This is a genomic window from Flintibacter muris (assembly GCF_943192995.1).
In the GTDB taxonomy this organism is placed as follows: domain Bacteria; phylum Bacillota; class Clostridia; order Oscillospirales; family Oscillospiraceae; genus Lawsonibacter; species Lawsonibacter muris.
The window spans coordinates 1-56,420 of sequence record NZ_CALPCP010000023.1 but is presented as its reverse complement, the minus strand read 5'-3'; the positions used below and the strand labels follow the sequence as shown (position 1 = coordinate 56,420).

Genomic DNA, 56,420 nt, shown 5'->3' with positions numbered 1-56,420 from the left:
AGAAAAACAAGAATGAAAGCCGCATCCGCTATCTGGAAAACATGATTAAAACCGCCCGGATCATTGAGGACAGCTCCGACAATGACACGGTGGGCCTGTATGACAAGGTGACTATCTGGCTGGAGGAGGACGAGGAGGAGGAAACCTGGCAGGTGGTAACCACCGTACGGCAGAATGTGAGCCACGGCCTGATCAGCAAGGAGAGCCCCATGGGCTCCGCCCTGATGGGGAGGAAGGTGGGGGACCGGTTCTATGTCCAGGTAAACAAGGACTTCGGCTACTGGGCCCAGGTCCGCTCTATTGTGAAGGGCCAGGACGACGGCTCCGCCGCGCTGAACAGGTTTTGAAGATTTCCATTTGGGCTGCCTCAAAGAGGGAGGCTTTGTTGACAATCTATGCGCCTTCCCCCAAAAGGGGGAAGGCGCGTTTCTATAGCAACCTCCAAAATTGTTGGCACCGGACCCGCAGGGGCGGCCTGTGGCCGCCCGCAGAAAAGTGGTGCGTTCTGTTGCAGGCAGCCAGCCGGTTTATCAAGTAGAGCAAGAAATACAATAAGTATAAGGTTAATATCCGCAGATTTTAAGCCCATTTACGCTGAGACTTGCGTTGATTGATGTGCTATGATAGGCCCAATCAAGGCTGTCACCGCAGCTGGAAGGGCGGGGGTTGGCCGGAAAACCGATTAGAATTGAATGAAAAGGAGAAAGAACTATGGCTATCCAGAACATTTTTGTGGTAGGCGCCGGCCTGATGGGCAGCGGTATCGCCCAGAACGCTGTTACCAGCGGCTACACCGTCACCCTGAACGACCAGCGGCAGGAGGCCCTGGACCGGGCCAAGGCCAACATTGAAAAGGCCCTGAACCGTGATGTGGAGAAGGGCCGCATGACCGCGGAGGACCGGGACGCCGCCCTGGCCCGTCTCACCTACGACGTCACCCTGGAGGGCGCCCGGCAGGCTGACCTGGTCATTGAGGCCATTATCGAGGACCTGAAGGCCAAACAGGCGGTCTTCGCCTCCCTGGAGGATATCTGCCCCCAGCATACCATTTTTGCCTCCAACACCTCCTCCATCTCCCTGACCGCCCTGGCCGCCGCTACCAAGCGGCCCTCCCAGGTGGTGGGTATGCACTTTTTCTCCCCCGTGCCCCGGATGAAGCTGTGTGAGGTTATCTTCGGCCTGCTCACTACCCAGGAGGTGCTGGACGCCGTAAAAGAGGTGGGCGAGAAGATGGGCAAGACCCTTATCCAGGCTGACGACAAGCCGGGCTTTATCGTCAACCGGGCCCTGCTGCCTATGCTCAACGAGGCCTGTGTGATTGTGGGCTCCTACATCGGCTCAGTGGAGGAGATGGACAACGGAATGAAGCTGGGCTGCAACCATCCCATGGGCCCCCTGGAGCTGGCCGACATGATTGGCCTGGACATTCTGCTGGACGTGATGACCACCATGGAAAAGGAAATCGGCTCCAAATATGCCCCCTCCCTGCTGCTGCGCAAGCTGGTGGTCTCCGGCTTCCTGGGCCGCAAGAGCGGCGCGGGCTTCTATACCTACGAGAACGGCAAAAAGACCGGCGTCAACCCCGTCCTCACTCATTTCCAGAGCCTGGCTCGGTAAATACAAATGTATCCCGTTTGAAATTCGCTTTAGTACAGCCATAAATCTTTAGCTAAATAACAGTGGAGATTTTTGCGCCTTGATAATTGATGTACTTGCTTGAACTTGATCTGGCCATGTACCGCAAAGACGAAAGCCGCTTCTATTCAGAAGCGGCTTCCATCTTAAGAGTGAGGATCTTTTGGATAAGGGCAAAGCCTCCAACAGAAAATCTCATCGCAATTCCTGCCAGGAAACTTCCCAAATCGTAGATACTTCTGTCAGGGAACAGCGCAAGCCGCCCCCGGTTTCGGGTATTTCACCATTCAGCTCTCCATATGCCGCCCCAAAAAGCCGGCAATGGACTGCACCAGCTTGTATTCCACCTCTCCGCCGGTGAGCTTGCCGGCGGTGCCCGCGAAGAGGACGCAGCCCAGCACATCCCCCTCAGACAGAATGGGGGCGGCGGTGGCCAGGGAGTACTTCTCGCTGTCGGCGCACAGGGGGATGGTCTCCTCCCCCGGCTTGTACTGATAGACCTGCCGGCCCTCCATCAGCCGCTCCATCTCGGGGGAGATGGCCTTTTCCGCCAGCTCCCGTCGGGGGACGCCCGCCACGGCGATACAGCTGTCCCGGTCGGTGATCACTGTCACCTGGCCGGTGGTGCGGTTCAGGGTTTCGCACAGCTGGCCGGCAAAGTCCACCAGCCCGCCCATCAGGGAATACTTTTTAAAAATGACACCGCCTTCCTTGTCGGTGTATATCTCCAGGGGGTCGCCCTCACCGATAACCTTGACAGTGAAAACTTTGCCCCGGTGGCGGTCGGATTCCTGGGTAATTTGTATCTCATAGGGGCTCTTTGGAACTTCCAGGGGAATGGAGGCGGGCCCCATTGCCGCAACTGCTTTTTCCGCCGGTGACAAACCGCCGAGGACGTCCGCTCCTGCGGGCAGTTCTCCGCTTCTCAAGATGCTGTCAATGTCCGTTTTCAGCAGCACCTCAATGTGGTCCTCATAGACCTTGATCTTCTGAATCATCAGCTGGAGGTCGTTCCGGTCCAGCTTGGGCTTGTTCAGAATGTCATCAAAGACCTCCAGGGCGGTTTTTGCAACCCGGTTTACCCGGATAATCGTGTTTTTCTTGTCCTGGGTCAGGTCGATCTGGTGCTGGACACCCTCCATCCGCCGCACCAGGTCGCTCTCCAGCTCGTCGTAGGTCTCGTCCAGGGTGGCCTCCTGCTCCGGGTGCTTCATCACATCCCGGATCCGCTGGCGCTTGGTGGCTTTCAGCTCCTCCTGGAGGTCCAGGAGCGTGGCCTCCAGGTTCTCCGCCGCCCGCTGGGTCTCCGCCACGTCCTCCTGCTCCCTGGCCAGGTCGGCGTTCAGCCGGTCCAGCATGGCGGCGGAGTTATCTTTTACCTTTTGCACATAGAGCTTCACCAGTTCGTCCAGCTTGTCCACCCGGATGTGGTGGCTGGTACAGCCCTTCAGCCCCCGGCGGTGGTAGGTTCCGCAGCGGTAGGCGTCCTTGATGTCCCGGCGGCTCATGGCAAACATGGGGGAGCCGCAGTCGCCGCACTCCAGGAAGCCGGAGTAGGTGTTGTCGTACTTCTTCTGCCCCCGATAGTGGGCGGTGGAGCGGCTCTCCCGCAGGGCTTTCGCTGTGGCGAAAGTGCGGTAGTCGATGATGGTCTGGTGGTGGTGCTCAATGACGATGTGCTCCAGCTCGTCCCGCCTCACGTCCCTGCCGTTGATCTTTTTCCGGGTGTATTTGCCCTGGCGGAGGGTGCCGATGTAGAAGTCGTTGTCGATGATGCCCTGCACCGTGACAATGGCCCACTCCGGCCGTACGCCGCGCTTGTACTCCTTGCCCGCCGCCTCCTTCCGCTCCCGCTCGGTCATCCGCGGGGTGGGAACGCCTTGATCGGTGAGGTAGTTGGCGATTTTTTTATACCCCCAGCCGTCGATGTAGAGCTGGAAAATCCGCCGGACGATCTCCGCCTCGGTAGGGACGATCTCGAACTCCTGTCGGGGGTTGATGATGTAGCCGTAGGGGGCAGCGCAGAGCCACTTGCCGTCCTGTTGGCGGCGCTTGATGACAGATTTCACCTTCTTACTGGTGTCGGTGACAGGCATCTCGTTGATGAGGAACTGGAACTGAATTTTCAGCCAGTCATCATCGTTGGGGAAGTCGATGTTGTCCCCGATGGAGATGATCCGAACGCCTGCGTCCCGCAGGTCCTCCAACTCCACCAACCCCCGGCTGTTCCTGCGGGAGAAGCGGGAGAAGTCCTTGATGATGAGGATGTCCTTTCGGTGGTCCATCAGTTCCCGGCGCATTTTCTGGTAGCCGGGCCGCTGGTCAAAGGTGTATCCGGACTTGTCCCGGTCCTCATAAAAGGTCGGGGTGGAGTCGGGAAATTTTTGCCTCACGAAGTCCTCAATGATGGCTTTCTGGTTCTCGATGGATGTGTTGTCCCGGTCCAGCTCTTCATCTACTGAGATGCGGCAGTAACCGGCGATGTGAAATTTTTCGATCATTTGCTTCACCCTTTTTGTCCATCTTGATTCTATTTATTCTTCTGATTTTAGATAATATTGTATCACATCTCTTCGCACAAGGCAATATCAAAAAGAGGCCAGGGCAGGAAACGCCCCAACCTCAGAAAACGCGGGCGAGGGGGCCGCGGCCATTCAGCCCGGTCAGCCCGCGTGGGTTGTCAGTTGTCAGCTGGAGTCACAGCCCCATGACCATCCCCCCCTGCCGCTCCAGCGTCACTTCCCGCTGGGCGCTGCGCCGGCGGTGGTCGCAGAGCAAGCCGCTGGTCAGCTCCGTCAGATCCTGCGTTCCCGACTCAAACACCGCCACCAGGTAGTCCTTCTCCTTGTACTCCCGGTACAGCAGCTTGAGTCGTTCCCGCAGCTTCGCGTCCCGCTTTTCGGAATTGGTGAGCCAGACCTCCACCAGCTTGCTGCCGTCCCTGACATGAATCTCCAACGCCGCATCACACTCCTTTCTCCCTGCCAGTATTTTCCGCTGTTTCTACGGGTTTATTCACATAGACAGGGTTATGTTCTGCTCTTCGTGGTCATCCTGCTTGTGGCCCAGGGCGATCTTCTTCTCCCTCTCCTTGGCGAGGGCTTTGCGGTCGCTGTGCGCGGTCACCGGATCAGTTGGAGGAACGGCCTCAGCAGATTGTTCCATACGGCGACCACACTGAACCAGAGTACCAACAGCCCCAGCGAGATCGGGATGGCCCAGAGCCATGCCAGACTGGGCCGGGGCAAGGTTACTCGGGGCAGGCGCAAACGCCTGCCCCCGTTCTTCTTCCCAGCCTGTTCTCTCCGCTCCAGCAACTGACGGATTGCCACCGTTTCCCGCACCAGCGCCTCTGTCTGCATTCGCAGTTCCCCCAGGGCGGGACAACTGGGCTTCGCCATTCCATCGGCCTGTGCCGCTGTCAGGCGGTACAGAGCGCTGAGAATCGCCAGCAAGTTGTCCCACTCCTCCGTCGAGGGATGTACCTCCGGCGGCAGGTTCCTCTCCTTCAATTCTTCGACGGAGCATCTCTTCCCGGATTCTGAATTCATGCTCCATAACCTCCTTCCGGTATTTGTCCTCGTGGAGCCGGTCGTCCCGGCACTTCTTTCCCTTTGGCGTGGTATAGGTGATGGCTTTTCGGTTCTCCTCCCACCGTACTTGATACCCCCGCCGCTCCATCTCATTGATGAACTCGGTCCTCGTTTTCGCGCTCCTCATACACAGGTCGACGGTGTTCATCAGTTGAAACTTCCAACTCTCTCCCTTGGCGGCGGAGCGGTACTCCCTGGCGCTCATGCCCATAGAGCTTTCCTTGCGCTGTTCTTTTGGAAGAACGGAGAGGCCGTACTTCATGCACAGCTTGTCGGAGAGGGGGCGGAGGGTACGCAGGGTACTGGGGCCCTGCCGCAGCATCTTCCCGGTCTCATAGCACACGGCGTTGACCAGGAAGTGTGTGTGGATGTGGGCGGCGTCAATGTGGGTGGCGATGAGCACCTCGCTGTCCGGCCAGGCCCGCTCCGCGAACTCCCGCGCGATCTTGTGCGCCAGCGCACCGGTAACCGGCTCCGCCGGGTGGAAGGACTGAACATAGTGGTAGAACCAGACAGGGCTGTCCTTCCGGTGCATCTGCCGGGTGGCGGTAAACTCCTGGGCGGCCAGCTGGGGCGCGCAGTTTTGCCCGTCCACCAGCCAGCGGCTATTCTCCACAGTTTTCTCACGCTGGGAGACATACTGCGCCACTCCATGCAGCGCCCCTGCGGATTGTTTTTCATAGCGGATGAAGGTCACCGTAGCCATCAGTGCGTCTCCCGTTCCGTCAGTTCCCGGAGCTTGCTGTAGATCTCCCCCAGGGCCTGCCAGGTCTCTCCCAGGTGGACCTCGCGGAGCTTCCCCATATTGCACAGCACCGCCAGCTGGTTGACGCTGCGGCCAATACCCTTGAGCTCATGGGTGAGTTCCGGCAGTCCATCGATGACTACCACACGGTGCCGCAGGGCCGCCGCCCGGACGTAGGCCCCGGTGGACATCTGTGCCGTCTCCGCTTTGGCCCGGATACTCTCGTACTGCTCCGGCGTGAGCCGCAGTGTGATCCGCCGTTCTTTTTTCGCACTCATGCTGTACCTCCGTCTCCGTGTTCTCCCCAAGTGGGTGCGGGCTTCTGCCCGCATCACGCCGTTTCCGGCGCCGCCAAGTCCGACAAAGTCGGACGAAGGCTCTGCTTGCCCTCCCTAAAGGGAGGATTTTCCGTACCCCAGCCCCCGCCGATGAAATTGATTTACAGAAGGCTGCAAGTCTGCAATGTTCTTAGTCCTCTACAGCCTTACAGTCTTGCGCGGGCAGCTTCCAGTACCATTGACCGCCCCGCCTTTCCGAGAGGACGCCCAGGTTCTTCTTGGCGGTCATCAGCGTACGCTCCGATACGCCCAGCTCCTTTGCCCGGCGCAGGACCGTCTCCGCCGGTACGGTTTCCGTGAGCATCTGCCGCAGCTCCTCCTCCATCTGGGTGGCCTTTGTCTGGAGCTTTCCGCCGCCGCCCAGCACATCGTCCACCGTGAGCTCGCATAACCCCTTCCACTGAAAGCCCCGCTCCCCATCCAGTTGGAACGCAATAGACTTCCCTTCCGGGGCCAGACTGTTCTTGTCCTGGGCCACAATCCGGACAGTGGGATCTTCCTTGAGCCGCCCCACCACCAGCACACTCCGGGCCGCCGCACGAAAGTCGATGGAACCCAGACCACGGTAGCCGGACTTCAATCCCTGGGCCTTGTTCATGTGGCCGATAAGGATCACCGCACAGCCTGTCCGCTCCGCCATGGCCGCCACGCATTTCAGAACCGGACGCACTTCGTTGGCCCGGTGCATATCCACACCGTCCCCCAGGTACGCCTGAATGGGATCCAGGACGATGAGCCGCGCTCCGGTCCGATGCACCGCCCGCTCCAGCCGGTCATCACAAAGCGTCAGCTCCCGTTTGCTCTCGTCGATGACCAGCACCCGGGCGCAATCGGCACCGGAGGCCTCCAGCCTCGGCTTGATGGTATCCGCCAGACCGTCCTCCGCCGTCTGGTAGATCACGCTCATGGGGGCCCGTGCCTGTTCGCTCTCCGGCAGAGCCTCGCCCCGGGTCAGCGCCGCCACCACTGCCAGCACGAAAGTGGTCTTGCCCTCGCCGGGGTCGCCTTGGACGATGGTCAGCTTTCCCAGCGGGATGTAGGGATACCACAGCCACTGCACTTCCTCTGCCTGTACATCCTCCATGGAGATCAGCTTCAAATCGTCTCTCATATCGTTCACCTCCTTCCCTTGGCCGAACCGCGGTCCCCAAAGAAACGGTTCCCCTTCGGCCTCTTTCATGATAGAATCACAGAGAAAAAAACTTACATAGGAAAGGAACTCTCCAATTTTTTCGGAAAGTTCCTGCGACGGAAGAGGTGCGCGCTTTGGACAAAAAAAGAAAGCCCGGCATCTATCTGCTGACAGATACCGGGAATCCCGTGGAGATCATTTTGACTTGGACGGACGGCCAGGAGACCCGCCTGCCCCGGCAGTCCCCCGCGGAGGCATTGATGGACTTCGTGGAGTTTGACTTCTCTGATTACCGCTCCCGGGTAGAAGGACTGTGGGAGGAACACTGCGTATTTGAGGAGCGGGACGAGGTGCTCTATGCTGACTACGAGGACTTCGCCGCACAGGCCGTTCCTCTGGCGGAACAACTCCATGCGGCTGCTCCCGCCGCATACTGGGATGTCCAGCATCATGCTGCGCTTGCCGAGGAAATGACGGACGATGGTGAACCGATCTTTGCCTCCCGCAAGGCCTTCGCCGTCCTGACGGCTCTTCGGAGGCCCTATTTTCTGCAAAACCGTATGAGAAATATATTCGAGATTGCCTTTGCGGACTTTGAGCGCGGCACACAGCAGGACCGGTTCCGGGCGCTGGAGGCTACCTGGCCCGGCATTGTAGACCGCAGTTTTTCTGTCCGCTTTTTGCCAGCCAGGGAGGAGGCCGCTCCTGTGGGGCAGACCAGAGAGTACGCTCTGTCGGATCTGTACGATCTGTGCCTTGCGGAGCTGTCCCTCTATTTTCAGCAGAGCAGACAGCGGATCGCGCGGTGTGAGAATTGCTGGCGGTATTTTATCCCCAGGACGGAGGCCGAGTCCCGGTACTGCTATGACGCGGCGGACAGAAGGCCGTGCAAGGAAATTGGACCCAGGAATATGCGGAGGTTCCGGGCCGATACCGACGGGGCGCTGGCTGCCTACGAGCGCCTGCGGCGCAGACTGGAGGAGCGGGCCAACCGGCTGGAGCTGGCACCGCCCGGCGCGGAGAGCCGCCTGATTCCCTTTGACCGGGACCAGTACGCCGCCTGGCTGGAGCTTGCGCGGGAGGCGAAGCGGGACTATCAGGCGGGGCGCATCTCTGCCGGGGAGTTTCTGCGGCACATTGATCTCCAGGGGGAGCTGACGCCCTATGAGGCGGAGCGGACCGAACTGCCCCCGCCGGATGAGACGCCTTGGCGGAATTGCATCAAGCGGGATATGGATTTTGTTCCCGGGGGCCGCTTCGCGGACATCGCCCTTCTGGACCTCCGGGAGGCCGATCCCGCCTGGGAAACCGTCACTGCCGAGAGCCAGATCCTCCATGCCCGGGGCGGACACACAAGCCTCCATGACAGGTATCGGGCGGATGCACCCGAAGACTTGGAGGTCTCTGCCCGGAAACTGGAGGAGTTGACCTCTGGAGAGCGGGATGCTGAGACGGAGCTGCTGGCACGGGTGCTTCAGGCGGCGGCGGAGATCTCTTTGACAGAAGAGGCAGAAGCGGAGGAGGAGCCTTAGTGGAGATTGTTTTCCCTGTTCTTTAAGAAGACGATGCCTACACAAACTAATAAGATTTGAACGAATAAACCGGACGACATCAGGGCATCGGGTCATAGTTACATATCAGGCGGGGCTTTTTTTGTGAGGCGGAAAATAAGAGAAACCACACGCAATGATCCCTGCGTGTGGTTTCTCTTATTTTGCTTGATTGTCGCTTGGCAGCTAAAACTCTTTGCTGACGACACGATCAATGTTTCTTGTAGTGCATATGCGACTGAGATTTGTCATGCACATGACCTTTGTAGTAATATGGGGAAACCAGTTGCATTTCCGCCAATAATGCGGTAAAATAAATACAAAATTCTATCAATTTTGCATAACTGTATCGTTCCGGCAAAGAAGGAGGTGGACAGATGCCTTCGCTTACACACGTCTGCATACTTTCGGACCACAAATGGAGAGGGGTTACACCGTTTGAGGCGGCGGAGATATTCCCGGATGCCATTCCGGCCAAAAGCGGGATATTTATGTGCGCACTTTGCCACCAATATGTCTATTTCAGCAGGTCAGGCGCACAGGTGCGACATTTTGGGCATACCCCAGAGGCGGATAAACCTTGTCCTGAACGGACCCAAGGAGCTAACGTATACATCGACAGCTACAGCGGAAAACACGATCTTCCCATCCGGCTCAAGTTGCTGCCATCGGAGTTTCCCACGGATTTTGAACTGGAAATTGGCTTGTTGGGAGTTCCTGACGCATTTTTAGGGGATCTGCGGGGGGCGACGATTCAGATCGTCCCGGTAAAGGGAGCGGAGCGGGGCTTCCAATACGATTTGCGGGAGCACCTGGACGCAAATCGGATCGCCTATGTTTCCATCGGGGGAACGCCATATTCAGAGTATCAAATCAAACTCAATTACGGAAAGAGTTCTGTTTTTTCCTGCTGGCCGGAGCGCATACGGGGAATTGACCCCAAGGGTACACTGTTTGATGGAAAAACGCGAAAGAAGCTCCCATATGACGCGGATGTACAAGTAGGAAAATCCTATTACTTGTTACAAAGCAGTACAATGACCAGCCCTTGTAGAGCCATTTCTTTAGAACGCATTCTTACCAAATCGACTTCCGGGCGGCACTGGCACTTGTACAGGATATTTGCAAAAACATTCGATGATGATGCGGCAAAGTTCTTTTTAGAACTTCACTGCCGCTTGACGGATCAGCCAGTCTCCGTGCAGCCGATTTGGCCAATTTATCGAAAAGGGCCCTATGCGATCCACCACAACAGCAAGAAAGTGGTTTTTCATATTCGGGGTGATGTCACCACGAAGAGCTATCCGAGGGCCGTACAGCAGCATTATCCTGCAGAATCTGGTGGGGCAGTTGAATATATCTCCTGTAGGGATCGCCAGCAGTTGATCTCCGTGGGCCATGCCTATCAGCTCTCCACAGGCGACTTTTGGAGGCGCTTGAAGTACACCTATCTTTGGCAGGAGCCTCTGCACTATACAGAGCCCTTGCCCGCGGTCACTGTAACAGATTTTTTGGATCAAACAATTCCGCCCGGGCTGGCAAATACGCTGCCGCCCAAGGGGATCTTACGTGTGTGCACTCAATATGACGGCCTGGCCATCCTCAAGCAAAACGGTCAAATCGTAGAGAAGCGGCGTTTGAAGGCTAACGAAATAAGCGAATTCAGCACCCTGCGATTTGGCTGTGAGCTCAATGTGATGGAGGGATTGGATCGTGTCTGGAGCATTCAGTATCAGCGAGAAACCCTTCCGGAAGCGGATGAGGAACGACTTCTGCAACGACTGAGAGGCGCCGGAGGCCCTCTGGTTCCCATGCCCCATACGTGGGGAGCGATGGCATCGCAGTTGGAAGGTTATCCTCAAGTCAAGTTATGGATGTATCAGAAAATCAGAGCGGGCAGCGTTCCGGCACTGGCTTGTCAAGAGTTGAAAAGTTTCCTGATGCGCAAGGCCATAAGATAGAGGAGAGATTATAGTGGACTATATTTCGAGATTAACGAACGAAGAGCTGTGTGTGCTTTGCGATTTGATCCCACTGAAACATTTTAGAGACTGCTTCAAAATGGCTCCCAAAAACTTCAACAAATTGTCCAAGTTCCGCCCGGAGAAGGTGCCTCTTGCAGAGATCAAGCGGATCGTCGTCAATCGTGGAAATGATCCGTTTATATCAGATCTGTTGAATTCATCCGTCCAGGCACTTCTTAATATCTTGAACAAGCAAATCTCTCTTTTTGCGGATGCCGGGGAAGATATACATACAGCACTGATCCATGCCTTGCCGAAAAGTGATTTTCACGAACACTTGGATCTATACTTTAGACTTTCCGGCGATGCGTATTCTCCGGAGTATGCCGCATTGGTGCAAAGCGCAATTGTTGAGATTGAAGCAAGAGAGAAGCTTGCAGATGCAGCAGAGGCAGAAGCTACGCGAAACGGAGACTCATCAGCGGAGCTGGAGCATCTTAGAGGTGAAATTGCTAAAATTCAGAAAAAATTGACACAGGAAGGGGAAGCCTGCGAGAAACTCCGGGCACAATGTGCCGCTGTACAGAAGCAATACGAAGAAAGTGAGCAAAAACTGGCCGATTTTCAAAGGCTGGCTTCCTATGCAGATACTTCTACCGAAATTCCTGTAGATGATGATCTCCCCTTTACATCTCTGTGTCGTGTGGGAATACCCAGTGGAAACAGCTTGGAATTGTACCGAATGGCTGATATTGTGGATGGCTCCATTCAGACGCAGAAGCAAAACGGATTTCCCCAAAGGGACATTCTATATACGAAAGATCGTTCTAAACAGGAAAATTACATCGGAATTTGGGCGTGGAGAACGGAGCCCAATTATAATCCGGATAGGCTTGATTACATTGTTTCTGCATTTTTGCCAAGTCACGCGCCTATCCAGATCATTGTGGTGCCCAATTGCCAGACCATGGAGGATTTGAAAGAATATTTGTGCCAAGGGATTGCCCATATCCCTGATGGGGAGAGAGCGCTATATGCCGTTTCTGCTGACAGTGAATATATCGGCTTGCTTTGCCGGAAGTCTGATATTGTAGAGGAAAACGGGACTGCTAAATTGAAGTCAAGCGTCACAAAACTTCCTCTGTATAAATTCTGCGAGCAAGAGATCGTAAAAGTCCGGGACTGGAGCTTTTTCTGCCGGATTCATCTGGGGATGCCCAGTAAGCTATTACCGATCCGGGATCCTTTGGAGACGGTGAAGGAGCTTATCCTCCAGCGCTCTCCCATTGCGAAGCTGAAGGAGCGCGGGACTATTCGGGAGGCAAGGGAATTTCGGGCATTCCTCCAGGAGCTGCCTGCAACAGATCTTTACCAGGAGATCGCAGCGTCCTGCGGCTGCTCCCTGGAGGAGGCCAAGAGCTATGCTGATAAATTTGTTCAATGTGCTGAAACCTATTTACAAGGGACGGACGTGGAGAGCAGGCTTCTTTGCGCCGCCGTGGAGTGCAGTCCTGAACTGATAGAGAGATGCCGGTCTTTGAATGAGGAGAAGTGGCGGCAGGAACATGAGAAACAGCTGGCTCAGGCTCAGGAGGATCTTGCACAGATAACGCTCAAAGCCCAGCAGCAGAGAAAACAGTGTGACCTGTTAGTTATGGAACAGCAGCAGTTGGAGAAGCGCCGGGACGCCTTGGCGGCAGAGATTGACCAACAGCAGCAGCTAGCTGCGGATGTGGAGGAGCAGGTTGCTGCACGCATCGCAGCGGCTCGGGAAAAGGCGGCGGAGTTTATTTGCGAGATGGCGTTCCATGGCTCTGCGGCTGCCGCACCAAATGTACCTGCAGCTCAGGATCAATTCATGCCAGGCAAAAAGCTGGATGCAGACAGCAGCGAACACCACGAAGACTGGGATGCAATATGCACACTCCAGGATGGGCTGGAAGAGGCCGGCGTTATAGAGGGACGCACATCCATGCTAGCCGCATTTTTATATGTGGCTTATGTTTTGCGGACGCCTCTGCTGTTAGCGGGGCCCAATGGCCGTGGCATTGCTGATGCCCTGTCTGCAGCCTTGTTTGGCAGAACCGCATCGATCCTCCGCTGTGAAGGTGCATATGATCCAGATGCAACGGAGCAATGTATGAACGATGAGGGCCGGGTCATTGTTTTGCTGGACCCGATCAATACCGGGTGGATCAGTCATATCCCAGATTTCACCGCACAAAAAGACAAGCTGATCCTTGCGGTACACCCCTTTGCGGAGGACTTGTTGATTGAGCCCAAAGGGTTATACAACTATGTAGTACCGGTATTGACGGAGCTGTTTGTGGATCAGCCCGCATCCGGCAAATATGTAGGCGGCTGTTTTGGTGCGGATTTCCGAGGATATGACCGTACAAAGCCACAGAAGAAGCTCCATTTGGCAAAGAAGCTTCCTATGCCAGCAATGCTGCGGAACCAGCTGCAACAGATGTTGGCGGATATGAAGGCGCTCTTGGGCCGGGATGAGCCAGACTATGATGTATTGTTCGGTGCACTGCCCTACGCATACGTCACAGGGAAAGCAGATGCAATTTTGGAGGGTACGGAAGATGAAGGAGGCCTTTCCAAGGACACGCAAGCATTGATTCGCGCATTTTTGGGTGAAACGCAATGAACAAGTATAACAAGCTGCTGGATACGATTGCCAACACATACCATATTGTGCGAGGCGGCAAGGAGTCCGATGAGCGATGGAAGGCGCGGGTAGTATATAGTCTGCTCGGGCGGATGGCCCTGGCCAGTCTGTCAGATGACCTTGAGGAAGACGAAGTGACCCCTGAAGTCGGTGAGCCCATATCCATTGCGCACTTCAAGGGAAGGATCCGCGAGATCCTGGACAGTTATCTGGCGTTGTATCCGGAACTCCATACTTTTTTTGCAGCAGAACCGAAGACTCTATGCGACGAGAGCTACGATATTTTTCTGAAAACCGGCTGCATCTACCACACCGCCTATCGGATTACATCAGCAGCGCCCGGTATGGCCAGGAAGGACGGTGTGCAGCTTGAACGGGGAATGCCCTTGGAAAGGCAGCAGTATATCAGCGGTTTGGGTGCATATTGGCCAGAGAGCAGCGCCTTTGAAGGAGCGGTCCTCTATCCATCCGTGGAGGAGATGTTTGGTCTGCAGGAGGGCACGCTCTCTGCGCTCTGGTCAGCGCTGGTATCCAATGCCGCTTGGTCACCGCTGTATGCGGGGGAGAGCGCGGAGTATTTGTCCCATACGACCCTGTTTCGATGGAATCGTACACCTTCCAAAGGCATCGACGTGTCCATTGCCCGGTTGGGGCAGCCGGGTGGACGGCTGTATTATCTGTACCGCATAGAGAATGGACAGCTCCTGGGCAGTCAGCTTCCACACTGGCTGGTCAATGATCCTTTTTACGACGGTATGTCGTTTTGCACCGTTGTGCATGCCTGTCTGGCACATTACGCTCAACTGCCGGCAATTCGATACAGAGTCGATGGAACGATCGTCCAAGCTGTATTTGTACCGTTTTTTCCGCCGGCAGAACTCTATTGGATCAGACTTTACAGCTGGCCCTTGTCTCTTTCCAGCTTTTCCAGCAATTATAGAGGCGTGTTCAGCCTTGAAGCATTTCAGGTCGTAAAGGGTGTCTTGGAGCAGATCGGCTATCAATTTACAGAGGAATGATCATATGTCAAATGGAGCCAATTCCATTCATAAGCAGCTTCGTTCGGAGCTGGAGGATTACATCAAGGCCCAGTATTTCGGGAAGTCACCGCTACTGCTTTCCACAGTTGGCAGTCGGCTGGATGAAGAGGGGTTGCTGTATCAAAAGCCCTTTATTGAGTCCTCTCCCGCCTATGAAAGCGTACCGGATGGCCTTCGTACACTAAAAAACTTGCCCCGGTGGCAGGAGGACTTTTTTGTTCAGCTTTCCCAGACGGGACTGGGCGTATATCCATCCCCTTTCCGTCATCAGTTGGAGGCCCTGGACGCGGCTGCTGCCGGGAATGACCTGCTCGTGTCCACTGGCACGGGTTCCGGTAAGACAGAGTGCTTCATGTGGCCGCTGCTGGCCAAACTGACGGCTGAGGCCCATGATTCTCCACAGACGTGGGATATTCGAGGTGTGCGGATCATCGTCATGTATCCCATGAACGCCCTGGTCTCCGATCAGGTGGGCAGGCTGCGGCGCCTAATTGGGGATGCGAAGGGCGAATTTGTGCGGATCTTCCGGGACACCTGTGGGAAGAACTCCAGGCGCCCTCAGTTTGGAATGTATACCGGTCGGACGCCTTACCCGGGGGTAGCGCCTCAGAGCGCCCAAGATCATATGCTGGAAAAAACGCTGGCACGGATGTCCTTCCCGCAGACGGAAAGCGAGTGGGCCTATTTTGAGGTATTGACACGGGAGGGAAGAATCCCGGCCAAGGCAGACATGGAAGCTTTCCTGCAGAGACTCCATGACAGCCGTCATGTGCCTGACCCGGAGGACGCAGAGCTGATCACACGTTTTGAGATGCAGCAATTTTGCCCGGATATCCTGATTACCAACTACTCCATGCTGGAGTATATGCTGTTTCGGCCCCGGGAGGAGAAAATTTGGGAAAGCACCAAGGCGTGGCTGGACAGCGACCCGTCCCACAAGCTGCTATTCATCATTGATGAGGCCCATATGTACAAGGGTTCTGCCGGTGGGGAAGTGGCCCTTTTGATTCGCCGCCTCTTCTATAAGCTGGGTATTTCCCGCCAGCGAGTCCAGTTTATTCTGACAACAGCCAGTATGCCTAATCGCAGTGAAGAGGACAGGGCTTTTATCAAGCGCTTTGCCCAGGAGTTGACTGCGGCGGACTCTGCGGACAGCTTTCGGTTCTTTACCGGAACGTTGGAGAAGATCGAGGGGAAGATGAAATACGACATTCCCATTGATCGGTTCCTCTCCTGCACAGCGGCAGAGTTTGAGGAGACGGAGGAGGGGCGTCTGGCAGCGCTGAATCGCTTCTGGGCCAGTGTTCCAGACACACCTGCACCATTTTCCAAGGCAGAGACGGCATATGCTTGGATGTACGCTCATCTGATTTCCTACCGTCCATTTTATGAGATGATCCGCCAGTGCCGTGGAGCGGCTATCTCCCTGCTGGAGCTGGCGCGAAACATTTTCACGGAGGCCACAGAAGAGGAGGCATTGACAGCTGTCAGCGTATTGTTGGCAATGATTCCCTTGGCCCGAAATGAGAAAAACGCCGTGTTGTTTCCTGCCCGGATGCACATGTTGTTTAAGGGGATCAAGGGCGTTTATGCCTGTGCCAACCCGGAGTGTCCCCATTCCCACACGGAGGGTGGACTGACGCTGGGGGAGATTTTCCTGACAGACAAGGATCTGGTCTGCCCGGAGTGCGGTTCCACCGTCTATGAGCTTTACAATGATCGCCGCTGCGGCGCACTGTTCTTTAAAGGTTACATTATAGAGAATGTCACTAACGCGGACGGCAGCACATATCTTTGGCGCTATCCCGGACAGATCATCGACCAACGCATGAAGGAGGTCCATCTGTATCTTCCGCCCGAGGGCACACCGCCAATCAAAGGACAGGGAAAATCTGCGATCAAGCCCTGTTATTTGGACGTCAAGAGCGGATTCCTCTACCTCCGGGACGATGCACAGGCGGGAAAACCCGGTATCCGCAAGCTGTACTATTCCGACTTCAGGACCTCCGGGCGGCCCGGCGTTTACACCTGGTACAAGTGTCCTCACTGTGATCATCTGCTCTCCAGCACACAGTTGACCTCCTTTAGCACCAGAGGCAACCAGTCTTTCTTCAATCTGATTAAAACGCAGTTTCAAGAACAGCCCCCGGTTCCCGGGAAGGATCAGGACCCGGTACATCTTCCGAACCAGGGACGTAAGGTCCTGCTTTTCTCAGATAGCCGCCAAAGAGCAGCCAGATTGGCACGGGACATGTCTGAGGCGTCCGATGATACAGCAATCCGTCAGCTGTTCGCCTTGGCCATTAACGAAATGGAGCATGCCGGGAGCGAAGCATCCATGGACCGGTTTTACGGTTACTTCGTTTTGTCCGCCGCACGTCAAGAGCTGCGGATCTTCTATGGGACTGACCGCTCCAAATTTGTAGACGACTGTGAGAAGGTAAAAAAGGACTGCGAGCGCAAGACTCGACGCGGAAGGACGTATATACCGGAGCTGACGCTGAATAATGCACCGATCCAAATGCAGGAAGCCCTGCTACGCATGTTCTGCGGCGGGTACAACACGCTCTACGATTCGGCTGTTAGCTGGTTGGAGCCCACGGAGGACGCATTGGATAACGCTATGGAGGATCTGAAAGAACAGGGTGTTACTGTTTCAGAGGAGGAATTCCTGGAACTGTTCAATGCCTGGATCATCTCCATTTGCGATAAGGCGACTGCCTTGGGCCACACCATTGATGATAATGTGCGTATGGAGGTTCGCCCGCTTTACGGCGGATACGGGCTTGACAAGGACTGGGATTTTTCTGAAAATATCCGAAAGATCATGGGATGGGAGAAAAAGGATCCTGTGGCGGATATTTGGAAGCGCGTTCTTAGAGAGCGCTTTCTGGAGTGCGCACGGCCTGATAATGGAAAGCTCTATGTGGACATGACGCAGATCCGCCCGCGCTTCGGCATGGATCACACCTGGTATCGGTGCGAGAAATGTACGGAGATCACACCCTACCTGCTTAAGGGGCAGTGCCCTTGCTGTCACGGAGGGGAAATCCATCCCATGACAGGACAGGAATACGACGCGCTGCACTTTTGGCGCAAGCCCGTGGAGGATGCTCTGGAAGGAAAGCCCATTCGGATCATTGATACAGAGGAACACACGGCCCAGCTTTCCCATAAAGACCAGCGGGATGAATATTGGTCCCGCACAGAGCAATATGAGCTTCGCTTTCAGGATTTGATCCAGATCCATGACAACAGCAACGGGCAAAAGGGAAACTCGTCTGATAGAGCGGATGAGACGCCGATCGATATTTTGAGCAGCACAACAACCATGGAAGTAGGTATTGATATCGGCTCTCTGGTGGCGGTAGGACTGCGGAATGTTCCGCCAATGCGGGAGAACTACCAGCAGCGCGCTGGCCGTGCGGGGCGAAGAGGATCCAGCCTCTCTACAATCATAACCTTCTGCGAGGACGGTCCGCACGATACGCTGTACTTCCGGGATCCAACGCCGATGTTCCGAGGGGACCCGCGCAGGCCCTGGATTGACATTACAAGTGAAAAGCTGCTCCAGCGGCATTTGAGTATGGTTCTGCTCCAGGAGTTCTTAGGAATGCAAAGGCGAGCTGACGATCCTACAAGTCTGGACACGCTGCCGGCTGCCCGGTTTTTAGATGAGTATCTGGAGGATTTCTTGGCATTTGCTCATAGCGGCAGTTTTGCAGAGGACAGTATCCTGGTGCCTCATGGCGCAAAGATTGATCCCGCGACGCTGTTCGATGTCTTATCAAAGGCATTTTCGCAAATGAAAGCGAAATGTGACCAGCACCCTGAGTTGTTTGGCGTTCGGGAAGATGGTAGTTTGGCAAATGCAAAGTCTCTGTTGGACGCGCTCTATGAGGATGGGGCCATTCCCACATACTCTTTCCCCAAAAATGTGATCAGCACATATATTTTTGATCCTGAGAGTTCCTACAAGCGATTGGCCTATCAACCGGACCGTGGTCTGGACATGGCTATCAGCGAGTATGCGCCGGGGCGTTCCATTGTGGTGGATAAGCAGACCTATCAGATCGGTGGACTGTACTATCCTGGCAGTGAGCGCCGTAAGGGCCGGGCGCTGAGTCCGGCGCGCGCCTTTATGGAAGATGGAAACTACCTGAAGAATGTGTTGGTTTGCCGGGACTGCAACTGGTTTGGCCTGGAAGAGGACTCTGTGCAGATATGTCCCTTCTGCGGCAGCAAAAATTTGGAGCGTGACCGGCAGATGTTGCGTCCCTGGGGATTTGCGCCGCGGAATGCTACATCGATCCAAAATGCGCAATTGACAGAGGAATACTCCTATGCACAGCCACCCTTCTATTCCACCCTGCCGGACGGAGATGAGATGCATCCGGTCAATCACTGCGCCCATATTCGTTTGGCATCTCGTGCGAATCAGCGGATTATCATGATGAACCGCGGCCCCTCCGACCAAGGCTTTGCGGTTTGTGCGGATTGCGGTGCAGCTATGCCTGGGCGCGATCGGAGCGTCTTCCGGGTTAAAGGAAAGGAAGTGGGCCGGCCCTATCGTTCAGCATATGCCCAAGCTCCCTGCGGCCATATCAATACCGTCAATGTAAATTTGGGCTATGATTTTATCACGGACATGCTTGTTTTAGAATTTGCGCTGGATCCGCGCAGAATTGACACGCGCAGAAAGGACAACCCATGGCTGGAGCGGGCGGCGCAATCTTTGGCAGAGGCGCTGCGTTTGGCGGCCAGCAAAGAGCTGGACATCGAGTTCTCGGAGCTGGTTACAGGATATCGACTGCGAGCGAACACATCCGGTTTCTTTGCGGATATTTATTTGTACGATAACCTTTCCAGTGGTGCGGGGTATGCTGTCAGGGTGGCAAGGGAAATCGGAAAGCTGCTTAGAAAGACGGAGCTTTTGCTAAATGATTGTGATTGTCAGTCTTCCTGTCACAACTGCTTGAAACATTATAGAAACCAATTTGTTCATGGCATGCTGGACCGCTTTGCGGCACTGGATCTCTTGAAATGGGGAATAGACGGCAGTCTTGCAAATGAGCTCTCGCCAGAGGCGCAGAAGAGCTATCTGTCTCCGTTGAGGCGCATTCTGGAGGACTCGGGGTGCAGGGTGTGGCAGGATGCGGAAGGGGTTATTCTGTCCCATGGACTTCAGAAAAAGAGATTGGTCGTATACCCTGCCATGTGGGCAGAGCCGGCTAACGCGGGTAAGATTTATATCAGTAATGGCTGCCTGAAATACGCAAAGCCGTATGCTGTGCAGAAGATTATGGACTCCTTTTAAGAGAAACGCAGGCATTTGATTGGAAGTGTTGGGGGCATATACAGTTTTAGGCGGAAGCAAAAGACGAGAGGTAGGCTGCGGCGCAGTCTGCTTCTCGTCTTTTGCTGAATTGTGGATAAAATGCTCTGCGGAGTGTTTACTGCAGAAAGATCCTGTAGCGTTATCGTCTCCAATATCGATTGTGTTGCTGTTATACCTTTGCTTAGGATCTCTGGGCTCCTCCGACAGAGAGCGTGATTAGCCCCTGCTCCACCAGCGGAATTGGCATAAGATGCTGTCCCGGATTTACGGGGCAAAACTACGGAAATTCACATTTTTGTCCAGTAGAGAATCAAACATTGGAATGCACTTACAAGTTTCTATTGAAGCTCAAAACTCTTCACTCCAAGATTCCAGTCCACTGATTTTCTCCTCCATCCGCTCCATGCACTCCATGATTTCCTCAAATTCCGGCGTTTCCCCAAAGATCATATTCTTCATATGCTCGTAATCCTCCCGCAGGAGGGGCAGGCAGTCCGTTGGCGGCAGCAGCCGCATCGTACCCGGTTTTGCCAGCTCATAGTGGGCCGAACCCGCCGGGTAGAACCGCTCCTTGAACCGCACCACCCGCTCCAGCAACGCCAGATCCCCATACGCCGCGGACTTGACCGGGGATTTGTCCATGCACCACAGGTCATAGTAGTGCCGGGAATAGCGGGCGGGGAATCTCCCGTTGGTACGGAAGGCCTCCTTGTGCAGGATGGTCACCTTTTCCCAAAAGGTACGCTCCGGAGCCACGGCGAGGATAGATGTTGTGGGATGCTCGAACACCTGGGGATACTGCTGGGCGGCGTAGCTGGCGACTTCCACTTGTTTTGCGGGCGTCCAGGCCGCCAGTGCGCCGATCTCCAGCCGAACCACCGGTAAGATACTGCCCTCCTGAAACGACTTGGGATAGCCGAAGCACACCGTCTGAGGATCGTCCTCTTCGATATAGAGGGAAAACCCGTCATTCAACAGCTTCCCAAAGTCCGCCTGCAATTGCGGTAAGAAGGTCTCCCGCAAAAATTCCTCCGTCCGGGCATTGGCTTCCTTGTTGAATTTGTCCTGCCGGGTCTTACTCCGCTCCGCCCAAGGCTCGTCCTTTTCATACCCCAGCAGCCGCCAATCCAGGATCAAATCGATGTCCTCGGAAAATCGCTGGATCAGCCCGAAGCATTTGGACAGGCTGGTACCGCCCTTAAAGGCCAGATGCTCTGCCCAGGGGCAGTCGTGGAACAGGTAGTCCAGCGTCCAGCAGACCCAGAAGTCCTTTTCCACAATGCCTGGACTCATTCCGCACTTTTCCGCAGTATTTCGGAACAATATCTCCCGCTCGGAAACAGGAATTCTACTGATATGTTTCATTCCGCTTTCTCCAATTCGCAAATTTCCTTCACAGTTTCAAATATCCAGGCTGTGCTGTGCTGGGTTTCCTCCAGTAAACACGCCTTTTTTTCCTCTGTCAGTGCGGCAGACAGCTTTCTCTTCTCGGGGGCTCCGATATTTTCTTTCCCCAACGCTTTCAGGGCTTGGACCACAAGCGCAGACACCGGCGAGAGCCTGTCGATGTCCCGATTTGCCGTATGCTTGAATTCCAGGTCCGTCTTGCTAATCTGATAACTCCGATATGGCCCATTGCTGATATAAGACCACACCGCCGGGACCTGGGTAGACAGTCCCAGCAGATTCAGCGCCGTGTCGCCGCAGGGAACGATGGTCCACCCAAAATTCCGGGCAATGGCTTTGGCCACCTCCTCCACTTTGGGCGCCGCCCATTCTTGAAGCAGTTCGCTATACCGGGGGCGGTCGTAGACCCCCCGCAGGATACGTCGGATGCTTCCCGTCTCCGTCATGCGGGATAACGCCTTGTTTACCACCTGCGTATCGGCAATATCCAGGAAATCTGATGTGATAAACGTGCTTCCTTCGGGGAACGAAGCGATCCGCGCCTCAATCCTCTTTTGATAATCCGGTCTGCTCATAGTCTCACCTCGTCAGAAAAATTATACCATTTTTCTGACAAAACAGCAAGTGACTTTATTAAAAACTCGTCAGAAAAATCGTGTGATTTTTCTGACGAGTTTTTGCCCTTATGTACCAAACCCCATCCGCCTCCCCAGCTCCAGCATCCCCCCGCAGAACCGCTCCCATGGCTCCAATGTTATCAGCGACGGGTCGCCCTCACGAATGCGCATGGTGCGGCGAATCTCCTTGGGGATTACCACCCGGCCAAGATCGTCCCATTGTGTCAAGCAGGTACAAACAATTTTTGAATTAAACCGCTGACGCGGTGGACAGCAGCAACTGGAGTTGGAGCGAAAGCGCAAACTATAGTAAATCAACAAAAGCAAAAAAACTTGGAATTCGTCCTTGACAAGGGTATCTCCCGGTGCTATAATGTGCTTTGCACAAGAAAGCAGGTACGGTTCCCCGTCCTCACCCCAGGCCAGAGCCAAAGGGTTAACATGGAGTAACACCGCCGGGTATTCCGGTGTTGTTTTGTTGTGATGTGGGGGCCATATCGGCAGCCCACATTTTATTTTGTTTGGAGGTGCTTTCCCATCGCTAACACAGGTCATCAAACCAATGAAGATATCCGGGATAAAGAGGTACGCCTGATCTCTGAATCCGGTGAGCAGCTGGGCATTATGTCCTCCCAGGAGGCTCTGCGCCTGGCTGAGGAGCGGAGTCTGGATCTGGTGAAAATTTCCCCCAATGCCGTCCCCCCCGTGTGCAAGCTCATGGACTACGGCAAGTACCGGTTCGAGCAGACCAAGCGCGAGAAGGAAGCCCGCAAGAATCAGCGGGTGGTGGAGATCAAGGAGATCCGCATGTCTCCCAGCATCGATGTCAACGACTTCAATGTGAAGCTGCGCAACGCTCAAAAGTTCCTGTCCGAGGGCAACCGGTGCAAGGTCACCGTCCGCTTCCGCGGACGCGAGATGGCCCACACCAACATCGGCCAGGATCTGCTCCTCAAGTTCGCGGAGGAATGCGGCGAGATCGCCGTGATGGACAAGTCCCCCAAGCTGGAGGGCCGGCACATGTCCATCTTCCTTTCACCCAAGCAGACAAAAAGTAAGTAAAGGAGTTCAAACTGTTATGGCGAAGAAAATCAAGATCAAGACGCACAGCGGCGCCAAAAAGCGTTTCTCTCTGACCGGCACCGGCAAGGTCAAGCGGGCCATGACCAAGAAGCGCCACCTGCTCAACGGCCACGGCAAAACCACCAAGCTGAAGCGGGCCCTGCGCGGCACCACCATCGCTGACAAGACCAACGAGGCCGCTGTCAAGCGCATGATCCTGTACAAGTAAGACAGAGGGAGGGAACGAACAATGGCAAGAGTGAAAGGCGCGATGATGACGCGCAAGAGAAGAAACAAGATCCTGAAAATGGCCAAGGGCTACTGGGGGTCCAAGTCCAAGCACTTCAAGATGGCCAATCAGGCTGTGATGAAGTCCGGCGTGTACGCCTACACCGGCCGCAAGCTGAAGAAGCGTGACTTCCGCAAGCTGTGGATTACTCGTATCAATGCCGCCTGCAAGATGAACGGCATGAACTACTCTACCTTTATGAACGGTCTGAAAAAGGCTGGTATCATCATCAACCGCAAGATGCTGGCTGAGATGGCTGTCAATGACAAGGCCGCTTTTACCCAGCTTACTGACACTGCCAAAAAGGCTCTGGCCTGATTTGAACGTTAAGAGCGTCCCCGGTGGGGGACGCTCTTTTTGAGCATATGGAGAGTATGGAATTAAAACATCTATATGAGCTGATTGGCTTGCAACCCAACATTATCAACCAGCTGGAGCGGGCTGCCCGCGAAATATCCTGGGAACAGACCGAGCCGTATCTGGAGCGGCTGCTAAACGCAGACACTGCCCCTTCCACCTGCCAGGAGCTGAACAAACTCCTTTCCGACAGCCCCAGTCATTTCAAACTGCTGCTTTGTTACCTGGAGTGCGTCCAGCGTACACATCAGCGCTATCAAGACCAGCATATTCCAATCCAGATTTATATCGATACTATGAAGTGCTTTCCCCGATTTCTTGCAGAATGCGAGCAGGAAACCGGGCAGATGTACTTTGACCGGGGCTGGTGGGCCTACCGCCAGACCAGTATGCAGATTTTCCGCCTTGGAGTGTTGGAGTATGAGTTTGACCGGCTGGAGGGGGAATCAGTTATCGCCCTGCACATCCCTTCAGATGCGCGGCTGACGGCAGAGGCGGTGGACCGTTCTCTGGAACAGGCGGGGCTGTCGGCTGCGCCTGTGGAATACTATAGCAATCATCAAATTTGCTGCCATGTGCAGGGGCGGCCTTTGGCCGCCTCTGCATGTTCGGTGTCAGCATTTTTTAGGTTGTTATTAAGAAAAAAGTTGTAATTACCTCTTGACAATTTTGAAACATTTGCTATAATAGCACTTGTCCCTGTGAGAGTAGTGTAAATAGCCGGATTGTGTAAGGGTAGCACGACAGACTCTGACTCTGTTTGTGAGGGTTCGAATCCTTCTCCGGCTGCCACAGAAAAACCCGCCGAAAGCCTTGGAAATCAAGGACTTTCGGCGGGTTTGCTATTTGCCTATCAACCTATGAATTGCTCAAAAACAGCTATTCAAGTGCAGTTAGGTGGTGGAAAAGGTGGTGGAACTTTTTTAGTGCCTGGCGTTTTCAATTCCCCATATTCAGTCCAATCAGTCCCAGGGTCTCACTCAAGGGCCTTTGGAGCATAGAAGTTCCGATGGTCACCCCGTTCACTGTGATACTGTGGTCATCATAGGTGTTGGTTACCGGGTTATAGCCCGGGGCCACAGCGGGCCTGACAGGGGCCAGGTCGCTGGTAGACAGCAGTCCATATTCTCTCTTATATCTGCTGTAATCATCATTTTCCAAACTATACAGCGAAGGAGAACTGACTCCCCGGCCGCTGTAGTCATCCCAATAAGCCCAAGGCCTCGCGGTGATCTGGCCGTCGGAGTAGTCAAAGATATCCCATTTTCCAGAGGCCGGGTCATAGTTGGCTCCGATCATAGCCCCCAGACGCTGGTTTTCTGCCATCAGCCGGTCCCGTTCTGCCTTGCTGGTGGCAGCTTCCCAGGCGTAGGCATTGGCGATCATTTGGTCGATGATCTCCTGGCGGCTCATACCTTCCTGTCCTCCAGAGCCGCCATTCCCCCCGTCGTCTGGGTCAAATCCTCCACCGTTTGTTACATCCTCAATGGCGTAACCCAAATCCCGGAGCAATTCGGTCACCCGGTCCACCTGGTCAGCCATAGCGGGGGTGCCGTACCGGGCAATATCATTCAGAATCTCGCTCAGGTCCCGAGCGGGCGTCTCAATGCTCTTCTGGATATCCTTCCAGGTGTCCATCCAGTCGTCGTACTGCTTTTCAGCCAGCTTTTTCCGCTCTTCGGCGGCTTTTTTCTCCGCCTCAAGGGCATCAAGCTGCTGGCTGTACTGCTCCTTCAGGGCCTCATAGTGGTCCTCCCAGGCTTTTTTCTCCTCCTCCTTTTGGTTAATCAGATTCTGGATGTAGTCCTGCCTGGCCTTGCTCTCCTTCTCATAGGCGGCTATCTGCTTGCTGATGGCGTCGATCTGCTTGTTAATAAGGTCCTTCTGCTTGTCCAGCAGCTTCTTCTGCTCCTCCAGGGCCCTGATCTGTTCCTCCAGCCGTTTGACAATCTGCTTGTGGGCCTGTTCCTCCTTGTAGTCTTGAAGCTCCTTCTCCGCCTCCTCCTTGGCCTTCTCCGCATCGGCCAGGGCCTTTTCGGCTTTCGCTACGGCCTCCTCGTCTGATCTCCAGGCCCACACGCCGTCCTTGAGGGTATAGACATTCCTCTCGTTCCGGGCGGTCTGGAGGGCCAGCAGAGCCTCCTCCACGGCCTTTTGAGCCTCCTCCACGGCCAGCTGCTTTTTCTGGAGGGCCAAGGCCTCCTCCTCCCGGTCTTTCTGCTCGTTCCAGGCGTCGTTTACCCGGTCCAACTCCTCGTTGGCCTTGTCGATCTGGTCCTGAATCTCCTCAATGTGGTCGTCCAGCCCCTTGATATAGGGTCCCATAGAGCCATCTGGGTTGAGGGTGTAGTAGCCTTTGATTTGATCCTCCAGGGCGTCCTTCCGCTCATTCAGAGGATCTGTCAGGGCCTCCAACCGCTTTTTCTCCGCCTCCAGCTGGTCGTTGAGCTTCTCCAGGGTATCGTTGATGGGTTTGAGGATTCCCTCCAGCTCCTTGTCGTACTGCTCCAGGATATCGTTGATATCGTCCATCCGGTCCTGTATCTCGTCGATTTCGTCCCCGATGGCGTCAATATCCCCCTGGGCTTTGTCAAAGATGTCGTCAAAGGCCCGCTCCAGCTCGTCCCAAAGGCCTTGCTGCAAATCCCGGATGGAGTCCTTGTCTCCCCAGATTTGGCTCTCCAGGTCGAAGATTTTCCCGTTGTTGGCTCCGCCAATATTGTTCTTCTCCAGGGCGGCTATTGGATATCTCATTGGCTCCGTCCAGAACCCGGGTCAGGGCGTCGATATTGCCCTTGTACTTGTAGGCTGCGTCCACCGCCAGCAGGAATTTGTTGGCGGTCTCCTCGTTCACGTCGCCCACCACCTGCGTCTTGGCGGACAGCTCGCCCAACTGGTCGGACAGGGCCCCATAGCCCGCCTGAGCCCACTTGGTCACAGAGGCCAGGTAGTCGGAGGGGGTGGACCCCAGCGCCCCGGCTACCTCAAAGGCGTTATCCTTCAAACGCTCCATCTCCGCGTCCGTGGCTCCTGTCACCTTTTGGATGGACACCATTTCCGCATTCATGGCCTTTAGCTCCTTGGTGGCCTTTTGGATATTCTGGGTGACAGACCGCAGGATGATGGCCCCGATCTTGCTGTAGCTCTCTTTCAGCTTTTCCTGGCTGTCCGCCGTGGCCTGCCGGGCCTCCGCCTGAGCGGTCTTCTCAATGGCCTGTTGGGTCTTCTGCGCCTCTTGGTAGGATTTCTCCCGGGCCTCTGCGGCGGTGGCCGCCTCATTCATCCCCTGGGAGAAGCTGATGTTTATCTTCTGCCCGTTGATTTTTGCAATCAGCCGGTCAAGCTTGGTCAGGTTTTGAAGTGCCGCCTGGTCTCCCTCTGTGGTTACTTTCAATTTTACAATTTCTTCTGCTGCCATACTATTCCTTTCCTTTCTTAAATTAAAAAAGAGGTCATAGACCGAGTGTTCTAAACTCGACCTATGACCTCAATTGGCCCTTCTATCCCTGTCAATTCAGGGTAGGAAACAGCATTTAATTGTTAGGACATTATACCACAACTTTGCAGGCAGTGCAAGATAAAATTTCATTTTTGGCTAAACAGTTTTGCAATCTTTCTTATGTAACGGTTCCTTTTACTATAAGTAGGTTGGGCCCTTGGGCTGAGGAGTGATGTATCGGGGCTCTGGGAGATTAGCATATTTTCTCAGTGTTTCCACCCATTCTTTTGCCATACTTTTAACAACCGGGTCCAAAATAATGCTTTTAACCGTTCTGAAATCCCCCTTCGGATGATATTGAATCTCTAAAGCATGTGGGACCTTAACTTTCTCCGCACGGGTGCGCCCCTTTGCGTCGATGGCGCTGACTACAGCCATCGTTTCGCCGCCAATCAGGCCTCCTACAATACCCTCGGCAAGAGGATTTAGGGCTTTAGTAATAGTCTTTTCCCAAGGAATAAAGTTTACTTGAACGATTTGGCTGAATGGAAGAATGGTCTTATTTTTTTGGACCTCAAACTCTACCCATTCACTATTTTTGTCAGTGAAAACACGAATACGCTCTTGGAGAGAGGCTCCTCCAAGTCCCTCTAAATGGTCGGATGGAAGGCCCCACTGGTCTCCGCTTATTTTGAAAAAGTCTTTAATTCCCAAAATAATCACCTTTTCCCATAGATGATGATTAATTTTACCACGCACAGCCTGAGAACTCAAGGAAAATTTAGACTTCCTCTCCAGTATCATTCATGGTAAATCCTGCATGATATGTGCAATCAAGTGCTTTTGCAATTTCCAATAGTTCTTTTTCAGAAAAATTATCTCGACCCATTTTATTTGAGAGATTTTGACGAGACTGTCCGGTTTTTTCTGCCAACTCGCCTAATGTAATTCCACGGCGACCTAAAATAACTTTGATCTTTTCACCCATACTGAGAGGCATAAAGCCACCCCCTTCCTTACTTTTATAATATACACTGTAAAATGTACTATGTCAACAACAAAAAGAAAAATAAATAAAAAAAGAAATTTATATATTGACATCCGAAATTAAAAAGTGTACAATAACACCAACCCCAGCAAAATCAATAAGGAGGAAAAATCATGAGTGAAATCGAAAAAATGCAGCGGTACATAGAGCGAACGGAATTACCTGCTGATCTGCACGACAAATACTGCTTCTGCTTGGGCGAGCTGGACGAAGTGTGGAAATTTTCTCAGACCGATATGTTCAGTGCCCTATGTCTGCTCTTTGAGTACGGAAAAGCCAAAGGTTACCGGGCCGCTAAGGCGGAGAGGAGAGCGGTGGTATGAACAAGCTGCAAGTGTTCCTCCACGGAAATACTGAGGTGGTGGACAGTCGAGAAGTGGCTCGGATGGTGGACCGCCCCCACAATGATCTGATGAAGTCGATCCGGTCCTACTGCGAATATTTAGGACAGGGAGATTTCTCCCAGTCCGATTTCTTCATTCCGCACACCTACATCAACAGTCAGAACAAAGAGCAGCCCTGTTACCTCTTGACCAAGAAGGGCTGCGACATGGTGGCGAACAAGATGACCGGGGAGAACCAAACCCTTGCCCTGGAGGTCCTGGAACATCTTCAGATATAAAAGGAACCGTTACGCAGATGTAACGGTTCCTTTTACTATAAGTAGGTTGGGCCCTTGGGCTGAGGAGTGATGTATCGGGGCTCTGGGAGATTAGCATATTTTCTCAGTGTTTCCACCCATTCTTTTGCTGTGCTCTTAACGGTCGGGGCCATTACGACACTTTTAACCGTTCTAGAATCCCCTTTCGGATGATACTGAATCTCTAAAGCATGTGGGACCTTCACTTTCTCCGCACGGGTGCGCCCCTTTGCGTCAATGGCACTGACTACAGCCATCGTTTCGCCGCCAATCAGGCCTCCTACAATACCCTCAGCGAGAGGACTTAGAGCTTTAGTAATAGTCTTTTCCCAAGGAATAAAGTTTACTTGAACGATTTGGTTAAAAGGGAGGATTATTTCTTCTTGGCACTTCAAAACAACGTGTCTCTTGTCCGGCCAAGTCCTAAGGGCTATATGAGCGTTATAAGCAACACCATTCAACCCCTCCAAATGTTCTCCCGATAATCCCCATTGGTCTCCATCTAGCTTGAAAAAATCTTTAAAACCCATACTTCACACCTCTGTTAGGAAATTTATCTTCAATAATCACTGTTGTCGGGTACATATTCCATAATATCGCCAGGTTGACAGTTTAAAATAGTACATAATTTATTGATTGTTTCTGTATCGACCCGTCTGCTCTTTGTAAGCGGCCCTGACAACACCTTATCTAAAACTGTTCCATTTATACCCATCTGGCGGAGGTCCCACTTTTTCAGCCCTTTCTCCTCCATTAGGCTTTTAACCCTTTCCATGGATATAGACAATTCTATCACCCCACTTTTTTATTTAGTGTAGCATTTCCTCTGTCCAAACGCAAGTACAATATTGCACAAACAAGTGTACACAAGTTTGGACAAAATGACCCTTGTCATTTTGTCCATGAGCGTGTACAATAACACCAACCCCAGCAAAATCAATAAGGAGGAAAAATCATGAGTGAAATCGAAAAAATGCAGCGGTACATAGAGCGAACAGAATTACCTGCTGATCTGCACGACAAATACTGTTTCTGCCTGGGTGAGCTGGACGAAGTGTGGAAATTTTCTCAGACCGATATGTTCAGTGCCCTATGTCTGCTCTTTGAGTACGGAAAAGCCAAAGGTTACCGGGCCGCTAAGGCGGAAAGGAGATCGGTGGTATGAACGAGCTGCAAGTGTTCCTCCACGGAAATACTGAGGTGGTGGATAGTCGAGAAGTGGCTCGGATGGTGGAGAAGCAGCACAAGCACCTTCTGCGGGATATCCAAGGGTACATTGATGTGATGGAAAATTCTAACCAGTCCAAATTTGGACCCGTTTCCACTGAGTCCAAATTTGGGCCGAGTGACTTCTTCATCCCATCCACTTACCAGGACAGCAAAGGCGAGGCCCGCCCCTGTTACCTGCTGACCAAGAAGGGCTGCGACATGGTGGCGAACAAGATGACCGGGGAGAAAGGCGTATTGTTCACCGCTGCTTATATAACCGCCTTTGAGAGGATGCGGGAGTGTATTCAGGAGCAGGAGCTTTCCCTGGATGCCTATGCAGTGGAGCAGAGGGCCTTGACCACAGATGACTACCTGAAAGCCGCTCTTATCGTGTCAAACTGTAAGAATGAACGGCTGCCCTATGTGTTGAATTTCCTGGAGCAAGGTGGGTTCTCAATACCCCGGGTCGAGTCCATTAATCCGCAGCTGTACCCGTCGCCGTATGCCGTCGGACAGCTTATTAACGAGGCTATCAAAGAATATGGCTTTACCACAACACAATTAGCTGAGATTACAGGAGTCAACAGAGTTCTGCTGAGCAACTACAAAACCGGTATACGGTTGCCTGGAAACACAAGAGCAGCATATCTGGTCCGCGTCCTCACGGAGACAATAGACCGCGCCAAAGCAAACCGAAATGCCTCCGTAGTAGTCTGAAATCGCTGATTGTGAACCACCCGCCTGACGATGGCCCGCTGGGTACGGGCCGAAACACTCCATACCTGCATAAATCAGGAAAAGATGCAGGTGTGGAGTGTCGCGGGAAACCCATCGGCACAGGGGGAGTCAACCGCCGCCCCTTTGACATATATGCAGCTTGAAAATCGCAAAAAAAAGAAGCCCCCCGCAGGGGAAAACCTGCGGGGGAGGGGAAATTTTTAGAGAACATAATCGACGATATTCTTCTGAAATTCCTCCATTTTTGAAACAGCCTCTAAGTATAGATTGGGAGTATCGTTTTTCATATCCCCAATCTCTCTGAACATAGCACCTTTATGAAGCGGCATTTGTTTATGTACCCTGATAAAGCATTCAGCATTTAAACTTAATGCTGCCCTTTCCTGCGGAGGAATAAGAATATCATAATAGGAATTCACATTCTGGCGCAGGGTAATGGTCGAAATAGGAAGGACAGTATAGTCATTATCATTTGGGCCTCCGACCACTAAAACCGGCCTTGTTTTCCTTTGGATGCAATTGGTCCTTAAATCAAAATAATCGACTCTGGAGAGGTAGACTTTCCCAATCAAGGATCGACAACCTCCTCTTGAGCATCATCAAATTCATCGTAGTACATATCCCAAACATGGTCGTAAGGACGCACTTTCTTTGCATCCTCTCGAATATCCTCAAGCTTTATTTTCCTGCTTCCGTTTTCTCCTGCTCTCAGGCCAATCCTTGCATTCCTCCAAGACGTCTCTTGATGGGAAAGCTCACTGAGTTTCCACGAAGCTAAAGATCCGTATTCGAGGATGACATTGTTTGCAATATATTGAATTTCATCCGGAACTTCTTTCATTGGGCATACCATTTCTCCCTCACAGTAATGGTTTCGTACATCCCGACTTACCGGGCCGAATTTCCAGCCCTCGAAGTCACCATCAAATGCCGGCTGACCCGTGATTGCGAAAGATTCTCGCTGAATAAAATAGAGCAGCTTATGCAATTTCATCTCGTCAAGGCGTTCTTTGGTTAACTCGCTGTATCGCTGGACAACATACGCCGCCACGTCAACAATTTTTACCATGGTATCACCTCCACTTTCCTTGCATTATACCACGATATTGGCTTAATTCAAGGCTTGATAGCTCATTTCCCTAAAAAATCAAATTTTGCCAAGTGCGCTGTGAATCCACTGCCTCTAGGAATAGGAAATATCAAGCTGCCGCCGATCTTAAAAACCCAACAACTTCCGAGGCGTCAATTAACTGCTGAACTTCGCTTAACATAGCGCTCGCCTCCTTCTATCTTCTAGTATACTCTATTTTTGGACACAAGTAAACCATCTATCCATTCTAAACAATAGAAAAATTTTTCATACTGAGAACCACCCGCACAGATGCAGAAAGAAAGGAGCTCCCTATGACCATAGAGCAAATTGCCGCCGCCGTCCCGGCGTACCTGGGCTTTTATGACGACAAATCACCTAACACAAAGGAACTGAAGTGTTACGCCCTGAGCTTTTTCATTGACTTTATGTCAAAGGAATACCCCGGCCAGGAGCTGACCCCGGAAATGGTCCTGGAGTACCGCCGGTCCATGTTCGGCCTGGAGCCCAACACCATCACCCAGTATATGCGGCAAATCCGCAGTGCCATCTCCTTTATGCTGCAGGCCCGCATGGTCACGGGGGAAAATCCAGTTCCCACCCTGTTTGTCGGCCAGGAGAAATACCAGCCCTACGACAATCTGCTGACCCACGACGATATTCAGCGGATTCTCCGGCCTGACTACATCCCGGAGGTCATCAGCGGTCGGGTGTATCTCCGGGCCCGGGCAATGACCATTCTGACTCTTGCCTCCGGGCTTCGGCTGGCAGAGCTGCTGACCCTCACCCCGGAGGACCTGGACTGGGAGAGCGGCAAGGCTGTGGTTCGCCACGGTAAAGGAGACAAGCGCCGTCTGGTGCCCTTCCCCGCCATAGCCCAGGAGGCGGTAAAGCAGTACATGGACCATCAGCGCAAAGCCTGCCCGGAGGGTATGCCGCTGTTTGTGAACGCCTTGAAGAAGGGGGGCTATAAGCTCCTGAACAAACGTACAGCCCAGTACAACATAACAGCCTATGTGGAGGCTATGACGGGGCGGAAGGACATCTCTCCCCACGCGCTGCGCCACTCGGCGGCTTCTTGGTGGGTGTCCTGCGGCGTCTCCATGCGGGAGGTGCAGACACTTCTCGGACACAGCAAAATCGAAACCACAGAGCGCTACGCCTCCCTGGTGGCCCCAGACACCGCCCCCATCCGCAGCGCCAACGCGGTTATGGCCGTGGCCTTCGGCAAGCCAGATTAAAGGTTAATCTAACACCATCCCTCTAAATAACCGGATGGTGTTTTTTTTACCTTCTCGAATCAGGATGACACTCCAAATCTCGAGATATTATTTATTAAATATACAACGATTGGATATAAAAGTAAATAAAGAGAATACATATAGAAAAATTTTGTCGTAATTTGCTAAATCAAGTCCTATTTTTTCTCTTATTTTGACACCCAATTTTGGTAAAATATGGTTTGACAAAAAATGAAATTGATATAAAATGAGGTTGCAGTATGATGTCCTTTTTACTTTTAAAACCGGGAATCTATGCGCCATTAAAAAAAGAGAGGGGCTATAGTTTTATGGAAGAAGGCAACAAATCGGTTCAGACTGATGAAAAGGGGGATAGTAAGGGCAAAGCGTGGTGGGATATCAGCAAACCGATGTTGGCATTGATATGTACTATAGGTGGTATTCTATTGTCCTTAGTAATTACCTTAGGATTGTCTAATTTTTATACCCTACCAGTGCAAGTGGAAAACTTTGGAGATAGAGTTGAAGATTTATCAGAGAATTTAAAGTCATTCAGTGAAGAAATGAGAGAGACGGTTAAGGAGCTTGGCAATACTGATGCGGCTTTTTGGGAAGAACTCTATGAAATAAAAGCTTCTGCAAACGGCACAATAATAAATGCGGCAGCATCTCAGGAATTTTCCTATGAAGTTTCTCGAACCTTGAATGCACCAGACTTACCAGGCAAAGCACCAGTTGTCCAACTTCTATCTAATACCGTTGTAGCTCGCAGCTCTGAATCGGGGCAGGAGTTAAAAGTAAGTGACTTGGCAAACCACAAGATTCTTTTGCCATATGAAAGCGGGGGGCAAGAGGTAGTTTTTTATGGATATATCAATGAAAATGGGCGCTGGGACGGAAATTGTATTATAAATACCTATAGAGACAATAAACTGGAATTGATTACTGATGCGATTTATTTGAATGGTAAGTTGCTCAGTTGCAAGCAGGTCTTTTATTATAAAATGAGTTCTGAAAAAATAGTTTGGGCATATGCGGATCGATTGAGCGAAGAAAGCTTTAGTACGGGTGAAACTTGGCTTTACGCCAAAGAGGACGATTATTTCAAAGACTTTGATTTGAGTAGTGCTACAGAAGATGATGTACTTACGGCAGATGGATTTCGTGAAATAATTTGCGGCAAAAAGATTGCTTATTATTATGGTAACACTGCTGATGGGTACTTTAATGATATAACCGGAAACGCCTATATGATTCACTACTTTGAAGATGGATCGGTCAAATTACTCTATTCAGGAAATTTTGTCAATGGTTTGTGCAATGATTCAACCGGGAACGCTTGGCAAATTGTTCGAGAGGAAGACACAAAATACATGTGTTATAAAGGACCGTTTAAAAATAATCAGGCAAACTATACGAAGAGAGTAAGGTCGTTCCCATCTCCCCTAAGTTCACTTGAACCTGATAGATTAGAGGAATTTTGGGACTGTTGGAATGACAGCAGTGTCCTGGTTTATCTTGGAAATTCAATGAGCCGCGAAGATATAGACTTAATTATAGGGGACAGAAAATTTGATGGCGACGGTGTGTTAGACTGGGGCTATCTAGACGATATAACGATTTAAAAAAAGCGGTTGCTGCATCTTGGTGGCAACCGCTTTTCTTGTACTTTAATCTTTGCAGAAAAAATCGATTTTTGAAAGATATTATTTCACCACCACCGCATTACTCAGCCCATATAGCCACTCAATAGTCACGGTGTCCCCCGCTTTTGCGCCAGACATGGTGGACACATAGGGCAAGTCCATCACGGCGTCGTCGTAGGGCTCCTTCACCCCCATTGTGGTCCCGTTGGGCGGGGTAGCAACGGTGACGGTTTTCCGTCTCACGCAGTTTTTTGTGGCGTCCTGGATAATCTTCCGAATCCACGGTTCCAGGGCCTTCTGAATAGCCCTAACCTCGTCTTGACCGTTCATATCGGGACCACCTCCAGCAGCTCCCAGCCGTGTGGGCACGGGGCCTTGAGTCGTGCGGACTCTGGGCTCTCTGCGTCAACACTAGCTCTCGCTGTCGCACCCGAGGGGGTGCGTAGTATGATCTGATAGGTTCTGGTGATTATGTTTGTTTTCAGCATCGTCAGTTCCTCTTAATTAACCAGCGCATAGGCAGCAGCATTAGCCGGAGTGAAATACCCAGACACTACAACAAACCGTCCATCTCCATACGCAGCGCGGGTCCAGTTTTGCTGTTCCGGAAGTTTATACGCAGTCCAAGTCTGAGCATCGGTGGTGCTTACAGATTCCTGTGACGCAGACCCGGTGGACATTTGGTTCCCAACTGCGACAAATAAGCTGTCTCCATAGGCGATTCCCCAGACAGATGCTGCAGGTTTAATTATAAAATTATTATTCCAAGTTTTTCCACCATCTTTGCTCCAGAACAGCACCCCGTTTGCTGGTCCGCCAGCCAGGAACATGCCATTTCCATAGGCGATAGCTCGAAGGCCGGTAGGAACAGAAGCGGCTCTACTCCAGTTAACTCCATCCACACTTTCGACAGCCGCTCCGTCTGTATTTACAGCAACAAATTTTCCTTCTCCGTATACAACACTAAAAAACGATCCTGAGAAAGGAAGATCAGCTTTCTGCCACGTAATGCCATCTGCGCTGTATGCTGCACTCCCAGATTGCCCCAGCATGACATATTTTCCGCCGCCGTAGGCAATACACATCCAGTTGCCGATTGGGACAGTCGTTTTTGTCCAAGAACTGCCGTTTGAGCTGTATGCGCCGGTGCCCCCCCTTGCGGCAACAACAAATTTACCGTTGCCGAAGGTGATATCCCACGGAACATCCCCTGCATCAAGTGGAAGTGTACCATTTGTCCAAGACACTGCGTTTGATGTGTACGCAGCCCTTTGTGATGCACTCACCGCAACAAACCTTCCATTCCCATAGGCAACTCCCGTCCAATTATCGGTTGCCGGCAATGTGCTTTTTTGCCACGCAGAGAGGGTCTTCCCGTTTGGCCAAAATTGTCGTGCTACGCCGTTCACCCCTACATAGCCTTTTACCACTCTTCGGGCCTTACCATTTACTCCAACATAAATTTCTTTGACCTTCCGGGCCTTCCCAGCCACACCAACATAGGCGTTTTTTGCCATTACGCACCCTCCTCATTCATACACAAGGTAGACCGCTCCGGTAGCCAGCGAACTGGACCCGGCAGTAAGGTCAGTGGAGTTGATAGTAATAGGTGCGGTTCCAACATCGGAGGCTGACAGAGTGATGTTTGCCGTGAGCGCTTTCCCATTGATTGTACGATAGGCAGGAACTGCATTTATTTCTGCGGGGGTGGGCAGCCATGTAGACGGTCTCGCTCCAACCATTGCTGCGGTATAGTCCCCGCTTTGAGGATTTACTACCCCTGTGCGCCCGTTGAAACTGGTTACACCGGTCGTTCCTCCCCCGCCCTGATCCAGCTTTTCCAGCGTATCACTGATATCGTTCAAGTTTTGAGCGCTGATGGGCGGACGGGCGTTATCAATCCATCCCGGATTTTTGTATTTTCCGTTTACAATAGGCATAATTTTTCTCCTTTCATTCTCCTGGCATAGGCGCCGCCGTGGCCAGGGGGAAGTCATTCACTGAGGTACAATTGAGCTGCATAGCCCCGGTTTGACCAATAGGGCGGGAGAAGCCGGTGAGCAGATGCCGCTCCACGGGAGAACCGGGCTTGTCTGTGCGCTGGATGGTGACCAGGTTGTTCTCCGTTAGGTGAAAAATCTGGCTGGTCTGCACGGTGACCGACTTCTGCAGCACCGTGTTCCGTTTCAGATAAAACTCCGCCAGCTCCTGGCATTGCCCATCTGCGTAATAGGCCGTCTCGCTCCGCCGCTGGGTCCTGTAGCCCAGAATATTCACATTGGTATCGCTTCTCGGGTCGGCGTTTATGGCTCTCCCCGTGGGGATAGGCTCGTTCTCTTTCAGGGCCGTCCCCCGGACGATAATATCATTGTAAACCTCGGTGTTCTTTATGGTGTAGGTACACCCCAGAAAGGTGGTCCGCTCCGGGGAGAGCTGATACTGCACCGGCTTGTCCGTGTCCAAAATGTCCTCATAGGCGGCGTCTACCCGGAAATGTCCCGCCTGGTCGTAGCCCATCCAGCCCACCAGCATCTTGTTCACCTCCAGCAGCACCTCTGCATAGGTGCCGTTCTCACTCTCGCACCGATAGGTGTAAGGGGCCGTGAGCCAGCTCGCGGTGGTACCGTCGGGCAGAGTGACGGTGCGGTCGTTGTAATAGGTGGTGAACACCGGGGGCACGTTGTCAATGGGCTGTCCGTTCCCCCTCCCCTTCTGGAGCAGCGTGGTCACTGCGTTGAACAGGTTCTCCCCCCGGCTGATCTGGTATGTCCCTTCCAGGTTGCCGAACAGCGTCCCGTCCAGATAGGCCCACTTGTCCGCCAGGGTGTACCGGGCCGTCTTCCGTCCCGGCTCAAAGGTCTCCTCTGGATCCTTCACGTAGAAAACCCCCTGTGGGAGGTAGTAGTCTGTCCCGTCTGGAAGGACCAGCCCTTCCATCAGTCGTATCTGCTGGCCGAACCACACCTTGTTCACATTGAAGTCATACTCCCCATCCAGGTTGGACAGGGTAATGGCGGCCTGCCTCCTCTGGCCGTTCTGGAGGTTGACTGTCAGCTCCCCCTCCTGGATAAACGCCCCGGCGCGGCGGTTTTTGTGGTTATTGTCAATAGAGAAGGCCAGGGAGCCGTCTGGTTGTAGAAAGTCCAGCCGTGCCAGTTTGAGAAACGGCCCCTCCAGGGCGTTTAAGTACGCTGCCCAGCGTTCCCGGTCGGTCGTAGCTATCTCCTCCTTAAAATCCTTGACAGGTGGTATGGTGTACGCTATAATGCGCATCTATTGGTGATGAAGGTGGCTGTAATGACGAATACCAATATTACTGTTTTTCGGAAAAATGTGTTTGGTTTTGTGGATCAGGCAGTGACCTATGGCGATGTGGTGAATGTAACAACAAAGAATAGAAATGCGGTTATCATCAGTGAATCTGATTACAACAGCCTGCTGGAAACCATGCATCTGTGCTCAATTCATGATGTGGAAAGCAGCATTGAGAAGGCTGAAGCGGAGCCTCTAGATGGCTGTGTTCCATACGATCCAGAGGAGGCGTGGTAATGTACCACGTGGACTCATTACGAATATCTCCATTGGGCCGCCCTTCCGGGCGGCTTTTCTTTGACTTTATATGGCGGGGCCAGCGACAAACACTTTGTCAGTGTCTGCGTGTGTGAAAAACAAATCTCTCACAATGTCATAAAGCCCGACCTCTCCATCCGGGTTAATACATGGTACATAGTGGCAAAGCAAGTCATTTATTTCATTAGAAGTCGATTCATATACTTTTAATTCGTAAAATTCAAAGTTTGATTGGGAATCAAATCTTTGTGTAATGCTGGTTGCACTGTATCTGTAATAATAATGTCTTGCAAATAGCGGATATGTATTTCTAGCCCCAATTGTAGCTATACCCAAATTAAGAACCAAATCTGCGCCATTAAAAACAAACTTCTTTTTTGGAAGATCAATAATTATTGAAGATTTATCCTGCGTAACTGAATATGGGGAGGTTATTTTGTAGTCACCGCCCCCATAAACAGTTAAAATGTTTTCAGAACGATATACACGGTAATTATTCTGAGTTGCAGATCCAGAGGTTGGTCTATAGTAATAGTACCGCCCAGTAATGGTGTCTTCACTTGAATCGGCAAAATCTAAAAATTTAACAGAAAATTCAAATCTTTTTGAGCTGTAAAGATTGTTAGAGTTTTGGCCCGGAATGTTCAAATTTTCAATGTAGGTAAGGTTTGGATTACTGATATACTCCACTTCCGTGTACCCTTCGGGCAGTCTAGAGGTTTTTGCAAACACCGCCACCAGTTTTCGGTCTCCTGTCACAGTGAAGGTATACTCAGATTCCTCGCTGACAGTAATATCGCCACTTACTTCCGGGCCAGCAGTAAAAGTATCGGCTCCTGCATTGGCGTAGAATATACCATCCACAAGGTCGTATAGACCAATAACGCCGGAAGGGTCGGAGCAGGGAACCATCTTTTGAACAAGAACGCCTTCTTCGTAATTTTCAAAAGAATAGAGCTTGCCGTAAAGGGAATAGTTAGCATGTGCGCCCCCCAACAATAAAACAGAGGGTGTCGAAGCGAAATCAGTCGGCACAGTAATGCTATAAATAGTTCCATCAAGCGAAAAAGTCCCATTTTGAAGGTCTATATCTGCTCTGTGCCGCTTCGGGACTGTTGTGTCAGGATCGGGGTTTATATTTGTCAATGTGGTGCCGTTGTTCCGAATCACGAATTGTACTCCGTTTCCCGCCTGATAAAGTAGCCCAGCGGTTGTATCTTCTGCCCAAATAACAAATTTAGGGTAGGAAGTTCCTCCTTTCATAGTAACCTCTATATCGACAACATATTTTGCTTTTGAGGATAAGGTCTTCCCTGTATCAATGTAAGTAAACCCCGCAGTCGCCTGGATATATTCCAGTTCCGTGTAGCCGGTTGGGAGCCTTGACCCTTCAGGTTCCTTCCACGCTGCAAACTCGTACCCATCCCCGGGATTAGCGGTAACGGTGGCCCGCGTACCCTCCTGATACTCCCCCGCTCCGGTCACAGTTCCACTTCCAGTGGGGTCGATAGTCAGCGTTACAGTGTAAGTCGGGATAAAGGACAATTCCGCCTCATACTGCGTGGGGATGTTCACGGTTTGAGTGGCCCCGGCGGAGAGGGCCAAGCTAAAATTTTCCTGTACCTCCACTTCCGTGGCGGCGGATTGGTTTCCGTTCAGCGTGGCGGATATCGTCCATGTGCCGCCATTGGGCAGGTGGAAGGTGGCCATCCCAGTAGAAGTCTCTGTCAGGGTGGTAATCCCATCTGTGGCGGTCACCACCGCCCCGGATTCCACTGTCACCACCAGCAAACCGGCGTAGGTGGGGGAGACTGGATCCAGCGTCCCAGTCACCACGTTGCCGCTTTGGTCGATTAGTTCCTTGTCCTTCAAAAGGTCCCCTGCAGTTCCGGGGTTCGTCAGCGCAGGAAGAACCGTTCCAGTCCCCGTCACCTTCCCTGTGCCGTCGTGGTAGCCTTGGGGAATAGTGTAGCTTTCCCCGCCTGCCACGCTCACCTGCTGGGGCGGATTGTTTGGCATCGTCCCGGTCACAGGAGCGTTCTTCTCACTATAAAACTGTTTCCCCGCCAGAACCTCTCCCGCCGTTCCGCTGTTGGCCAGCGGCTCCAACCTGGGGTCGCATGTCACCTGATAGATTCCAGGCCCCGGCACTTCAAAACTCACTGTTCCCATACTTTTACCCCCAATGTAAAAATTTTTTTGCTGTAGATAATTTATTTTCAATAATATTTGCTGCTACTCGATATGCAGGGTAAACAAGGTCAAGAAACGGGGCAGATGCAACACGATCGATTTTGGTTTTGTCCTTGGTCACGAAAAAGTACTTCTCTTAAAAACTGATTCGTAACTCACTGCCCTCCACCCGGAGGGCAGTTTTTCATTGAATTACCTTCGTCTGAATAAACCCGTTCCCGGTCACCGTTACGCTGGCCCCGGAGGGTCCGATTGCGGTCAGAATGATTGGCCCTGTGAACACCAGCCCGGCATAGTAGGTTAGGTCGTCGTTTACCGTGATGGTCTTCTGGTCAGAATCTGCCCCCAGAACTGCGCTCACGGCGTAATTTCCGTAGGCGGGGGGATAATACACCACGGGCCCGATCCAGGTCTGAGAGAGGACCACAGAACCGTTTGCGGTGATAGTCACAAGGGCCCCAGCGGGGGCCGTCACCACAATGGCCGCCCGGTCTGTCTCCTGCTTTTGCCCCGTTCCGCCGTTCCAGTCCCCCGGGCCACTGATGATGGACATACCCTCCGCGTCCCCTGTCTCCACCCAGGGGAAGGTCCCAAAGTAGGGCTGCGGGACCTGGTTGTCTCCCGTCTGGAAGGATACCGCCGCCCCGGTCTCAATTTTCCACAGGTTCCCCTTCCGGTCCCGGAGGAACTTGGGGTCTGTACTTACGGACAGCGCCCGCAGGGCGTCCGCCTGTTCCACTGTGTCAAAATATCGGTTCTTTTCAAAATCTACCTGTCCGATATACCCTGTCAGTGTGGAGCTCTGGTAATTGAAAGAGCTGGGCTGCCGGTTGGGATAGGGGGTAAAGTTCTGTAAGAGCTGTGGGGCGTTGTTGTTGGTGATGGAGTCCGTATTTACTGAGTTTCGGAAGACATGGACCTCCTTCACATGGTAGGTTTTGTTATCCAATTCGGTCTTCATCACCGTCCAGTTCCAGAACATGGGGGTGATGGGGTTGGAGATCAGCGGGGCGGATACGTAGGTCCTGGCCCCCAGGACAAACAGATAATAGATGTAGGTCTCCTGATTACGAAATCCTTCGTCCACCAGCGTCGACGTGCCGATATCCAGATTGGCCACCAGTCGGAGCCGACTCTCCCCCTCCTTCCTCCGGTACAGAGCCACACCTGTCACAGTATCTCCTACAGGAGCGATATTTCCCCCGTTCAGACCCTGATAAAACCCGGCCATAAAGCGGGTGTCCAGTGTCCAGGCTGGCTCGTAGGTCATGTTGGTCAGCAGATCATTCAGCAACGCCCCGGAGACCTCCCCGGCCATCACTGTAAGCCACTGGCACCGCTGTTCTCCGTGAAGAGTCAGTGCGGTAATGTCCGGCTGCACCCAGGTCAAGGGGTAAGTAATCTTCCTCCAAGAGTAGCTCCCGCCGCTGGGAAACAGACTGTTTCCGGGAGACAACTGCGTGGTGGGGAGAAGACCTCCTTGGGAGACGATGTGGTAGAAGTGCATTTCTCTGGGCGTTATCACAAGGCGCATGGGCCAATCCGGTTCAATCCCCGACATGGAGTTTGACCAGAGAGCTATCCCGTTCAGCTCCAGCCGTACCGAAGAGGGTGTCACTGAAAAGGTTAGCCCAGGTACTACGGTCAACACCGGGGCGGTCCCTGCGGCCGGGAGATACCCGGACCAGGCCAGGGTCCATGGAGCGCCGATGTCCAGCTCTCCCCCATTCTTTTGGTTCCAGGTCACTGAAGACCCAGCTGGGAGATCCAGCACTCCGTCCTGGATGGCATAGGGACCAGAAGCCGTCCCGGGGATGTAAGACACCAGCGGCCACCGGAGGGTAATCCCCTCAATTGGGTGGCGGCAGGCGTCCACATAGCCCAGCATGTCAGACACCTGGTACTCAACGGTAAAATCCACCCACCCGGTATCCGCCTCTACACCGTTCTCCGTCTGGATCATACACCGGACCCGATAATCGGTGCCCGTAAACAGCCCATCATAGCTGACTTTGATCTCTCCGGAGCCGTAGATGTTCCCGGAATCCTCCAAGGGTTCGTTTTCATGGCCCGCCTCACATAGCAGCCACCGGAACCAGTCCAGCCCGTCTCCCTGAGCCTGCGTATAGTTGGCGGTAAAGCTGGCCATCCGCCCGGAAATGGGATTTATAAAACTCTGAATGTTCAGGGTTGGAGCCGCCCGGGTAATGAAGTAGGAGGGGGAGATCTGCTGGATGCTCCCGCCGTTCCAATACTGGGTGATCTGCAGCTTGTACCCATCGGCAAACCCGTTCACCAGGTTCGGGTTTGGGATTGTCACACTGTAATACTTCGTATCTCCTGTGGAACTCACTCCCCAGAAGGGAGAGATGTTCACCACGCCGGAGGTGTAGACCCGTGTGGATGAAACAGTATTCTGAAAGATGTCAATCTGATACCCCGTCATGGCGGAGTTTCCATTTACCTGCCAGGACACTGTCAGTGGCTGGCTGGCATCCACTGTCCCGCCTCCCTGCCCGGCGAAGGAAGATGGGAATATATTTGTCGGCTGATATAGCGCCATGATCTCCTCCTAAAATCCGTTTCGTGTTAACCCCTTCTTGAGTGCCTGATAAGCCCGCCCGGAGGACAAAACCTCCGCCTGTGTTTTGGCGGTGAAGGGGCGAGGGTAAGGCTGGCGGAAGCTGGCGGCCCCTGTTTCCACCACATGGGCCAGTGACACGCCGTAGAGCCGTCCGTCCTGGAAGGGCGCGGTGTTCCAAACCTCCAGTGCAGCAAAGTTCTCTTCTTCTTTCACTTCTGCCCTGATTTGGTCCCAATCCCCCAGGCCCCCCGCCTCCATCCTTCGGCTATCCATTGCCATAGGGCTGGCATCGTAGGAATATACCTCGTCAAGGGCTTTTATAATCATGGTAGCCCGCACCTCGTTGGCTACCTCATGTTCCAGGGAATCTGCCGCCGCTTGGGACACCTTCGACAGAAAGGTTTTGTATTTGTCAACAAAGCTCATCATATCGCCTCTCCCAAGGTCTGCGGCCAGGCCCTGGGAGAGGCGGGGGAACAGTACCGTTCCCCTCGCCTCGTCTCTTAGCTCACGCCGCTGTCACGGTAATGGTATACACGATATCGCTCTTGTTTGTCTCAGACACAGTCAGGGTGAAAGACTTGCTGCCGCCGGTGGTATCCACGGTGTAGGTGGGCGTGGTGGCGGTGCCGCCAACGGTCACATCGGAGGCGTCGGTCCCGCCCACAGCCGCACTCTGCCCAGAGACCAAGGATACCTCCAGCACCACACTGGTAGTGCCATTGGCCACATTTACCGCCACGGCCCTGTCTGCGCCGCCGCCGGTGATGGTGTTGCTGGCATCAGGGGCAGGGTTGGTCATAGTAAAGGTCACATCGGCGGTGGGTACGGGAGCCGGGGTACCGCCGGTGACAGTCACCTTAGCCGTAGTGGTCAGCTTCTTAGAGCCGTTGGAGGTGATGGTCACATCGGAGGTACCCGCCGCCACGCCGGTCACCACGCCCTGGCCGCTCACAGTGGCTACGGCGGGGGTGCCGGAAACAAAGGTGAGGTCGGTCATCAGGGGCGTGCCTAAGGAGCCGTCGTCCATCACATACTTCACAGGGATGGGGACGGTGGCGCCCACGGCCACATCGATCTCGCCGCCGCCCACGACGGCCAGCCCGGTGGCAAACTGCTCGGCGGAACCATAGAGTTCCAGCACCATGTAGGCCAGCTTGGGGGAAGCGGAATTGCCGCACTGGATACCTGCCTCACAGGCCTCGTCGTAGCTCAGGGCGGTTCCATTCATCACGGTAGTGGCCGGCGTAGTCTGGCTGCCTTCGGTGGAGACATCGCCGTTGAACTGCATCCGGGGAATGGTAATGTACAGGGTTCCTACCCGGGAGCCGTTCATGGGGTTGGCCTCCTTGCTCTCGGTGGCGTACACCGGGATGGAGATCAACGTCCGTACAACGGCGGGGTTCATCAGGGTCTCCACAGAGAACTGCTGGGCCCCGGCGTTCACGGTGTAGTAGTGGACACAGTACTTCTCCCCCGCTGTGGCAGTGAAGTCCTGAATCTGCATTGTAGTGGGGTCGATGGTATAGGCAGTTCCGTCGTTGCCCACATAACACACGATCTCGCACCCGCCCAGAGGAGCCACAGGGGTCTGGGAGACAATCAGGGATGTCCCGGCGGCCTCCACCACCTCGTCTACAGGCACCACGCCATTGTAGGTCACGTTGCCGCCCACAGCCAGGGCACGGCCCGTCAGGGAGAAGTCAGCGGCGGTCAGGTTCATGGTCAAAGAGGGGGTGTCGGGAATCTGGATGACCACCGGATTGCCGATCCCAGCGTTGATGGCCCCCAGGTTCACGGTGCTCTGAAGCTGGCTGGTGCTCATTTTGTTGCTGTAGTAGACCAGGTCGTTGGTGCCCGGGTCAAAGCACTTTACGTCCATGGTACCTTTGGCGTACAGGGGTCGGTTGTTCAGGTTTGCTTTAATCAAGAAAATCATTCCTTTCCTTTTATCATTATGTTATAGCTTTCGCTGGGTCAACAAGGTCCTATTTCTGTTTAACAGAGTCTGATAGCCGTCCGGACAGGGCACTCAGGGACTCCACGCCCACAAGGCCTTCCTCCCGGTCAAATTTCCAAGAAGGATAGGGGTTGCCGCCCTTGAACTTCCCGCCAGCGGCCAGGGTGATGTTTGCCATACAGAATCCCTCACTTCTGTCAATGGCCCGTTCCATTCTCTGGAACCGGCGTACCGTCCATCCCAGGATGTCATTGGGGCCGCTATGGCTTTTCAGCGCCACAGAGGCAATCAAATCCTCCAGGTCCGCTTTGAGGGGCGGGCCCCCGGAAGAAAGATCCTGCTGCGCCTCCAAAAGCTCCAAATTGGCCCGCTCGTCGGGCAGTTCCAGGCCGTTTTGCAGGGCCAGCAGCTCCCTCAGGGAGCCAAAGTTCTTTTTGGTAATCTCCACCCGTTTCTCCCCCTGAACGACCAGAAGAGAAGTGATCTTCTCACTACCCCCCTTGTCAAAGGGGTGGGGAGATTCTGTTACAAGGTAAATGGGGAGATTGTCTTCATCCGGTAGCCGAAGGGACAATTTCAGCATGGCACACAGTCTTGGAAAGAGACCCATACCGATCAGCCCCTCTAGGTAGGGCACCGTGGACCAGGGAAAGGGCCAGCTCTGCTGAAGAGCGGTGATACTTTCCTTTGCTGTCAAGAAGAGGGGGTAGTCCCTCATCAGGACGGGATAGATGGTCAGGCCGTTCCACTCCTCCGGCTTGCCTAAAATCGTATCGGCCCAATTCATCAGCTCGCCCCCCAGGTCAGTCCCAAAATCAGCTGCCGTCCCACATTAGTCCCCCGGTCGTCGATGGCCCAGGAACCGCAGTTGGGATTTTGGTTGTGGTCGTAGTACAGGGTGCCCACACCGTTGATGTTCACTCCGTTTAGGGCCTCCATCAGTGCACACTCCATCGCCCACACCCGGGAAAGGGCTGTTCCAGCCGCTCCCTCATAGATCACGTTGGTCATGCACTCAAATATAATGGACAGTTCGCAGCGGTGAACCACTCGGCCCACACCCGGCCCCATGTACATTCTCAGAAGGGTCTTGCCCACATACTCTGTCTGGGCAATGTAGGCCTGGGGGAAGATACGGTAGAGTTTTTCACTGGGCGGATCGGTCTGTCGCATGGGGTCAAACACCACGTCCCGTTTTTGCTGCGGTGTCGGGAGAGGTTGGGACAACGGGTCCCCATCGTCGTAGAAGAGGTACTTCATCAGCCTTACCCGGGGGTAGTCGTTGTCCTTCGGCGGGTCATAGCCAGGGAGGGGTAAATCCAACAGGTATTGGCAAATCTGCCGGGGGATATGCTCCGCACCCCGCAGGGTCATATACCGCTCATCCCGCTGATAGGGATATGTGGGAGAGATCAATCCTCCTCAGCCTCCTCTGTGGTTTTCTTCGCCCCTTCCAACGCTTTCTGCAGCTCTTGCACCACCTCGGGGGTCAGCCCCAGGCGCATGGACTCCTGAAATCGATTGAAGGGATCGTTCTTCTCGGCGAGTCGTGCGGTAATCTCTTTGTCGAGCAGTTGCAACATCTCCCAGAAATCCTGGTTGTCGGGCCGCCCTTCATGGAGCCTGTCGTAATCCTCCAAGGTGAACTGGAACTCCGGTTTTTCCTTATCAAGCCCGGAAGTGTCGATCTTGTGCCAGCAGAAGCCTTGAAGGATATACTCCTCCACCAGTGCCCGCCCAACAATATTCTCTCTCCAAAAACCACTCTCGGTCTGTTCTATGCACCCGGGGGTGAGAATCTGGACAATGGCGTATTTCCGGGCCAGGGGAATGTAGGTCTCAGCCTTTTCGAGGCTTTCTGCGGTTAGTTTTCTTTGCTCCACTGGATTTGACCTCCTTCGTTTTTTCTTCTGTAAGGCCCCCTTCACAAAGGGGGCTGTCCGCCGTAGCCTGACTGAGGGTTTTCCTCTGTAGGGACCGCTGCATTTCAGCAGGAGAAAATCCTCCGTCATCCGCTTCACGGATGCCACCTCCCCTTGCGGAGGGAGGCTTGAACTTCCTGCACCCCTGATATCCTGTATTCTCATATCTCCGGGTGTCGGAGCAATAATACTGATGGGCGCAGTAGCTCCCATCCTGGCAGAAGATACAGGGGGAACCGTTTTTTCTCTGCCCCTTAGGGCAAACTGGCCTGTTAATCATCATCTTACCTCGCAGTTAATTTTATTTTGGTAGTCAGAGTATTCTTCCCATCTGTGACTGTAACCGTCAAGGGGATATCACTGGGAAAATAGGCAGTCAGAGTTGCGGCTTTTCCATCCAAAACGGCTTGATACAGCCCCTCCGGTCCCTCAAAGTTCCATGCCACGTCCTCACCGCTCTCCACAACCAGGGTCAGGTTCTGGTAGATGGGCAAGGAACCGGGCACTGTACACGCCCATACAAGGGAATTCCAGGCAGTCACAGTGATAGGGATATCGGTATATATCCCTGGATTTTGCTCCAGGCTGCAGCGAACTGTTCCCTCTCCGAGGGATACAGCGGCCACATTTCCGTCCTTATCCACTGTCAGCTCAGGGGACAAGCTCTCCCACAAGTAGGACACCTCCCTATCCGGGGTCTGCCCACAGCGTAGAGAGGAGGGGGTAAACTGCGCAGTCTGTCCCTCCCTCATCTCTCTTGGGCCATCCACCGATATTACCCACGAAAAGGTTTTCCCATCGGCAATTCCCAGCACCAAGTCGTCCCGCTCGGTGGGCTGTTGGAAATAGAGAGAGAAGTACAGCAGCCGTACGGAACTTTCGTCTGTGGAAAATTCCAAAATGTAGTCGCTCAGGCCCCGCACAGCGTACACAGCCCGTCCCATGGCGATCCGGTCGTTTTCTTTCAGCCCCATTGTCTCGGGGTTATACTGCATCACGCAGTTGTTGTAGTGGTCCGGAAGGCCCTGATAGATGTTGTACTCGTTTGCATTTGCCCTCGTGGCGGCCCGCTCTACCACAAAGGGTTCGCTTAAAATGTTCCCATAGTAGTCGTAGCGTGTCCAGTTCCGGTTGCACCGGCGGACTATGGCGGTGGAATACGCCCCGCCGATATTATCCGGGTTGTAGGCTAACCAGCAGTTTTTCCAGAACCATACTTTGGCCCCGGTGGGGATGTAGTCGATATCCCGTCGGCGGAAAGTGATGGTTTTCCAGTCATTATGCCGGGAATTTTCGGAAATAGAGGCTGAGGGAAAGATATCGGCCGCCCGTATCTCATACCACCCTGTCCCCCAAAAATCGTCGGGGTCCAGCCCCTGCACCTGAGCCCCAAAGAAGTCTGTGGCGTAGGGAGCCATCTTTTCCAATATTCGTCGGGCCGGGTCATCCATCCAGAGCTTCAACTGACCGGTCTCCTTCTGCAGAGGTCCGTTTCCGGCTAATTGAGAAGATGGAGACAGCAACATGGCATTTTTCATGGTGTTCTCAATGGACAATTTTCCGCCCTCCCTCAAATCCTCGGGCTGTTCTCGCTCTCTTGTCCAAATCCTGCGGCCTTGGCCGCCTCATAGGTAATGCCTCCGCGCCTGTGGTCAGACTTGGCCATGCTCAGGTAGTTGGAGCACACCACACCGTGGGCAGTCCAGGGCAGCCCCACCATGGCGGTAAGCCAGGGCAGGGCCCCGGTGTAGCCGGTGCGGATGCAGTAGGCAGCCAGAAGCAGCCCGCCCACTGTCACCACCCATAGCAGCGCCCGGATATCGGAGATCAGCCGCTTCGAGAATTCCTGTTCCCGCTGGACTCCGGCCTGCCGTCTCCCTCTCATACCAAGCCGCACTTAATCGCGAAGGCGTACAGCAGCTGGGCGGCCTGTTCCCGGGTGAGCAGGTCCTCCCACATGTAGTTGGGCTGGCCGTCAGGGCCAGGGTCGCCGCCGGCAAAAATGCCCCGCTCTACCACAAACTTCCGGGCCGCCTCGCTCCAGTCCCCGCAGTCGTTGTCCCGCAGGGTCTGCCGGTACTGCTGCATCGCTGTCGCGAACATCTGATTGAATTTCTCCTGATCCACATCATCATCTCCTTTGTTGTACTCCCTGGCGTCAATGAGCCAGTACTGCTTGACCTCCCGCTTGAAGGTCTCCGGGTCGCCGTTGAGCCGCTTGTCCTTGGTACTGGCAGGGTCGTTGATCCGCACCTTATCATCCCAGGCCCACAGCAGGATGTAGTGCCCACCGCTGGTCCAGGTACCGGGCCCCATCAGAGCGACAGCGTAGTAACCCTCCTCCAGATACCCCTTCACCTGGTCGTGGACGGGGTGGTCCGGCTTATTGTGGAGGCTGGAGCCCAGCAGCTGCTTGCAGTCGATCCCGAAAGCCTTGAATTGAGGGACGAAGTAGCTGTAGTAGGTGCCCTGGTTCAGTGCCTTGTAGCCGTGGTCCACCGACCATTTGCAGGCATCCACCGGGGTAAAGGTCTGACCGGTAAGCGTCTCAATGGCCATAGCTGCCGCCGTGGGGCCGCATCCGGAACCGCCGATAGTGGCGCTCTCCCCTTTTACCTGGTAGGGCAGCGCTTTCCAGCGCTTGTCCGTCTGGAGGTAACTGACAGGCCGCTTATTCATCCCGCACCGCCCCTGCCGCACTCTGAACGTCCTCCACGGCCTTCTTGACACTCTCTGCGTCCACCTTGCCCTCGGTAATGATGTAGGCGATCACCGACGCCGCCGACACCACAGCCCCAGATACTTGGGCCATAGTCCCCTCGTCCAGCCCGAAGACCATGGCCAGCCCGGTGACGATCCCCGCTGCCGCCGCCCACAGCTTCCGGCTGCTCAGCTTCCGTTTCCAATCGATCTTTGTCATATGTATGCTCCTCCTGTTATGGTTTGTTGATGTTCTCCAGGTCGCTGATCCGGCGGTTGGCCACCTTGATCTTCTCCTCCTGGACCTCGGTCCGCTCCTCCAGCTTGTAGGTGCGCTCAATCAGGTTGTTGTGGGCCTGCACCCGTTTCTCCAGCTGCTCCAGCCTGTACTGGGTCAGCTTGGAGGAGATCAAGATACCCCCAAACGCCCCGGCCCCGGAGCCCGCCAGGCCAATGATGGCTACAATCACAGCATCACTCAATGCTTACACCTCCTCGGTTTTAATTCCTGCGGTCAGCTCCGCACTTGCCGCTGACTGGGGCGCCGCCTTGTAAGCGGTCTGCGTCAGGAATTCTGTCAGCTCGGCGGGCAGTTCAATGGTGGGCTGGTCGGTAGCTTTGGTAAACTCAAGAAATACTAAGACTTTAGCGTTGTCAAAGTAAGCGGCATTATGGTATATTTGTATTTTATTTTCTGGCTCAATTAAGGCTTGGGATAAATAAGAAACATCTAATGGATAGGGTAACGCAATATATACAGAGTCGGAATAACGCACTATACCTCTAAAGTTAATAACAGAATCTATAGATTCTGTTATGCCGGATTCGAGGACAGTCGCTCTTTCCGCTGAACCGCTGCCAGAAGCAAGTCTTGTGATGTAGATGCGCCGATAAATCGGACGGCCATCAATCCACTGTCCCACCACCTGCTCCTCCAGGGAGTAGATATCCTGCGAGGAGCAGGACGGGATTTCGAGTATTTTCCCGTTGGAAACAATTTTCATGCGCTCACCTCCGGGTCGGTGGTTTTGGTGTATTCGACTACGCAATAAAACGGAGCTCTATTCAAGATGGAGCTGACATTTTTGTAGTTCAAATCCCCATTCCACACAAAAAAATTCATGGTCCAATCACCATCAGAACAAGGTACATTCATCCATCCATAAGCTGCTTGGATAGAGCCATATTGTCTTATCACCCATTCGACATTGTATTTTGATACAAAGCCGTCTAATATAGAAACTCCACCATTATTAACTGTCCCGGTTCGCCCCTGAACAACCAGTCTATAAATCGGCTTGCCGTTGATCCAAGTGCCTATCTTGATTTCTTCGGTGGAGTAGACGTCCCCGTCGGAACTCCCGCCTGGGCTTTCGGCGCTCCCATCATCTACAATGTATGTCCCCTTGGATTTCTCTGCGTCTGATAGTGCGTCGAACTCCGCCTGAGTGAGGATGCCGCGCACGGGATTGTCCACGTTGAGGGTGTCGCCGTCTTTGGACAGGCCATCACCGGCAATCAGAGCGGTCCCGCTGCCAGGAGGGCCAGGAGGCCCCTGTTCTCCAGGTTCCCCTTTTTCGCCCTGGGGACCGGGCGGGCCCTGTGGTCCGGGTTCCCCTTGTGGGCCAGCGGGCCCTTGTTCTCCCTGCGGCCCTTCCGGGCCGGTTGGGCCGGGGTCTCCCTTCGGGCCAGGTGCCCCGTCTGCTCCTGGAGGTCCTTCGGGGCCCTGAGGGCCAGCAGGTCCGGCCTCTCCTCGCAGGCCCTGGTCTCCTTTTGGTCCTTGCGGGCCTTGTGTGCCTGGATCTCCCTTGGGAATCCCGAAATTGAATATAGGGTTGGCATCACTTCCAGTACGGATTACGGTCGCCTCGCTCCCTGCTGGCAACGTTTCGGCGGTGGCCCGGATGCTGGGGACAACCCCACCACCGCTGCCGCCACTTTCTTTGGGCCCAAATGCCTCAGTCGCAATGATGTGATTTAACGGAGAAAACCCATTCACTTTGTCTTCACCGCCAATCCCTGTGAATTGATCGCATATACAGCGTAGGGATCAAGCACCATGATCCTGTCTCCTGGGTACAGCTTTTCGTTTTGCTGGCATTTGCTTCTCCCGGTCTCGTCGTCGCACTGCCAAAGGGTGATCTGTCTGCCACCAGCTTCCGCCGCATAATATCCATCCAAACGGAAATAATGATTCTCCATTTCGTACCCCTCCTCTCGTCTCGTCTATAAGAACGTACCCCTCACGCCTCCAACGGTCCGCATATAGGCACAGTTATATTCGTACTGCCGTAATTCCTCGTTCAGGGTGGCCGCCAGGCTCCGCCGCTTCTCCTCCTGCGCCCGGGTCCAGTTGGCCTCGTTGGGCGGGGTAAAACTCCGGTCTGTCACCTTAGCTTCTCGGGGCAGCCACGCCGAGGTAAAGCGGTTCTCCCATACTGACTGTACGCACAGCCCCAAAAGCCGCTTCATCTCCGGGGTCAGCTCGTTTTCAAAATAGCCGTCGGTATAAAAGTCAAAATCATATACCGTACCAGGGACGGTCTCTGCAACAGTTACCTCCCCGGTTTCCGGGTCATACTGTACATCCACAGAAGTCTCAATGGGGTTTCCATACCGGTCCTCCTTCCGAATCACCCCGCTGCACAGCTCATAACCAGTCATCCCGGTGGGGATTGTCGCCGGTCCTGGCTCCCCTTCCGGAACAGTCCAGAGGAAGGAATCATATTTCGGTTCCGTCCCCCTTTTCAACCACAGAATGATCTCCGGGGGCCGGTTGAACCGGGGGATGGCCGAACGCATATAGAGGGACATTTCCCGGAAAAATCGCGCCGAATTGTTTTTCAGCTTGTCTGTCATGCGGTCGTCGTTGATAAACAGCATGGCGTAGTCGCAGATGATTTCACTCCAGCCAGTCACGGGAAATGTTCCTCCTTTTTAGTCTTTGTTCATACCCTCCAGAATGGGCCTGAACATACCCCCAGGAATGATCTCTTTAGAGAGGTTGTTCAGGGGTTCGACCTTCTCCCGGGACACCCGGTTGTCGCCCTTCTCATAGGCGGTGATAAACCGGGTAGCGGCAAACTCCTTATGCTCCGGGCAGAGCTTAGAGAATAGGGTTTTCAGCTCGGACAGGGGCATATCCAGCAGCCGATCAAAGGCGCTCGTGTCCAGTAGCTCACCCTCCCGGTAATCCACACCATAGCGCCGCCGCTCCTCCTCGTTCAGCCCGGAGCAGACAATCAGACTCCGGTCCTTCAGCAGGGATCGAATCACAGGGGTCATGAACTTACCGCCGAACTCCTTGCGGGGAATCTCGATGTACCCACCTACACCGTTGAGGGACCCGTAGTCCCCCAGAGAACAGACGTTGTTCTGAGATACTGCCGCCAGGAATGTCAGTTCCACCACGCCGTCAGGGGCGGCAGGACGGGCGACCGCCTCCAGCTCTGCTACCCGGCGGCGCAGAGCATCCAGCTCGTTCTCCTCTAAAGCCCCCCTTCCTAAGGAGGGGAGAGTTGCTGCAGCGGCGGGGGGATTCTCACCCTCCACAATGGCAGCGGTGTCCTTATCGCCCCACACCTCCAAAGGCTCCCCCACAGAAGGGGAGCTGTCAGCCGTAGGCTGACTGAGGTGGGTATCCTTAATCTCAACGTTCTTCTTCTGTCTCGCCATATTTATTCCTCCTTAACCGCCAGTGGAACCCACGTTGGTTATCACGGCAATCTTGCTGCCCATGACCACCTTGGTGTCCATCACAGCAGTACAGTCGATGTAAATGGACATATCGCCAGTGTCAGTGGGATTCATCTCCACCACCAGGGGAGAACCGTCAGCGAAGGCGGTGTAGATGGGGGCGTAGGCGCTCCCAGCACGGCCCGCGATAATGATGGTGTCGCTGGGGAACATCATCTGGCCGGTGGTATTCACCGTGCCAGGAAGAAGGGACTGCTCGATCTCGAACAGGGGCACGCCGCCCACAACGCCCAGGAATCCGTTGCGCATCCACTCCTGGCCCAGGCCGTAAGTGAGGGCGGCGTCAGAGGGAGTGCCCTTGGGAAGCACCTGCTGCAGGGCAGCATAGGTGCCGTAGGCCACCAGCTGATTGCGGTGCAGGCGATTGGCGGCGGATACGCCCATAATAGCGCTGGCCCAATTGGCGGAGTTGTAGGTGATAAACTTCAGGTATGCGGGCAGATAGATGGTGTTAGTGCTGATCTCATTCACCGCCTGGGTGAAGTTGCCCATGTTCTTGTTGTAGTAGCCCGCAAGAATGGCGTTATAGAAGTAGCCAATATCATTGTCATTAGCCACCAGCTGAAACCACTTGATCTGTACTCGGCAGGAGGAGGGACGAGGGTTCAGCGTCACGGTATCATCGTAGAGGTGATTGAGGGAGGCCGACCGGGAGGCACCCCAGCTGGAGTCCTCAAACACGAACCAATCGTTGGAGTGCACCGTAACCTCCTTGGTCTGCCCCAGGGGGACGGTAGTAGACTCCATCAGCCGTCCCGCCACATTGGAAATGACGTATGGAAGAACAGGAGTGATGACCTCCTGCACAATCCCGGCCAGGGTGGCAAGGAAGGTCTGGTTACGGCACAGGGACAGGTCGTTCTTCACCTGCTCCACATTCTCGGGGGCGGGCTTGCCCTGTACAGCATAGGCCCGGGCGGCGCAGAACATCAGAAGTTTTTTCCGGTGCCCGGTGGACAGGTTGGCATAGCCGATCTCATCCAGCTTTGGGGTGTAGCCCTTGTCCCCCCGGATGGAGTTGGTGGCCCGACCATTGCACTCCAGGGTCAGCAGCCGGCCAGTGGCAATCAGGTCAGACCGGGAGATACCCCCCATCTTCTGGCCGTCGTCGGCCACCTTCAGCTGGTCAACAGGGAAACTGTTCAGCATCAAACTCATGGATTTTGGACAGCGGGATCACCTGGAGCTTCGCCTGGGTCGGGGTTTTGCTGATTTCATTTGCCATTTATAGTCCTCCTGATTAAAAATATTGCCTATTATTCGTCCCTGCGGTTGGAGACGCATGGGTATGAGGCTATCAAAGAAGCTGATACCATCACAGGCCAAAAGACATTGATCAGGGTGGAGAAGTGCAAGTATGCGCCACCCGGAAAGAGGGCAACGGCCAGCTTGCTTTATGGGGAGGGTGTGTGCGCATGAAGGACAAATGCCCGAACGCGTGGAAGGTGGCCCAGGAGCTGGCTCAATGCAAGCACCCGGAGAAGGTTTTAAGCGCCCTGACGGTGCTGCTTGCGTCTAACCTCGACATTTTCCAGATAACGGTAGAGGAGGTGGAGCAGGGTGGGCAATAATGGGAAGTTTAACAATATTTTGAATAGATGTAAGCATCCCAGGAAAGTATATAATGTTCTAGCCGCTATCGCCGCACAAGAGGCCCGAGAGACTTTCCCGGAACGCTTCACGGGAAGGACTGACCAAGAGATTATCAATGAGATTGCCAGCGTGGTCCAACAGGCCGAAAAGGAGGGGATTGGAAAATGAAGAAGGAGATCATCGAACTGTTGGAGAAGGCCGTTGATCGGGACCTTGACCTGATTCTCAGGTTTATCCGGGGATTGTTACGGTAGACGGCTATGGGGTAGCAAGTTTGGCAGAGGGCTGGGGGAACACCCCGGTCCTCTTTATTGTCCCGCTCCAGAAGGGGCCTCAGAGGAGGCGTAGAGGGTGTTGCAAATTTGCAGGACCCCTCACTCTTTTTATGTCCTCACAAATCTCACTTCTGATACCCCGCCCTGTGGAAAGAATGGACAGCCCCCCGGCGGTGATGGTCGGATGGTCAAAGTTGCCCCCTATTGGACAAAAATGTCCGAAAGTCCAACCCGGCCAAAATTGGCCGGGTTGACTGGGGGGATTTTCCCCCTCGGCGGCAATATCGCAAGAAGTTGCGACAATCCAATTTTGGAGAGCGCAAATCTGCGCTGTGCGATATCGCACCCATAGCCCCGAAATACCGAGGGAAGTAGCTTGCCGGACAAAGCGCTGGTAACCTCCCCTAAACTGGGGAGCAAAAATCCGCTGATGAACTGCCCCCAAATCTGGGGTCTGCTGAAAATTAAGTACTCCCCCAAACTGGGGGGCAAAAGCACCATGCCACGAATGGACTCTCCTCTGGAGCGGGATTTGATGTCCGGTTTATGGGACACCTTTGACCCTTTAATTGACCCTTTAGCCGCTTCTCTACCCTTTACAGCAATTTACTATAATTAAAACATCTATTTTTTCTTCAATACTGAACTTACACTGTTTTACGGGATTTACCGAATAAAAACGGCTGTTTTATAATTCGAATCCTTCTCCGGCTGCCAAAGAAAAATCGCTGAAAGCCTTGTGATTCAAGGGGTTCAGCGGTTTTTTTGTTTCTGTTCGGGCGGGAGACACATACGAGTAGCTGGCATGGTGTTATTTTCCTTTCCGCTGATTGCAACGCAAGCATAGCCGAAAGGCATGGAGAAAGCTATTACCATTACCACTAAGGAACCAGAGGCAAACCAAGCATAATCACCAATGTGAACAGATCGGATAATGAAAAAGCTGCCCACGGGTCTGTCTGGGTAACCAGCAGACTGTGGGCGGCGGATTTCTTTTTATACTAATCACCAATAAAAGCATTTAAAATCCAAATTCTCCCTGTAATGTGAGAGATGAGCTCAGGCAGGAGGG

The 56,420-nt window shown here is 53.6% G+C and carries 58 protein-coding genes, 1 tRNA gene and 2 pseudogenes (1 of these 61 running past the window's edge); 22 read left to right on the top strand and 39 right to left on the bottom strand.

What is annotated here, in order from left to right; genetic code table 11:
- A protein-coding gene (locus NFS22_RS15750) for a GreA/GreB family elongation factor (RefSeq protein ID WP_251318657.1) crosses the window boundary here: on the top strand, window positions 1-347 show its 3' portion. The gene continues 157 nt to the left of window position 1, outside the view; 347 of the gene's 504 nt are visible here — the last part of the coding sequence; the start codon falls outside the window, past its left edge; the stop codon is at window positions 345-347.
- Between the two features lie 364 nt (window positions 348-711).
- On the top strand, window positions 712-1,617 hold the full coding sequence (locus NFS22_RS15745) for a 3-hydroxyacyl-CoA dehydrogenase family protein (RefSeq protein ID WP_251318656.1): 906 nt from the start codon (window positions 712-714) through the stop codon (window positions 1,615-1,617).
- A 305-nt stretch (window positions 1,618-1,922) separates the two neighbouring features.
- Here NFS22_RS15745 and NFS22_RS23755 read toward each other — a convergent pair whose 3' ends face one another.
- From NFS22_RS23755 to NFS22_RS15715, 5 genes are all read right to left on the bottom strand, one after another.
- A complete protein-coding gene (locus NFS22_RS23755) occupies window positions 1,923-4,136 on the bottom strand; it encodes a stage V sporulation T C-terminal domain-containing protein (protein ID WP_277614814.1) in 2,214 nt (737 codons plus the stop codon).
- Between the two features lie 196 nt (window positions 4,137-4,332).
- A complete protein-coding gene (locus NFS22_RS15730) occupies window positions 4,333-4,593 on the bottom strand; it encodes a hypothetical protein (RefSeq protein WP_251318655.1) in 261 nt (86 codons plus the stop codon).
- A 57-nt stretch (window positions 4,594-4,650) separates the two neighbouring features.
- On the bottom strand, window positions 4,651-5,934 hold the full coding sequence (locus tag NFS22_RS15725; protein WP_251318654.1) for a relaxase/mobilization nuclease domain-containing protein: 1,284 nt from the start codon (window positions 5,932-5,934) through the stop codon (window positions 4,651-4,653).
- On the bottom strand, window positions 5,934-6,251 hold the full coding sequence (locus tag NFS22_RS15720; protein ID WP_251318653.1) for a plasmid mobilization protein: 318 nt from the start codon (window positions 6,249-6,251) through the stop codon (window positions 5,934-5,936). The genes NFS22_RS15725 and NFS22_RS15720 overlap by 1 nt, the downstream gene beginning before the upstream one ends.
- A 190-nt stretch (window positions 6,252-6,441) precedes the next feature.
- Window positions 6,442-7,422 (bottom strand): AAA family ATPase, encoded by a 981-nt coding sequence (locus NFS22_RS15715; protein ID WP_251318652.1) that lies wholly within the window; start codon window positions 7,420-7,422, stop codon window positions 6,442-6,444.
- Between the two features lie 155 nt (window positions 7,423-7,577).
- Between NFS22_RS15715 and NFS22_RS15710 the strand changes: the two genes are divergently transcribed.
- From NFS22_RS15710 to NFS22_RS15690, 6 genes and pseudogenes are all read left to right on the top strand, one after another.
- The gene (locus NFS22_RS15710; protein ID WP_251318651.1) at window positions 7,578-8,975 is read left to right on the top strand and encodes a DUF6076 domain-containing protein; all 1,398 of its coding nucleotides are present in this window, start codon (window positions 7,578-7,580) and stop codon (window positions 8,973-8,975) included.
- Window positions 8,976-9,370: 395 nt separating this feature from the next.
- Window positions 9,371-10,954 carry a hypothetical protein gene (locus NFS22_RS15705; RefSeq protein ID WP_251318650.1) on the top strand — a complete coding sequence of 528 codons (1,584 nt, stop codon included), beginning with the start codon at window positions 9,371-9,373 and terminating at the stop codon, window positions 10,952-10,954.
- Window positions 10,955-10,967: 13 nt separating this feature from the next.
- Window positions 10,968-13,613, top strand: coding sequence for a hypothetical protein (locus NFS22_RS15700; RefSeq protein WP_251318649.1), 2,646 nt, complete (start codon window positions 10,968-10,970; stop codon window positions 13,611-13,613).
- Complete coding sequence (locus NFS22_RS15695) at window positions 13,610-14,653, top strand: hypothetical protein (RefSeq protein ID WP_251318648.1); 1,044 nt, start codon at window positions 13,610-13,612, stop codon at window positions 14,651-14,653. The genes NFS22_RS15700 and NFS22_RS15695 overlap by 4 nt, the downstream gene beginning before the upstream one ends.
- Window positions 14,654-14,657: 4 nt before the next feature.
- Window positions 14,658-15,290 (top strand): annotated as a pseudogene (locus NFS22_RS24110) (DEAD/DEAH box helicase); the annotation flags it as partial.
- A gap of 351 nt (window positions 15,291-15,641) precedes the next feature.
- Entirely contained in the window at window positions 15,642-19,991 is a 4,350-nt protein-coding gene (locus NFS22_RS15690) for a Zn-binding domain-containing protein (RefSeq protein WP_251318647.1), read from the top strand.
- Window positions 19,992-20,360: 369 nt separating this feature from the next.
- Here the strand turns inward: NFS22_RS15690 and NFS22_RS15685 are convergent, their stop codons facing one another.
- The 3 genes and pseudogenes from NFS22_RS15685 to NFS22_RS15675 all read right to left on the bottom strand — a co-directional run.
- Complete coding sequence (locus tag NFS22_RS15685; protein WP_251318646.1) at window positions 20,361-21,377, bottom strand: nucleotidyl transferase AbiEii/AbiGii toxin family protein; 1,017 nt, start codon at window positions 21,375-21,377, stop codon at window positions 20,361-20,363.
- Complete coding sequence (locus NFS22_RS15680) at window positions 21,374-21,994, bottom strand: DUF6088 family protein (protein ID WP_251318645.1); 621 nt, start codon at window positions 21,992-21,994, stop codon at window positions 21,374-21,376. Before NFS22_RS15680 ends, NFS22_RS15685 begins: the two co-directional genes overlap by 4 nt.
- Before the next feature lie 189 nt (window positions 21,995-22,183).
- A pseudogene (locus tag NFS22_RS15675) lies at window positions 22,184-22,279 on the bottom strand (AbrB/MazE/SpoVT family DNA-binding domain-containing protein); the annotation flags it as partial.
- Window positions 22,280-22,519: 240 nt separating this feature from the next.
- Between NFS22_RS15675 and infC the strand changes: the two are divergent.
- The 5 genes from infC to NFS22_RS15650 all read left to right on the top strand — a co-directional run bounded on the left by infC (window position 22,520) and on the right by NFS22_RS15650 (window position 24,536).
- Window positions 22,520-23,098, top strand: coding sequence for a translation initiation factor IF-3 (gene infC, locus NFS22_RS15670; protein WP_251318644.1), 579 nt, complete (start codon window positions 22,520-22,522; stop codon window positions 23,096-23,098).
- Window positions 23,099-23,114: 16 nt separating this feature from the next.
- Window positions 23,115-23,327 (top strand): 50S ribosomal protein L35, encoded by a 213-nt coding sequence (gene rpmI, locus NFS22_RS15665; protein ID WP_251318643.1) that lies wholly within the window; start codon window positions 23,115-23,117, stop codon window positions 23,325-23,327.
- Between the two features lie 21 nt (window positions 23,328-23,348).
- Window positions 23,349-23,705: a 50S ribosomal protein L20 gene (gene rplT, locus NFS22_RS15660; RefSeq protein ID WP_251318642.1), complete on the top strand. Its 357-nt coding sequence runs from the start codon at window positions 23,349-23,351 to the stop codon at window positions 23,703-23,705.
- A gap of 56 nt (window positions 23,706-23,761) precedes the next feature.
- Entirely contained in the window at window positions 23,762-24,397 is a 636-nt protein-coding gene (locus NFS22_RS15655; RefSeq protein ID WP_251318641.1) for an acyltransferase domain-containing protein, read from the top strand.
- Between the two features lie 65 nt (window positions 24,398-24,462).
- Window positions 24,463-24,536: transfer RNA gene (locus NFS22_RS15650), tRNA-Gln, on the top strand.
- 147 nt (window positions 24,537-24,683) lie between these two features.
- On the opposite strand, the gene NFS22_RS15645 is transcribed toward NFS22_RS15650, so the two are convergent.
- From NFS22_RS15645 to NFS22_RS15630, 4 genes are all read right to left on the bottom strand, one after another.
- Window positions 24,684-26,387 (bottom strand): YkyA family protein, encoded by a 1,704-nt coding sequence (locus tag NFS22_RS15645; RefSeq protein WP_251318668.1) that lies wholly within the window; start codon window positions 26,385-26,387, stop codon window positions 24,684-24,686.
- Complete coding sequence (locus NFS22_RS15640) at window positions 26,347-27,162, bottom strand: hypothetical protein (protein WP_251318640.1); 816 nt, start codon at window positions 27,160-27,162, stop codon at window positions 26,347-26,349. Before NFS22_RS15640 ends, NFS22_RS15645 begins: the two co-directional genes overlap by 41 nt.
- Before the next feature lie 219 nt (window positions 27,163-27,381).
- Window positions 27,382-27,987 carry a hypothetical protein gene (locus NFS22_RS15635; RefSeq protein ID WP_251318639.1) on the bottom strand — a complete coding sequence of 202 codons (606 nt, stop codon included), beginning with the start codon at window positions 27,985-27,987 and terminating at the stop codon, window positions 27,382-27,384.
- Entirely contained in the window at window positions 27,965-28,183 is a 219-nt protein-coding gene (locus NFS22_RS15630) for a helix-turn-helix transcriptional regulator (protein WP_251318638.1), read from the bottom strand. The genes NFS22_RS15635 and NFS22_RS15630 overlap by 23 nt, the downstream gene beginning before the upstream one ends.
- Window positions 28,184-28,344: 161 nt before the next feature.
- Here NFS22_RS15630 and NFS22_RS15625 point away from each other — a divergent pair, with 161 nt between their 5' ends.
- Window positions 28,345-28,554 (top strand): hypothetical protein, encoded by a 210-nt coding sequence (locus tag NFS22_RS15625; RefSeq protein WP_251318637.1) that lies wholly within the window; start codon window positions 28,345-28,347, stop codon window positions 28,552-28,554.
- Window positions 28,551-28,853: a Rha family transcriptional regulator gene (locus NFS22_RS15620; protein ID WP_251318636.1), complete on the top strand. Its 303-nt coding sequence runs from the start codon at window positions 28,551-28,553 to the stop codon at window positions 28,851-28,853. The genes NFS22_RS15625 and NFS22_RS15620 overlap by 4 nt, the downstream gene beginning before the upstream one ends.
- A gap of 35 nt (window positions 28,854-28,888) precedes the next feature.
- On the opposite strand, the gene NFS22_RS15615 is transcribed toward NFS22_RS15620, so the two are convergent.
- Window positions 28,889-29,401: a hypothetical protein gene (locus NFS22_RS15615; protein ID WP_251318635.1), complete on the bottom strand. Its 513-nt coding sequence runs from the start codon at window positions 29,399-29,401 to the stop codon at window positions 28,889-28,891.
- 29 nt (window positions 29,402-29,430) lie between these two features.
- Complete coding sequence (locus NFS22_RS15610; protein ID WP_277614816.1) at window positions 29,431-29,625, bottom strand: helix-turn-helix domain-containing protein; 195 nt, start codon at window positions 29,623-29,625, stop codon at window positions 29,431-29,433.
- 201 nt (window positions 29,626-29,826) lie between these two features.
- Here NFS22_RS15610 and NFS22_RS15605 point away from each other — a divergent pair, with 201 nt between their 5' ends.
- Together NFS22_RS15605 and NFS22_RS15600 are read left to right on the top strand one after the other, a co-directional pair.
- Entirely contained in the window at window positions 29,827-30,036 is a 210-nt protein-coding gene (locus NFS22_RS15605) for a hypothetical protein (protein ID WP_251318634.1), read from the top strand.
- Window positions 30,033-30,797: a Rha family transcriptional regulator gene (locus NFS22_RS15600; RefSeq protein ID WP_251318633.1), complete on the top strand. Its 765-nt coding sequence runs from the start codon at window positions 30,033-30,035 to the stop codon at window positions 30,795-30,797. The genes NFS22_RS15605 and NFS22_RS15600 overlap by 4 nt, the downstream gene beginning before the upstream one ends.
- Before the next feature lie 221 nt (window positions 30,798-31,018).
- On the opposite strand, the gene NFS22_RS15595 is transcribed toward NFS22_RS15600, so the two are convergent.
- Both NFS22_RS15595 and NFS22_RS15590 read right to left on the bottom strand, forming a co-directional pair.
- On the bottom strand, window positions 31,019-31,390 hold the full coding sequence (locus NFS22_RS15595) for a type II toxin-antitoxin system PemK/MazF family toxin (RefSeq protein ID WP_251318632.1): 372 nt from the start codon (window positions 31,388-31,390) through the stop codon (window positions 31,019-31,021).
- Entirely contained in the window at window positions 31,387-31,887 is a 501-nt protein-coding gene (locus NFS22_RS15590) for a Panacea domain-containing protein (RefSeq protein WP_251318631.1), read from the bottom strand. The genes NFS22_RS15595 and NFS22_RS15590 overlap by 4 nt, the downstream gene beginning before the upstream one ends.
- A 335-nt stretch (window positions 31,888-32,222) precedes the next feature.
- Here NFS22_RS15590 and NFS22_RS15585 point away from each other — a divergent pair, with 335 nt between their 5' ends.
- Entirely contained in the window at window positions 32,223-33,149 is a 927-nt protein-coding gene (locus tag NFS22_RS15585) for a tyrosine-type recombinase/integrase (RefSeq protein WP_251318630.1), read from the top strand.
- Window positions 33,150-33,409: 260 nt separating this feature from the next.
- On the top strand, window positions 33,410-34,774 hold the full coding sequence (locus NFS22_RS15580; protein WP_251318629.1) for a hypothetical protein: 1,365 nt from the start codon (window positions 33,410-33,412) through the stop codon (window positions 34,772-34,774).
- A gap of 81 nt (window positions 34,775-34,855) precedes the next feature.
- On the opposite strand, the gene NFS22_RS15575 is transcribed toward NFS22_RS15580, so the two are convergent.
- The 4 genes from NFS22_RS15575 to NFS22_RS15560 form a co-directional block, all read right to left on the bottom strand.
- Window positions 34,856-35,125, bottom strand: a complete 270-nt coding sequence (locus NFS22_RS15575) for a hypothetical protein (protein ID WP_251318628.1) — start codon at window positions 35,123-35,125, stop codon at window positions 34,856-34,858.
- A 170-nt stretch (window positions 35,126-35,295) separates the two neighbouring features.
- Complete coding sequence (locus NFS22_RS15570; RefSeq protein ID WP_251318627.1) at window positions 35,296-36,312, bottom strand: hypothetical protein; 1,017 nt, start codon at window positions 36,310-36,312, stop codon at window positions 35,296-35,298.
- A gap of 12 nt (window positions 36,313-36,324) precedes the next feature.
- The gene (locus NFS22_RS15565; RefSeq protein WP_251318626.1) at window positions 36,325-36,735 is read right to left on the bottom strand and encodes a hypothetical protein; all 411 of its coding nucleotides are present in this window, start codon (window positions 36,733-36,735) and stop codon (window positions 36,325-36,327) included.
- 13 nt (window positions 36,736-36,748) lie between these two features.
- A complete protein-coding gene (locus tag NFS22_RS15560) occupies window positions 36,749-38,068 on the bottom strand; it encodes a hypothetical protein (RefSeq protein WP_251318625.1) in 1,320 nt (439 codons plus the stop codon).
- Between the two features lie 24 nt (window positions 38,069-38,092).
- Here NFS22_RS15560 and NFS22_RS15555 point away from each other — a divergent pair, with 24 nt between their 5' ends.
- Window positions 38,093-38,344, top strand: coding sequence for a type II toxin-antitoxin system Phd/YefM family antitoxin (locus tag NFS22_RS15555; protein ID WP_251318624.1), 252 nt, complete (start codon window positions 38,093-38,095; stop codon window positions 38,342-38,344).
- 66 nt (window positions 38,345-38,410) lie between these two features.
- On the opposite strand, the gene NFS22_RS15550 is transcribed toward NFS22_RS15555, so the two are convergent.
- The 19 genes from NFS22_RS15550 to NFS22_RS15460 form a co-directional block, all read right to left on the bottom strand.
- Window positions 38,411-40,537, bottom strand: coding sequence for an InlB B-repeat-containing protein (locus NFS22_RS15550; RefSeq protein WP_251318623.1), 2,127 nt, complete (start codon window positions 40,535-40,537; stop codon window positions 38,411-38,413).
- Window positions 40,538-40,742: 205 nt separating this feature from the next.
- Window positions 40,743-43,121: a hypothetical protein gene (locus NFS22_RS15545; RefSeq protein WP_251318622.1), complete on the bottom strand. Its 2,379-nt coding sequence runs from the start codon at window positions 43,119-43,121 to the stop codon at window positions 40,743-40,745.
- A 9-nt stretch (window positions 43,122-43,130) separates the two neighbouring features.
- Entirely contained in the window at window positions 43,131-43,571 is a 441-nt protein-coding gene (locus tag NFS22_RS15540) for a hypothetical protein (RefSeq protein ID WP_251318621.1), read from the bottom strand.
- A gap of 79 nt (window positions 43,572-43,650) precedes the next feature.
- Window positions 43,651-45,072: a hypothetical protein gene (locus NFS22_RS15535; RefSeq protein WP_251318620.1), complete on the bottom strand. Its 1,422-nt coding sequence runs from the start codon at window positions 45,070-45,072 to the stop codon at window positions 43,651-43,653.
- Window positions 45,073-45,130: 58 nt separating this feature from the next.
- Entirely contained in the window at window positions 45,131-45,889 is a 759-nt protein-coding gene (locus NFS22_RS15530) for a hypothetical protein (RefSeq protein WP_251318619.1), read from the bottom strand.
- Entirely contained in the window at window positions 45,889-46,518 is a 630-nt protein-coding gene (locus tag NFS22_RS15525) for a hypothetical protein (RefSeq protein WP_251318618.1), read from the bottom strand. Before NFS22_RS15525 ends, NFS22_RS15530 begins: the two co-directional genes overlap by 1 nt.
- On the bottom strand, window positions 46,515-47,189 hold the full coding sequence (locus NFS22_RS15520) for a hypothetical protein (protein WP_251318617.1): 675 nt from the start codon (window positions 47,187-47,189) through the stop codon (window positions 46,515-46,517). The genes NFS22_RS15525 and NFS22_RS15520 overlap by 4 nt, the downstream gene beginning before the upstream one ends.
- Window positions 47,190-47,308: 119 nt before the next feature.
- The gene (locus tag NFS22_RS15515; protein ID WP_251318616.1) at window positions 47,309-48,580 is read right to left on the bottom strand and encodes a hypothetical protein; all 1,272 of its coding nucleotides are present in this window, start codon (window positions 48,578-48,580) and stop codon (window positions 47,309-47,311) included.
- Between the two features lie 14 nt (window positions 48,581-48,594).
- Window positions 48,595-48,909, bottom strand: coding sequence for a hypothetical protein (locus NFS22_RS15510; protein WP_251318615.1), 315 nt, complete (start codon window positions 48,907-48,909; stop codon window positions 48,595-48,597).
- Window positions 48,906-49,703 (bottom strand): C39 family peptidase, encoded by a 798-nt coding sequence (locus tag NFS22_RS15505; RefSeq protein ID WP_251318614.1) that lies wholly within the window; start codon window positions 49,701-49,703, stop codon window positions 48,906-48,908. The genes NFS22_RS15510 and NFS22_RS15505 overlap by 4 nt, the downstream gene beginning before the upstream one ends.
- On the bottom strand, window positions 49,696-49,944 hold the full coding sequence (locus tag NFS22_RS15500; protein WP_251318613.1) for a hypothetical protein: 249 nt from the start codon (window positions 49,942-49,944) through the stop codon (window positions 49,696-49,698). Before NFS22_RS15500 ends, NFS22_RS15505 begins: the two co-directional genes overlap by 8 nt.
- Window positions 49,945-49,960: 16 nt before the next feature.
- The gene (locus NFS22_RS15495) at window positions 49,961-50,206 is read right to left on the bottom strand and encodes a hypothetical protein (protein ID WP_251318612.1); all 246 of its coding nucleotides are present in this window, start codon (window positions 50,204-50,206) and stop codon (window positions 49,961-49,963) included.
- 3 nt (window positions 50,207-50,209) lie between these two features.
- The gene (locus NFS22_RS15490; protein ID WP_251318611.1) at window positions 50,210-50,728 is read right to left on the bottom strand and encodes a hypothetical protein; all 519 of its coding nucleotides are present in this window, start codon (window positions 50,726-50,728) and stop codon (window positions 50,210-50,212) included.
- Entirely contained in the window at window positions 50,725-51,201 is a 477-nt protein-coding gene (locus NFS22_RS15485) for a hypothetical protein (protein WP_251318670.1), read from the bottom strand. Before NFS22_RS15485 ends, NFS22_RS15490 begins: the two co-directional genes overlap by 4 nt.
- Before the next feature lie 41 nt (window positions 51,202-51,242).
- Window positions 51,243-51,566: a hypothetical protein gene (locus NFS22_RS15480; RefSeq protein WP_338147981.1), complete on the bottom strand. Its 324-nt coding sequence runs from the start codon at window positions 51,564-51,566 to the stop codon at window positions 51,243-51,245.
- Between the two features lie 153 nt (window positions 51,567-51,719).
- Window positions 51,720-51,926: a hypothetical protein gene (locus NFS22_RS15475; RefSeq protein ID WP_251318610.1), complete on the bottom strand. Its 207-nt coding sequence runs from the start codon at window positions 51,924-51,926 to the stop codon at window positions 51,720-51,722.
- A 24-nt stretch (window positions 51,927-51,950) separates the two neighbouring features.
- Complete coding sequence (locus tag NFS22_RS15470; RefSeq protein WP_251318609.1) at window positions 51,951-52,643, bottom strand: hypothetical protein; 693 nt, start codon at window positions 52,641-52,643, stop codon at window positions 51,951-51,953.
- Between the two features lie 18 nt (window positions 52,644-52,661).
- A complete protein-coding gene (locus NFS22_RS15465) occupies window positions 52,662-53,399 on the bottom strand; it encodes a hypothetical protein (RefSeq protein WP_251318608.1) in 738 nt (245 codons plus the stop codon).
- Between the two features lie 12 nt (window positions 53,400-53,411).
- Window positions 53,412-54,629: a hypothetical protein gene (locus tag NFS22_RS15460; protein ID WP_251318607.1), complete on the bottom strand. Its 1,218-nt coding sequence runs from the start codon at window positions 54,627-54,629 to the stop codon at window positions 53,412-53,414.
- 69 nt (window positions 54,630-54,698) lie between these two features.
- On the opposite strand from NFS22_RS15460, the gene NFS22_RS24105 reads away from it, so the two are divergent.
- Entirely contained in the window at window positions 54,699-54,899 is a 201-nt protein-coding gene (locus tag NFS22_RS24105; protein WP_420908876.1) for a P-loop NTPase family protein, read from the top strand.
- Complete coding sequence (locus tag NFS22_RS15455; RefSeq protein ID WP_251318606.1) at window positions 54,896-55,051, top strand: hypothetical protein; 156 nt, start codon at window positions 54,896-54,898, stop codon at window positions 55,049-55,051. The genes NFS22_RS24105 and NFS22_RS15455 overlap by 4 nt, the downstream gene beginning before the upstream one ends.
- Window positions 55,052-56,420: the final 1,369 nt, after the last annotated feature.

Coding starts and splice junctions, on each gene's coding strand:
- NFS22_RS15545 (WP_251318622.1), bottom strand. CDS start 43,121: ATGGCGCTATATCAGCCGACAAATATATTCCCATCTTCCTTCGCCGGG.
- infC (WP_251318644.1), top strand. CDS start 22,520: ATGTGGGGGCCATATCGGCAGCCCACATTTTATTTTGTTTGGAGGTGC.
- NFS22_RS15555 (WP_251318624.1), top strand. CDS start 38,093: ATGACGAATACCAATATTACTGTTTTTCGGAAAAATGTGTTTGGTTTT.
- NFS22_RS15455 (WP_251318606.1), top strand. CDS start 54,896: ATGAAGGACAAATGCCCGAACGCGTGGAAGGTGGCCCAGGAGCTGGCT.
- NFS22_RS15695 (WP_251318648.1), top strand. CDS start 13,610: ATGAACAAGTATAACAAGCTGCTGGATACGATTGCCAACACATACCAT.
- NFS22_RS15565 (WP_251318626.1), bottom strand. CDS start 36,735: ATGCCTATTGTAAACGGAAAATACAAAAATCCGGGATGGATTGATAAC.
- NFS22_RS15625 (WP_251318637.1), top strand. CDS start 28,345: ATGAGTGAAATCGAAAAAATGCAGCGGTACATAGAGCGAACGGAATTA.
- NFS22_RS15680 (WP_251318645.1), bottom strand. CDS start 21,994: ATGAGCAGACCGGATTATCAAAAGAGGATTGAGGCGCGGATCGCTTCG.
- NFS22_RS15560 (WP_251318625.1), bottom strand. CDS start 38,068: ATGCGCATTATAGCGTACACCATACCACCTGTCAAGGATTTTAAGGAG.
- NFS22_RS15590 (WP_251318631.1), bottom strand. CDS start 31,887: ATGGTAAAAATTGTTGACGTGGCGGCGTATGTTGTCCAGCGATACAGC.
- NFS22_RS15580 (WP_251318629.1), top strand. CDS start 33,410: ATGATGTCCTTTTTACTTTTAAAACCGGGAATCTATGCGCCATTAAAA.
- NFS22_RS15610 (WP_277614816.1), bottom strand. CDS start 29,625: ATGGAGGAGAAAGGGCTGAAAAAGTGGGACCTCCGCCAGATGGGTATA.
- NFS22_RS15640 (WP_251318640.1), bottom strand. CDS start 27,162: ATGGCAGCAGAAGAAATTGTAAAATTGAAAGTAACCACAGAGGGAGAC.
- NFS22_RS15620 (WP_251318636.1), top strand. CDS start 28,551: ATGAACAAGCTGCAAGTGTTCCTCCACGGAAATACTGAGGTGGTGGAC.
- NFS22_RS15715 (WP_251318652.1), bottom strand. CDS start 7,422: ATGAGAGACGATTTGAAGCTGATCTCCATGGAGGATGTACAGGCAGAG.
- NFS22_RS15550 (WP_251318623.1), bottom strand. CDS start 40,537: ATGGGAACAGTGAGTTTTGAAGTGCCGGGGCCTGGAATCTATCAGGTG.
- NFS22_RS15520 (WP_251318617.1), bottom strand. CDS start 47,189: ATGAGAATACAGGATATCAGGGGTGCAGGAAGTTCAAGCCTCCCTCCG.
- NFS22_RS15465 (WP_251318608.1), bottom strand. CDS start 53,399: ATGGCGAGACAGAAGAAGAACGTTGAGATTAAGGATACCCACCTCAGT.
- NFS22_RS15575 (WP_251318628.1), bottom strand. CDS start 35,125: ATGAACGGTCAAGACGAGGTTAGGGCTATTCAGAAGGCCCTGGAACCG.
- NFS22_RS15490 (WP_251318611.1), bottom strand. CDS start 50,728: ATGAAAATTGTTTCCAACGGGAAAATACTCGAAATCCCGTCCTGCTCC.
- NFS22_RS15690 (WP_251318647.1), top strand. CDS start 15,642: ATGTACAAGGGTTCTGCCGGTGGGGAAGTGGCCCTTTTGATTCGCCGC.
- NFS22_RS15615 (WP_251318635.1), bottom strand. CDS start 29,401: ATGGGTTTTAAAGATTTTTTCAAGCTAGATGGAGACCAATGGGGATTA.
- NFS22_RS15685 (WP_251318646.1), bottom strand. CDS start 21,377: ATGAAACATATCAGTAGAATTCCTGTTTCCGAGCGGGAGATATTGTTC.
- NFS22_RS15635 (WP_251318639.1), bottom strand. CDS start 27,987: ATGATACTGGAGAGGAAGTCTAAATTTTCCTTGAGTTCTCAGGCTGTG.
- NFS22_RS15605 (WP_251318634.1), top strand. CDS start 29,827: ATGAGTGAAATCGAAAAAATGCAGCGGTACATAGAGCGAACAGAATTA.
- NFS22_RS15655 (WP_251318641.1), top strand. CDS start 23,762: ATGGAATTAAAACATCTATATGAGCTGATTGGCTTGCAACCCAACATT.
- NFS22_RS15460 (WP_251318607.1), bottom strand. CDS start 54,629: ATGCTGAACAGTTTCCCTGTTGACCAGCTGAAGGTGGCCGACGACGGC.
- NFS22_RS15475 (WP_251318610.1), bottom strand. CDS start 51,926: ATGGAGAATCATTATTTCCGTTTGGATGGATATTATGCGGCGGAAGCT.
- NFS22_RS15705 (WP_251318650.1), top strand. CDS start 9,371: ATGCCTTCGCTTACACACGTCTGCATACTTTCGGACCACAAATGGAGA.
- NFS22_RS15585 (WP_251318630.1), top strand. CDS start 32,223: ATGACCATAGAGCAAATTGCCGCCGCCGTCCCGGCGTACCTGGGCTTT.
- NFS22_RS15505 (WP_251318614.1), bottom strand. CDS start 49,703: ATGAATAAGCGGCCTGTCAGTTACCTCCAGACGGACAAGCGCTGGAAA.
- rpmI (WP_251318643.1), top strand. CDS start 23,115: ATGGCGAAGAAAATCAAGATCAAGACGCACAGCGGCGCCAAAAAGCGT.
- NFS22_RS15630 (WP_251318638.1), bottom strand. CDS start 28,183: ATGCCTCTCAGTATGGGTGAAAAGATCAAAGTTATTTTAGGTCGCCGT.
- NFS22_RS15510 (WP_251318615.1), bottom strand. CDS start 48,909: ATGAGAGGGAGACGGCAGGCCGGAGTCCAGCGGGAACAGGAATTCTCG.
- rplT (WP_251318642.1), top strand. CDS start 23,349: ATGGCAAGAGTGAAAGGCGCGATGATGACGCGCAAGAGAAGAAACAAG.
- NFS22_RS15570 (WP_251318627.1), bottom strand. CDS start 36,312: ATGGCAAAAAACGCCTATGTTGGTGTGGCTGGGAAGGCCCGGAAGGTC.
- NFS22_RS23755 (WP_277614814.1), bottom strand. CDS start 4,136: ATGATCGAAAAATTTCACATCGCCGGTTACTGCCGCATCTCAGTAGAT.
- NFS22_RS15725 (WP_251318654.1), bottom strand. CDS start 5,934: ATGGCTACGGTGACCTTCATCCGCTATGAAAAACAATCCGCAGGGGCG.
- NFS22_RS15480 (WP_338147981.1), bottom strand. CDS start 51,566: ATGCCAACCCTATATTCAATTTCGGGATTCCCAAGGGAGATCCAGGCA.
- NFS22_RS15600 (WP_251318633.1), top strand. CDS start 30,033: ATGAACGAGCTGCAAGTGTTCCTCCACGGAAATACTGAGGTGGTGGAT.
- NFS22_RS15540 (WP_251318621.1), bottom strand. CDS start 43,571: ATGATGAGCTTTGTTGACAAATACAAAACCTTTCTGTCGAAGGTGTCC.
- NFS22_RS15745 (WP_251318656.1), top strand. CDS start 712: ATGGCTATCCAGAACATTTTTGTGGTAGGCGCCGGCCTGATGGGCAGC.
- NFS22_RS15720 (WP_251318653.1), bottom strand. CDS start 6,251: ATGAGTGCGAAAAAAGAACGGCGGATCACACTGCGGCTCACGCCGGAG.
- NFS22_RS15530 (WP_251318619.1), bottom strand. CDS start 45,889: ATGAATTGGGCCGATACGATTTTAGGCAAGCCGGAGGAGTGGAACGGC.
- NFS22_RS15500 (WP_251318613.1), bottom strand. CDS start 49,944: ATGACAAAGATCGATTGGAAACGGAAGCTGAGCAGCCGGAAGCTGTGG.